At 46.1% G+C, this 57,671-nt stretch carries 50 protein-coding genes and 1 pseudogene (1 of these 51 running past the window's edge); 28 read left to right on the top strand and 23 right to left on the bottom strand.

Annotated elements, in window-relative coordinates; all coding sequences use genetic code 11:
• Together F7D73_RS07240 and F7D73_RS16420 are read right to left on the bottom strand one after the other, a co-directional pair.
• A protein-coding gene (locus F7D73_RS07240) for a hypothetical protein (RefSeq protein ID WP_153123490.1) crosses the window boundary here: on the bottom strand, positions 1 to 75 show its beginning. The gene continues 468 nt to the left of window position 1, outside the view; 75 of the gene's 543 nt are visible here — the first part of the coding sequence; the start codon lies at positions 73 to 75; its stop codon lies beyond the left edge, outside the window.
• Positions 76 to 177: 102 nt separating this feature from the next.
• Positions 178 to 1,161: pseudogene (locus tag F7D73_RS16420) on the bottom strand (leucine-rich repeat domain-containing protein); the annotation flags it as partial.
• A gap of 692 nt (positions 1,162 to 1,853) precedes the next feature.
• Between F7D73_RS16420 and F7D73_RS07235 the strand changes: the two are divergent.
• From F7D73_RS07235 to F7D73_RS07205, 7 genes are all read left to right on the top strand, one after another.
• Positions 1,854 to 2,348 carry a hypothetical protein gene (locus tag F7D73_RS07235; RefSeq protein WP_153123488.1) on the top strand — a complete coding sequence of 165 codons (495 nt, stop codon included), beginning with the start codon at positions 1,854 to 1,856 and terminating at the stop codon, positions 2,346 to 2,348.
• A 12-nt stretch (positions 2,349 to 2,360) separates the two neighbouring features.
• A complete protein-coding gene (locus tag F7D73_RS07230; protein WP_153123486.1) occupies positions 2,361 to 3,497 on the top strand; it encodes a hypothetical protein in 1,137 nt (378 codons plus the stop codon).
• 145 nt (positions 3,498 to 3,642) lie between these two features.
• Positions 3,643 to 5,889: a DnaB-like helicase C-terminal domain-containing protein gene (locus F7D73_RS07225; protein ID WP_153123484.1), complete on the top strand. Its 2,247-nt coding sequence runs from the start codon at positions 3,643 to 3,645 to the stop codon at positions 5,887 to 5,889.
• A gap of 145 nt (positions 5,890 to 6,034) precedes the next feature.
• Positions 6,035 to 6,346 carry a hypothetical protein gene (locus F7D73_RS07220; protein ID WP_153123482.1) on the top strand — a complete coding sequence of 104 codons (312 nt, stop codon included), beginning with the start codon at positions 6,035 to 6,037 and terminating at the stop codon, positions 6,344 to 6,346.
• 324 nt (positions 6,347 to 6,670) lie between these two features.
• A complete protein-coding gene (locus F7D73_RS07215) occupies positions 6,671 to 6,910 on the top strand; it encodes a hypothetical protein (RefSeq protein WP_153123480.1) in 240 nt (79 codons plus the stop codon).
• A gap of 5 nt (positions 6,911 to 6,915) precedes the next feature.
• On the top strand, positions 6,916 to 7,203 hold the full coding sequence (locus F7D73_RS07210; RefSeq protein ID WP_153123478.1) for a type II toxin-antitoxin system YafQ family toxin: 288 nt from the start codon (positions 6,916 to 6,918) through the stop codon (positions 7,201 to 7,203).
• Positions 7,204 to 7,945: 742 nt separating this feature from the next.
• Positions 7,946 to 11,140: a type ISP restriction/modification enzyme gene (locus F7D73_RS07205; RefSeq protein WP_194256871.1), complete on the top strand. Its 3,195-nt coding sequence runs from the start codon at positions 7,946 to 7,948 to the stop codon at positions 11,138 to 11,140.
• Positions 11,141 to 11,342: 202 nt separating this feature from the next.
• Here the strand turns inward: F7D73_RS07205 and F7D73_RS07200 are convergent, their stop codons facing one another.
• Genes F7D73_RS07200 through F7D73_RS07190 form a run of 3 tightly spaced genes read right to left on the bottom strand, consistent with a single transcriptional unit; the run spans position 11,343 to position 12,092 of the window.
• On the bottom strand, positions 11,343 to 11,480 hold the full coding sequence (locus F7D73_RS07200; RefSeq protein ID WP_153123474.1) for a hypothetical protein: 138 nt from the start codon (positions 11,478 to 11,480) through the stop codon (positions 11,343 to 11,345).
• A 26-nt stretch (positions 11,481 to 11,506) separates the two neighbouring features.
• Entirely contained in the window at positions 11,507 to 11,842 is a 336-nt protein-coding gene (locus F7D73_RS07195; RefSeq protein ID WP_153123472.1) for a type II toxin-antitoxin system RelE/ParE family toxin, read from the bottom strand.
• Positions 11,832 to 12,092: a hypothetical protein gene (locus F7D73_RS07190; protein WP_153123470.1), complete on the bottom strand. Its 261-nt coding sequence runs from the start codon at positions 12,090 to 12,092 to the stop codon at positions 11,832 to 11,834. Before F7D73_RS07190 ends, F7D73_RS07195 begins: the two co-directional genes overlap by 11 nt.
• 487 nt (positions 12,093 to 12,579) lie before the next feature.
• Between F7D73_RS07190 and F7D73_RS07185 the strand changes: the two genes are divergently transcribed.
• Positions 12,580 to 12,819 carry a hypothetical protein gene (locus tag F7D73_RS07185; RefSeq protein ID WP_153123468.1) on the top strand — a complete coding sequence of 80 codons (240 nt, stop codon included), beginning with the start codon at positions 12,580 to 12,582 and terminating at the stop codon, positions 12,817 to 12,819.
• Positions 12,820 to 12,881: 62 nt separating this feature from the next.
• Here the strand turns inward: F7D73_RS07185 and F7D73_RS07180 are convergent, their stop codons facing one another.
• Complete coding sequence (locus F7D73_RS07180) at positions 12,882 to 13,019, bottom strand: hypothetical protein (RefSeq protein WP_153123466.1); 138 nt, start codon at positions 13,017 to 13,019, stop codon at positions 12,882 to 12,884.
• Between the two features lie 260 nt (positions 13,020 to 13,279).
• Between F7D73_RS07180 and F7D73_RS07175 the strand changes: the two genes are divergently transcribed.
• The 10 genes from F7D73_RS07175 (at position 13,280) to F7D73_RS07130 (ending at position 27,872) form a co-directional block, all read left to right on the top strand.
• Positions 13,280 to 14,188, top strand: a complete 909-nt coding sequence (locus F7D73_RS07175; RefSeq protein ID WP_153123463.1) for an Rpn family recombination-promoting nuclease/putative transposase — start codon at positions 13,280 to 13,282, stop codon at positions 14,186 to 14,188.
• Positions 14,189 to 14,621: 433 nt separating this feature from the next.
• A complete protein-coding gene (locus tag F7D73_RS07170) occupies positions 14,622 to 17,642 on the top strand; it encodes a SusC/RagA family TonB-linked outer membrane protein (protein WP_437182300.1) in 3,021 nt (1,006 codons plus the stop codon).
• A 19-nt stretch (positions 17,643 to 17,661) separates the two neighbouring features.
• Positions 17,662 to 19,389, top strand: a complete 1,728-nt coding sequence (locus F7D73_RS07165; protein ID WP_228117660.1) for a RagB/SusD family nutrient uptake outer membrane protein — start codon at positions 17,662 to 17,664, stop codon at positions 19,387 to 19,389.
• Positions 19,390 to 19,434: 45 nt separating this feature from the next.
• Positions 19,435 to 23,313 carry a TIM-barrel domain-containing protein gene (locus tag F7D73_RS07160; RefSeq protein WP_153123459.1) on the top strand — a complete coding sequence of 1,293 codons (3,879 nt, stop codon included), beginning with the start codon at positions 19,435 to 19,437 and terminating at the stop codon, positions 23,311 to 23,313.
• Between the two features lie 203 nt (positions 23,314 to 23,516).
• Entirely contained in the window at positions 23,517 to 23,972 is a 456-nt protein-coding gene (locus tag F7D73_RS07155; RefSeq protein ID WP_228117659.1) for a D-Ala-D-Ala carboxypeptidase family metallohydrolase, read from the top strand.
• Positions 23,973 to 23,998: 26 nt separating this feature from the next.
• Positions 23,999 to 24,094 carry a smalltalk protein gene (locus F7D73_RS07150; RefSeq protein WP_153123456.1) on the top strand — a complete coding sequence of 32 codons (96 nt, stop codon included), beginning with the start codon at positions 23,999 to 24,001 and terminating at the stop codon, positions 24,092 to 24,094.
• 117 nt (positions 24,095 to 24,211) lie between these two features.
• A complete protein-coding gene (locus F7D73_RS07145; RefSeq protein WP_153123454.1) occupies positions 24,212 to 24,754 on the top strand; it encodes an HU family DNA-binding protein in 543 nt (180 codons plus the stop codon).
• 255 nt (positions 24,755 to 25,009) lie between these two features.
• Positions 25,010 to 26,197 (top strand): PCMD domain-containing protein, encoded by a 1,188-nt coding sequence (locus tag F7D73_RS07140; RefSeq protein WP_153123452.1) that lies wholly within the window; start codon positions 25,010 to 25,012, stop codon positions 26,195 to 26,197.
• A gap of 8 nt (positions 26,198 to 26,205) precedes the next feature.
• Positions 26,206 to 26,997 carry a porin family protein gene (locus F7D73_RS07135; RefSeq protein ID WP_153123450.1) on the top strand — a complete coding sequence of 264 codons (792 nt, stop codon included), beginning with the start codon at positions 26,206 to 26,208 and terminating at the stop codon, positions 26,995 to 26,997.
• A gap of 119 nt (positions 26,998 to 27,116) precedes the next feature.
• Entirely contained in the window at positions 27,117 to 27,872 is a 756-nt protein-coding gene (locus F7D73_RS07130) for a hypothetical protein (protein ID WP_153123448.1), read from the top strand.
• A 303-nt stretch (positions 27,873 to 28,175) separates the two neighbouring features.
• Here F7D73_RS07130 and rplT read toward each other — a convergent pair whose 3' ends face one another.
• The 5 genes from rplT to thrS form a co-directional block, all read right to left on the bottom strand.
• Positions 28,176 to 28,520 (bottom strand): 50S ribosomal protein L20, encoded by a 345-nt coding sequence (gene rplT, locus F7D73_RS07125; RefSeq protein WP_006846863.1) that lies wholly within the window; start codon positions 28,518 to 28,520, stop codon positions 28,176 to 28,178.
• A gap of 39 nt (positions 28,521 to 28,559) precedes the next feature.
• Positions 28,560 to 28,757: a 50S ribosomal protein L35 gene (rpmI, locus tag F7D73_RS07120; protein ID WP_006846865.1), complete on the bottom strand. Its 198-nt coding sequence runs from the start codon at positions 28,755 to 28,757 to the stop codon at positions 28,560 to 28,562.
• A gap of 80 nt (positions 28,758 to 28,837) precedes the next feature.
• Complete coding sequence (gene infC / locus F7D73_RS07115; protein ID WP_153123446.1) at positions 28,838 to 29,518, bottom strand: translation initiation factor IF-3; 681 nt, start codon at positions 29,516 to 29,518, stop codon at positions 28,838 to 28,840.
• Positions 29,519 to 29,871: 353 nt separating this feature from the next.
• Positions 29,872 to 30,261: a GxxExxY protein gene (locus F7D73_RS07110; RefSeq protein WP_153123445.1), complete on the bottom strand. Its 390-nt coding sequence runs from the start codon at positions 30,259 to 30,261 to the stop codon at positions 29,872 to 29,874.
• Positions 30,262 to 30,395: 134 nt separating this feature from the next.
• Entirely contained in the window at positions 30,396 to 32,348 is a 1,953-nt protein-coding gene (gene thrS, locus F7D73_RS07105) for a threonine--tRNA ligase (protein ID WP_153123443.1), read from the bottom strand.
• Positions 32,349 to 32,650: 302 nt separating this feature from the next.
• Here thrS and F7D73_RS07100 point away from each other — a divergent pair, with 302 nt between their 5' ends.
• Positions 32,651 to 33,685 (top strand): asparaginase, encoded by a 1,035-nt coding sequence (locus tag F7D73_RS07100; RefSeq protein WP_153123441.1) that lies wholly within the window; start codon positions 32,651 to 32,653, stop codon positions 33,683 to 33,685.
• 712 nt (positions 33,686 to 34,397) lie between these two features.
• Here the strand turns inward: F7D73_RS07100 and F7D73_RS07095 are convergent.
• Positions 34,398 to 35,981 (bottom strand): DUF4301 family protein, encoded by a 1,584-nt coding sequence (locus F7D73_RS07095; RefSeq protein WP_153123439.1) that lies wholly within the window; start codon positions 35,979 to 35,981, stop codon positions 34,398 to 34,400.
• 554 nt (positions 35,982 to 36,535) lie between these two features.
• Between F7D73_RS07095 and F7D73_RS07090 the strand changes: the two genes are divergently transcribed.
• The gene (locus tag F7D73_RS07090) at positions 36,536 to 38,755 is read left to right on the top strand and encodes a RelA/SpoT family protein (protein ID WP_153123437.1); all 2,220 of its coding nucleotides are present in this window, start codon (positions 36,536 to 36,538) and stop codon (positions 38,753 to 38,755) included.
• 219 nt (positions 38,756 to 38,974) lie between these two features.
• Here the strand turns inward: F7D73_RS07090 and F7D73_RS07085 are convergent, their stop codons facing one another.
• Genes F7D73_RS07085 through F7D73_RS07070 form a run of 4 tightly spaced genes read right to left on the bottom strand, consistent with a single transcriptional unit; the run spans position 38,975 to position 42,491 of the window.
• Positions 38,975 to 40,999 (bottom strand): tetratricopeptide repeat protein, encoded by a 2,025-nt coding sequence (locus F7D73_RS07085; protein WP_153123435.1) that lies wholly within the window; start codon positions 40,997 to 40,999, stop codon positions 38,975 to 38,977.
• Positions 40,996 to 41,556: a peptide deformylase gene (gene def, locus F7D73_RS07080; RefSeq protein ID WP_153123433.1), complete on the bottom strand. Its 561-nt coding sequence runs from the start codon at positions 41,554 to 41,556 to the stop codon at positions 40,996 to 40,998. Before def ends, F7D73_RS07085 begins: the two co-directional genes overlap by 4 nt.
• Positions 41,553 to 41,966, bottom strand: a complete 414-nt coding sequence (gene ruvX / locus F7D73_RS07075; RefSeq protein ID WP_153123431.1) for a Holliday junction resolvase RuvX — start codon at positions 41,964 to 41,966, stop codon at positions 41,553 to 41,555. The genes def and ruvX overlap by 4 nt, the downstream gene beginning before the upstream one ends.
• A 48-nt stretch (positions 41,967 to 42,014) precedes the next feature.
• The gene (locus tag F7D73_RS07070; RefSeq protein WP_153123429.1) at positions 42,015 to 42,491 is read right to left on the bottom strand and encodes an SPOR domain-containing protein; all 477 of its coding nucleotides are present in this window, start codon (positions 42,489 to 42,491) and stop codon (positions 42,015 to 42,017) included.
• A gap of 324 nt (positions 42,492 to 42,815) precedes the next feature.
• Between F7D73_RS07070 and F7D73_RS07065 the strand changes: the two genes are divergently transcribed.
• The 3 genes from F7D73_RS07065 (at position 42,816) to F7D73_RS07055 (ending at position 43,741) form a co-directional block, all read left to right on the top strand.
• On the top strand, positions 42,816 to 43,028 hold the full coding sequence (locus tag F7D73_RS07065; RefSeq protein WP_153123427.1) for a YtxH domain-containing protein: 213 nt from the start codon (positions 42,816 to 42,818) through the stop codon (positions 43,026 to 43,028).
• 29 nt (positions 43,029 to 43,057) lie between these two features.
• Complete coding sequence (locus tag F7D73_RS07060) at positions 43,058 to 43,408, top strand: phage holin family protein (RefSeq protein ID WP_153123425.1); 351 nt, start codon at positions 43,058 to 43,060, stop codon at positions 43,406 to 43,408.
• A 72-nt stretch (positions 43,409 to 43,480) separates the two neighbouring features.
• A complete protein-coding gene (locus F7D73_RS07055; protein WP_153123423.1) occupies positions 43,481 to 43,741 on the top strand; it encodes a hypothetical protein in 261 nt (86 codons plus the stop codon).
• Positions 43,742 to 44,076: 335 nt separating this feature from the next.
• Here F7D73_RS07055 and F7D73_RS07050 read toward each other — a convergent pair whose 3' ends face one another.
• Genes F7D73_RS07050 through F7D73_RS07040 form a run of 3 tightly spaced genes read right to left on the bottom strand, consistent with a single transcriptional unit; the run spans position 44,077 to position 46,873 of the window.
• Positions 44,077 to 44,847, bottom strand: a complete 771-nt coding sequence (locus F7D73_RS07050; RefSeq protein WP_153123421.1) for an MBL fold metallo-hydrolase — start codon at positions 44,845 to 44,847, stop codon at positions 44,077 to 44,079.
• Positions 44,848 to 44,905: 58 nt separating this feature from the next.
• The gene (murB, locus tag F7D73_RS07045; RefSeq protein ID WP_153123419.1) at positions 44,906 to 45,958 is read right to left on the bottom strand and encodes a UDP-N-acetylmuramate dehydrogenase; all 1,053 of its coding nucleotides are present in this window, start codon (positions 45,956 to 45,958) and stop codon (positions 44,906 to 44,908) included.
• A 57-nt stretch (positions 45,959 to 46,015) separates the two neighbouring features.
• Complete coding sequence (locus tag F7D73_RS07040; RefSeq protein ID WP_153123417.1) at positions 46,016 to 46,873, bottom strand: DUF4348 domain-containing protein; 858 nt, start codon at positions 46,871 to 46,873, stop codon at positions 46,016 to 46,018.
• Between the two features lie 115 nt (positions 46,874 to 46,988).
• Between F7D73_RS07040 and pheS the strand changes: the two genes are divergently transcribed.
• Positions 46,989 to 48,029, top strand: a complete 1,041-nt coding sequence (gene pheS / locus F7D73_RS07035) for a phenylalanine--tRNA ligase subunit alpha (protein WP_153123415.1) — start codon at positions 46,989 to 46,991, stop codon at positions 48,027 to 48,029.
• A 90-nt stretch (positions 48,030 to 48,119) separates the two neighbouring features.
• Complete coding sequence (locus tag F7D73_RS07030; RefSeq protein ID WP_153123413.1) at positions 48,120 to 48,671, top strand: DUF3332 domain-containing protein; 552 nt, start codon at positions 48,120 to 48,122, stop codon at positions 48,669 to 48,671.
• 85 nt (positions 48,672 to 48,756) lie between these two features.
• Here the strand turns inward: F7D73_RS07030 and F7D73_RS07025 are convergent, their stop codons facing one another.
• Positions 48,757 to 49,935 carry a MalY/PatB family protein gene (locus F7D73_RS07025; protein ID WP_153123412.1) on the bottom strand — a complete coding sequence of 393 codons (1,179 nt, stop codon included), beginning with the start codon at positions 49,933 to 49,935 and terminating at the stop codon, positions 48,757 to 48,759.
• Between the two features lie 116 nt (positions 49,936 to 50,051).
• Positions 50,052 to 51,230 (bottom strand): aminotransferase class V-fold PLP-dependent enzyme, encoded by a 1,179-nt coding sequence (locus tag F7D73_RS07020; protein ID WP_153123410.1) that lies wholly within the window; start codon positions 51,228 to 51,230, stop codon positions 50,052 to 50,054.
• Between the two features lie 503 nt (positions 51,231 to 51,733).
• On the opposite strand from F7D73_RS07020, the gene F7D73_RS07015 reads away from it, so the two are divergent.
• The 3 genes from F7D73_RS07015 (at position 51,734) to F7D73_RS07005 (ending at position 55,355) form a co-directional block, all read left to right on the top strand.
• On the top strand, positions 51,734 to 51,922 hold the full coding sequence (locus tag F7D73_RS07015) for a hypothetical protein (protein WP_153123408.1): 189 nt from the start codon (positions 51,734 to 51,736) through the stop codon (positions 51,920 to 51,922).
• 106 nt (positions 51,923 to 52,028) lie between these two features.
• Entirely contained in the window at positions 52,029 to 52,724 is a 696-nt protein-coding gene (locus F7D73_RS07010) for a GLPGLI family protein (RefSeq protein ID WP_081579111.1), read from the top strand.
• A 96-nt stretch (positions 52,725 to 52,820) separates the two neighbouring features.
• Positions 52,821 to 55,355: a hypothetical protein gene (locus F7D73_RS07005; protein WP_194256870.1), complete on the top strand. Its 2,535-nt coding sequence runs from the start codon at positions 52,821 to 52,823 to the stop codon at positions 55,353 to 55,355.
• 67 nt (positions 55,356 to 55,422) lie between these two features.
• Here F7D73_RS07005 and mobV read toward each other — a convergent pair whose 3' ends face one another.
• Positions 55,423 to 56,769, bottom strand: coding sequence for a MobV family relaxase (gene mobV / locus F7D73_RS07000; protein ID WP_153123404.1), 1,347 nt, complete (start codon positions 56,767 to 56,769; stop codon positions 55,423 to 55,425).
• A gap of 189 nt (positions 56,770 to 56,958) precedes the next feature.
• On the bottom strand, positions 56,959 to 57,671 hold a 713-nt coding region (locus F7D73_RS06995; RefSeq protein ID WP_153123402.1), incomplete at its 5' end, for a toprim domain-containing protein.

The following is a 57,671-nucleotide window of genomic DNA, read 5'->3' as shown; positions in this document are numbered from 1 at the left end:
TTGAGTAAGAGGCTTGTCGTCATCGCCAGATTCGTTTGGATTCCAAGTATAGATATACTTATAATCAGACCCCAAAGCGTCTTTGTAGTCCTGGAGATATTCTGCAGGAACATATATTATGCATGTTTTAGAGATTGAAGCATTGCTTATACGGTTAGGGGTTTTACCTTTGAAATATATACTTTCGAGGTTGCTACAATAGACGAAACAAAAGATACCTAACGAAGTAACAGATGAAGGAATCGTGATGGAAGTTAAACTGATACAACTATAGAAGCAATATTTCCCCAACGAAGTAACAGATGAAGGAATCGTGATGGAAGTTAAACTACTACAGTCTCTGAAGCAATCACCCCCCAACGAAGTAACAGATGAAGGAATCGTGATGGAAGTTAAGCCACTACAACCAGAGAAGCAGGATTTTCCCAATGAAGTAACAGATGAAGGAATCGTGATGGAAGTTAAGCCACTACAATTATGGAAGCAATCATCCCCCAACGAAGTAACAGATGAAGGAATCGTGATGGAAGTTAATTTTACACACCCCCAGAAGCAACCAAACCTCAAAGAAGTGACAGATGAAGGAATCGTGATGGAAGTTAAGCCACTACAACCAGTGAAGCAGGATTCCCCCAACGAAGTAACAGATGAAGGAATCGTGATGGTGGTTAAGCCCTTACAATCACTGAAACACGCAATCCCCAAAGAAGTAACAGATGAAGGAATCGTGATGGAAGTCAAGCCGCTACAACCACCGAAGCAATGTTCCTCTAACGAAGTAACAGATGAAGGAATCGTGATGGAAGTTAAGCCGCTACAATAAGCGAAGCACTCAGCCCCCAAAGAAGTGACAGATGAAGGAATCGTGATGGAAGTTAAGCCCTTACAACTACCGAAACACCGAGCCCCCAACGAAGTAACAGATGAAGGAATCGTGATGGAAGTTAATTTTACACACCACGAGAAGCAATCTTCACCAAAAGCCGTAACCTTATAATCATTCCCATCTTTTGCTTTCACGCTTTCTGGAATCACAACATCACCTGCATATTTTTCTGTATTAGGTACAAGTGTTGCCGTTTTTGTATCCGAATCTAGTAAATACTTAAATCCATCAATCACTTCAAAGCTGGCACCAGCCAATGCTTTGCTCGTAATCATAACCAGCATGACCAGAAGAATGGCAAAACGCTTCGTGATGCCACAAGTAACCTTGCGAACATCCAAGTCCTTACAATTTGATAAAGTAAAATCCATCATAATCATATAATTTATTAATGAGTATTATTCTTTATTTTCTTTTTAAAACGTCACCGCAAAGATAAGTTTTTATTTTGAAACACGCAAGGAAATCGGGGAAAAGTTTCAGAACATGTTGAAAAATCAAATAGATTTTGAACTTTCACTGAATATATGGAGGTTTCTTAACAGTTTGCCAGTCGTCCTATACGGTCCGATGGTTCCTGCCATTGCATAATAATCGCGACTCATCTTTACCTCTACCCCACAGAGATATTATTCAAAAGTCCCACAGATTTCACAGATTTACACAGATTTTTTCTCGCACATCAGAATGAAATCTGTGTAAATCTGTGAAATCTGTGGGACTTAAAATATTCAATCATCAATACGGGTTCTATCGACGTATTTATGTCGAGCGTGGCAAGACACAGAGAAGAGGTTGTATCCAACCCAAATATCCCCTTTTCGGGATAATCAACCATCCTTCAAAATTAGTTTTTCCACTTACGCCCCTAGAGGGGGAAGTGGAAAGAATCGTTGCCGGTTCAGCTATTTTTTGTTACTTTGCAGTAGATAAAAAGAATAAAAAATAGAACAACTAACAAAAGAACATGGCAGAGAATATTTTCAATAATTTTGATGCTCAAAAAGCAGAAAAATCACCAGCTTATATGATAGAATGGAAGGCTGAAAGAGCTCAGACGGATAGAATCATACAGTTTATACTGAGGATTCTGAAACTGAACAACATCTGTAAAGGCACTATCACAAAGAGGGCTGGAATGGGAAATGGACAGATAGGAAAAATCCTGAAATGTAATACTGATAAAGTACTTCATCAGAATATGGCTAAACGATTGGCTATCACCATTATCACGCTCATCCCAGACTTGAATAAGCATGAAGCTTTACGGCATATGACCAAGAAGAAAATCTGCCCTTGTGCTGTATGCAGAATAGATGACACCGACCAGCAGGAACAGCTGAGAGCGGAGTTTATCGCAGCATTCGGGAGCTTCGGACAGTATCTGGTGGAAGACCTGAAGGATATAGACGAAGCGATGAATGCATGTAATGATTTTTATCAATCTTATACAAATTTATAAACAAATTGAATTATGATGACAACACAAACAAATGACAATTCCGGAGGCACGGGATACAGTGCCGGGAACGACTTCACGATCAAGCCGCTCACTACTACAGTTGACATCAAACTGGTTCGCAGATTGATGGCAACATGGCATACGAATGGACTTACGGATTGCAATATCCGCAAGATGATGCTGCTATACCTGGGAGAACCAGCCTGGATGGATTTGAACAAAGTGTATCCATGCGGGAATTTTTATAATATTTCCAGAGGTTTGCGCTATGGCAGCAAAACTGATTTTCTTAATATCATATTGCGAAGCAAGGGATTTGGCTACATTTGGAAAGATAATAAAGCTGAACACAACATCAAGAATCTATTCGCTTTTTATACCCCAATATGGCATGAAGAAAAGGAAGAAGACATGGTTGTAGATAACGCTTCTGAACAGCCAGGCAATGACGGAACGGCTCCAAATGCAACGCAAATTCAGTCTGGCTCAACACAAAATCCGGCAAATTCTGTGCGCTATAACTCCCTATATGATAATATAATAAAGAAAAATATAAAAAAGAAAGTATATAGCTATTATGTTAGCGCACAAAATTTCCAGAATTTTTCGCCCGAACAGAAGGCCCGCATCGAAGCCGCAGCCAAGTCGCTCATCAACTACATCGCTACCGACCAGGATGCCTACACCAACATCGTGGAAACCATCAACGAAACTACGCTGAAACTGATGCCGGAGCTATACATCGACAAGAAGGCGGCATGCCCCGCAACCATGGCTACCCGTCAGTTCTTCAACGCCTACCTCTACCCTTACCTCCTGGAGCACAGCGAAAGAATGATGAAGATTCCTACGCTGCTGGGACAGAGCTGCTGGATCAAGAATCTCATCCAAAAAGATTTCATGCAGAAGAAGATTTCTGCTGCCGTCAGCGATACCCGACTCTACATGATGCAGCACGCTGCCGAGATGATTCGACAGAACCGACCTGTCTCCGCATACGAATACCAGGACAAGGCAACGGAACAGAGATTCTATGACGTCAGAAACAAAGACGGAACCATCAAGCAGATCCGAATACCGAATGAGGCACCGCCAAGACCTTCGGATTCAGCCGCATGGAACAAGTTTGCAAAGAAATGGAACCAGTAGCCTAGAACATAGATAAGGCACGGATTACACGGATTACACGGATTTATGACGCTAATGTAAGTAAAGCGACTATAATCACAGAAAAATATCCGTGTAATCCGTGCCTAAAAACAACAATCATTAAACGCAAATTCAATATCAACCTATGAAACAAGAAGATTGTCACAATGAGAAGCCACGATATTACGCTACCGACTTCCCCGAAATCAAGGAAAAGATTCCTGATGAAAAAAGAAAGCTCTATCTCGAGTACGAACAGCAGCACAACGGAATCGCCCAAAAAGCTTCCGATGACATCGACGCCACAAACGAGAACTCCGGCAATCCCGAAGAGCAACCCGTAAACCTGAAAAACCTGCAGGCCATCACCACCGATGCCATCAAACAGATCACCAAGGGCGGACTCGACGTCCAGGTTACCTGCCCCAAATGCAGCAGCCGCAGATGCTTCGTGAAAAGAAGCAACGGATACTTCCACTGCTGGAGATGCAACTGCAGCGGCATGCTCGAGGAGATGAAAGCCCTCAACCACCAGGAATCCTCACGCATCGACGGAGCCTACTACGCCAGAGCCAGCAAGCAGAAAGCCAACCAGCAGAAGGACAAGAACTACGTGCCCATGGTATCCAGCGACTACAAGGAAATCAACGAGGAGGTGCGCTCCTGGCTCTACCCCATCTACCCCCTGGAAAGCGATGAGGAACGCCAGCAGTTCCTGGAGCATTTCCACTCGCCCCAGCTCGCCATCACCTGTCCCAAGGCACGCCCGCTGCTCCAGCCCAAGGAAATTGAAGCCCTGCAGAACCAGGTGAAGAGCTACATACAGGCGATGAAACTGGACCCCGAAACGGTGAAGAAAGCGGGAGTGATGTGCGCCTACATGCACAAGAAAGCCGACGACGGGAAGAGCGAAGACCCTCACGGCATCACCCTCGTCCCAGCCATCGCCTACTGCAACTATCTGGACGGCAAGATCATCAACGTGAAATTCCGCTCCGTCGTCCTCAACCCCATCACCGGAGAATGGTCCAAGGACTTCGCCCAGGAGTCGCCCACCAAGCCCTGCGCCCCCTACGGCATCGACAGCATCAACCCCATCCGTCCCGATGCCGAACCCGTCAGTCAGCTCATCATCACCGAGGGCGAGAAGGACCGGCTGACGCTGATGAGCTGCGGATTCCCCTACGTGCTGAGCATCGCCAACGGCGCCCAGACCAACATCGACGAGAGCCACGAGGCCTTCGAGGAATGGATAGCCCAGGTGGAGGAAATCATCATCTGCGGAGATACCGACCGCCCCGGCAGAGGCATGGTGAAGGCGCTGCTCAACGCCTATACCGCACGCGCCAAGGTGGTGCATCTCTCCGGCAACCGCAAGGACATCAGCGACGTTTATGCCGCCTTCGGAGCCAACGAGGTGAGGCGAATCATACAGGAGGCGGAAGACGTGGCGGCGCAGGACATCTACGACCTGCACCAGCACGAACCCGATATCCTGGAGGTGATGATGGGCAACTACGACAAGGGATATGACGTGGGCATGGGCATGCTCACCGACCGCATCTTCCACCCTACCTCCGACGGCGGACTCATCATCCTGACGGGCATCCCGAACTCCGGAAAGACCGATTTTCTGAACTGCATGATGGCTCATCTGATGTTCCAGCGCCAGAAGCGCGTGGCGTTCTTCTCCTTCGAAAAACCTGTCAAGGCGAAGCACGTCAGGGAGATAGCGAGGGTGGCACTGGGAGTGGAAGACACCGCCAGCATGGACCAGACTATGGAGGAGAGAGATGCCAGGGAGGTGAACAGCAAGGTTATCAGCTACCTGACGCAGCACATGGTGGATTTCGACACGAAGACACGCCTGCCCGACAGCGACTACTTCATAGCGATGGCTGAGCGCGACATGCGCAAGCACGGCCTCGACTTCCTGGTGATAGACCCGTACGTATTCATCGACATGACGGAGGGCGGCAGCCGAGCCACGGAAACGGAGAAGGTGAGGCTGATGCTGACGAAGCTGCAGGCATGGAGCCGTGCCCGACGGGTATGGACGATAGTGGTGGCTCATCCGAGAATCCAGTACAAGGACGGTCATGAGTCGTTTCCTCCGCTCGACATCTATTCCATTGCGGGCAGTGCCCAGTGGGCTAACCTCGCCGATTTCCTGTTCACGGTAAGGCGCATGAACAAGCCGGAAGAGGGCAAGTCGTATACCATCGTAGAAATGCTGAAGGTGAGAGATCAGGAGTTCTGCCAGCCGGGCAAGGTATTGTATGTTCGCCAGCCGTGCGGCAGGTATGACGAGCGCGATTCGGAGGAAGACTGCATCGCCGAGCGCCTTCAGCGCAAGATACTGCCGAAGGATGTGGAGCCGTGGGCGGTATAGGAATCACCCTTGCGCTATACCCCACACGCCCTGAAAGGGCAAAAGCTTTAAAATCATCAAATTTCTTGGAATTATGACGAACGAAGAATATCACAATCTGAAACTGCAGGCCCACCAGCAGCTGGTGGAAGATTATCACTGGCTGATGAGTCAGAGTCCTGCGCAGTATACCTGGCGCTGTCCTCAGCGCTGGCTGATAGAACTGGTGTATAATGCCAATCAGGACCGTCCGGTAGACGAATGGCAGCGCGACATCCCGCTCAACCGCCTGTACCGTGACTTCTTCACCCATATCGGCACGAAGCCCCCGAACCATCCCTCCACACAGCTGAGCAAGCTTCGCAACATGGAGCGTCGCCGCGACATCCAGCCCGACAGCATCACGCACTACTACATGCAGTTCATCGGCAAGCAGCTCAACTGCCACATCATCGAGAAGCTCCTTCATCGGAAATAGGCATCATGTTGGGGACATCGTTCATGCCCCCCGCAAACAAGCCTCTTTTGCCAATCAAAAGCATCCCCCTTTCATCCCAAACAAGCCTCTTTTGGAGTTGGTTTAAGCCTGAAATAAACGTTACGTAAGGCTTAAACCAACCTCAAAAGAGGCTTGTTTCAGATTCGATATCACTAGAATTTTACCACATGTCCCGCCCCACACAGAGACCGAGCTGGTCCCAAAAATCTGCGAGAATAGAACCATGAATCAAAAACTCGACTAAAAATTTGGTGGTTTCACAGAAAACCCTTATCTTTGCTGCAAAAATAAACATTTAAAGTTATGGCACAGTTGACATTACAAATAGATAGTCCATCTTTGTTGGAGCAATTAAAGAACGTTCTCTCTCTTATGAAAGGCGTTAAAATAGTTCCGGATTCTCCTGTCTCAAAGAGTGCAGCCTTGGAAGATGTCCCAAACGCAGAAACATTGGCAGCAATGAAAGAGGCAGAAAGTGGTCATGATGCAGGTGTAGTTCGGGTAGATAGCTTAGAAAGTTTCATGGCATCAATGGAGGAATAGAGCTTATGAAAGAAATTCGAAAGACCTCGCAGTTCAAGAAAGATTATAAGCGTTTTAAGAATGATAAAGAATTTATAGCAACGCTTATGGGGATAGTTAAGCTTTTGGCAGAAGGTAATCAGATACCAGAAGAGTATAATCCTCATCCTTTGAAAGGTAACTGGAAGAACTTTATGGAATGCCATGTTGAGAATGACACACTTTTGATTTGGTTTGATAAAGAAAATGACAGAATTGAATTAGTTCGTTTAGGTTCACATTCTGAGTTATTTGGTAAAGGACGTAAGCGCTGACCTATTCAATTCCGTTTATATCTTGCTAGCTTTCGTCGAAACCTGATAGAATTTCTTCTTTAGTCATGCAGGGCTTTTCTTGAACAATACATGCCTCATCTGTATCATTCTGTGCTGCCTGTATAATTTCCCGCTCTTTATTATAGAACTTATAGGCCATGTCATTGGCATCCCCCAATCAAATATTTTTTATTTCTGTTGCAGAGTGTCTTTTTTATCTCCTGTAACAGTATTCTCTATCGTCACAAAGAAAAGATCCGAATGTGACATAAGTCAAGATTATTGCAAAAATCAATATACCTACCATAATTCCAAAGTTTATTATTAACTTTGGTGCAAAGAGACGCTTTTATTTGGAAAGCGCAAAGAAAAATGAGATTATTTTTTTGTCAATCCAAGATTTTGTAGTACCTTTGTCCCCAAGTATGGCGAGGCAAATGCCAAACCTGCTCTATTTTCGTGGGTTAACGATTAGATTCGTATCGATTCGACTGGAAGTTCAATTCAGAATAGCTCCTACCAAAGCAAAATTCAAAACTACGAACGTACAGTATGAGACGGTGCGCCATGATATGGCGTACCCTCATCTCTTGTATTTCGTAGTTGGGCCATCTGTGGTAGGAGCAGCCTTGAATTGGAATTCAACGAGATGACGGGTACGCTCTTTTTGTATCTTGTACCCTCGGAATACATTTTTATTAGTTCACAGATTTCAGTAATAAGATTTAAAGCTCCTACCAACATGCAAAAGAATCTGTCAATTGAAAATCTTCTAGATGAGTACTTTAAGGCATTAAACGCAACCTATAGTACTCATGATGCCAGCGAGTATAGCTACCGCTCGGCATTGGAGAATTTATTGAATAGTCTGCTACAGCCAGAATATCAAGCTATCAATGAGCCACGCAATATGACTTGCGGTAAGCCCGACATATCCATCATTCGCAAGCGTGATGCTGTAACTGTAGCCAGTATAGAAACCAAGGACATCAACAAGCCTGACTTAGAGGGAAAAGGAAGAAACCAGGAACAGTTCGACCGCTACAAGAAGGCGATGAACCATGCAGTCTTTACAGATTACCTCCGTTTTCTGTTTTATGAAAGCGGCAACGATACTCCTATCTTGGACATTTGTATAGGCACATGCCAGAACGATGAAATCATACCCGACAGCGAAAAAGGCAAACAGCTATGTTCGTTCCTTCGCAAATACATCGGGAAGAAGATTCAACCTATTCGCTCTGCTACAACTTTGGCGGATCTCATGGCAAAGAAAAGCCAGATGATGTGTGCCATTCTTACAGACTTATTGAAGGAAAACGGCGAAGACAATGCATCGGGACTATTGAAGAAGACTTATACAGATCTCAAGGATTCTCTCATTCAAAATCTCGACGAGGATGGCTTTGCCAAGATATACTCGCAGACAGTAGCTTACGGCTTATTTGCAGCCCGACTAAACGACTCCACCCCAGAGAATTTCTCCAGGGCAGAGGCAGCTGAGCTGATACCTAAAACCAACAAGTTGCTACGAGGAATCTTCAACGACTTGGCTGGTAATACAATCCATGAGAGCATCTCCTGGATTATCGACGACTTGGTTGAGATGTTCGGTGCCACCAATTTGCAAAAAATGTTCGAACGAGACATCAGAAACAACCGAGACCCACTGATACACTTCTACGAAGACTTTCTGAAAGCATTCAATTCAGCAGACAGAAAGAACTTCGGCGTATGGTATACCCCACTCCCCATCGTCAAGTTTATCGTAGATTCCATAGACATTCTTCTGAAGAACAAGTTGAGTATTGAAGAAGGCTTGGCCGACACAACCACAATCATTCACAAGACGCTGGATGGAGAAACGGAACTTAGTCAAGTACAGATACTAGACCCTGCAGTAGGAACCGGTACATTCTTAGCGGAAATCATCAATCATATCGCTGACCAATATAAGGGACAGGAGACACTTTGGCAGAAATATGTCCACAGCTGTCTTTTGCCTCGTCTGTATGGTTTCGAGATACAGATGGCGTCCTATACTGTAGCACACATCAAGTTTGATATGGTGTTGGCACATACTGGTTATAAGACTGAAAAAGACGATGCATTCCACATTTGCCTTACCGACTCTCTCAGAAAGCCAAACAAGACAGGAGAAAGCAACACAGGATATTGGATTTCCCTAGAACAAGCGGAAGCCGACCGCATCAAGTCGCAACGTCCTATCATGGTGATGTTGGGCAATCCTCCATACAATGGGGAGAGCCAAAACAAGGCTGACGAGATAGAAGAACTCATAGAAAAGTACAAGCAGGAGCCAGACCAAATACTCAAAAAAAATGAAAAGGCAAAGAAGATTGCCGACACGAAATGGCTAAATAATGACTACGTGAAGTTTATCGCTTTGGCACAGCGTTTCATAGAAGAAAATGGCAAGGGTATTATAGGCTACATCACTCCCAACACACATTTAGACAGTCTCACTTTTAGAGGAATGCGTTATCAGCTGCTGAAGACTTTTGATAATATATACATCATTAATCTTCACGGCAGTAACAAAACAAAAGAGACTTGCCCTGATGGTTCTAAAGACGAGAATGTGTTTGGAATCGAAAGCGGGGTATGCATCACTCTCTTTGTAAAAACCGGAAAAGAAAAAAGCGAATCTTCCTTAGCCAAAGTATATTATAAAGATTTATATGGAAAGAAGAAAGACAAGTTTGATTTCTTGGAGCAGAACGACTTGGTGGCTTTAGATTTTGAAGAAGTTACACCTACATCACCGATGTATTTTCTTCTCCCAATCAAGAAGAACATGGAAACAGAATTCGGGCAAGGATTCCCTGTTGAAGAGCTCTTTATAAAAAAGGCTCTTGGAATATGTACCAAAAGAGATTCTATCGCCTACCAATCTAGTCTAAATGGAATAAAAAGGATAGTTCAAGACTTCAGAGACTTGGAGGAGCAAGCCATCAAAGAAAAGTATGACATCACCAAAGAGAGTGAAGACTCAAAAGTAATCAATGGTATTCGTAACATTAAAGAATTTGGCATAAAAGAAGAGTTTTTTAAAGAAGCTACATATCGCCCATTGGATAAACGATATACATACTTCACAAACAAATCCAAAGGATTTATTGCCAGACCTGTTTATGATACGATGCGCCACCTTGCCACCCAAGACCAGAGCAAGAATCTAGGTTTAATCATCGGCAAGAGTGGCAATGTAGTTGGCGACATGCCTTGGAATTTATGCTTCGTTACCAACACAATAGTAGACTTGAACATCTTCTATCGTGGAGGAGGATACGTGTATCCTTTATACGTTGATACGAGTAAAGCTGTCAACCAGGGAGACTCCAGCACTCAGGAATTAGGTGACGAAAAGGAAACCATAATTTCTAATCTTAATGGAGACATCATCAAGAAACTAGCCGACTGCTTAGGAGTAGAACCTTCCCCAGAAGATTTGCTCGACTACATCTATGCCATCCTGCATTCCTCAAACTATCGAGAGAAATTCAAGGAACAACTGAAATACCAGTTTCCTCGTATTCCATACCCTCAAAATGAAGAAGAGTTTAAAAAACTTGCGGCATTGGGTAACCACTTGCGTCATCTGCATCTTATGGACAATACGGCAACATGGAATGCCAAGAGTCAATTCCCTTTCAAAGGAAACGGGAGCAGCATAATCGTTAAGCCTCAATGGAAAGACGGCAAAGTGTACATCAACAAAGAAAACTATTACGACAATGTACCAGAGGAAGTTTGGCGATACTATATTGGCGGATACCAAATAGCAGAGAAATGGCTTAAAGACAGAAAAGGCACAGAGCTAGACTTCAACGCCATCATCCACTATTCCAACATATTGTATGTGTTGACGCAAACAATATATCTTTCTAAAGAAATAGACAAAATATACATATAATCCTTGCTTCTCGCCAAGCATTACGGCTTTACAGAAGAAGAGCTCGACTTCATCATCAACTACGACATTAAGTATCGTATGGGAGATGAGCAGAACAAGGACGAGGAGTAAAACAAAGACTCCCTGTTGCTGATGCTACCTGACAAGCATCGGCAACAGGGAATTTTCGTTGTATTGTTCTATTCTTCAGAATTATAGAAATCTAGCAAGGGCGTACAGAAACAAACTTTGCCACATGTCCTTCAGGAATTTCTGGTACTACTATCGAATAGCTAACAGGATATTTCTTTTCAAACTCCTCAATAGGAAGAGCGAATACTTTTAGTTTCTTTTCCTTCATAAATTACTCCTTTCTTAAATAGCATATCAAACTAAGCCATTCTTCTTCAACAAATCTGTCAATTTTTTCCCCTTTAAAGTACTCCGCTCCGATTTATCATAAATATAAAGCAAGCCGAGACCATCCTCTATATCAGCTAACACAACTGTTATAATACGGGCACCGCCACTTTTACCAGTTCCTTTCGATTTGATAGCCATACGAACCTTACGCAAGCCACCACCTAAATCTGCACCTAAAGAGGGGGAAGAACTCAACTCATTCATCAATTCCTTCAAATCAGATTTAAACGACTTATAGCGCTTATTCAATCGTTTAGCTTCCCTTTCAAAAGAAGGGAACGTATATATCTTACAACTCATTCAGCACGTCCTCCAATGGTTTAAGCTCTAGCTTTCCTTCACGATAGGACTTCAGCTCATGAAGGGCATTGTCGAAACCTGAGAGTATTTCTTCTTTAGTCATGCAAGGCTCTTCTTGAACCATACACGCCTCATCAGCCTCTTTACCAGCAAAGAGTTTTCTGATTTTATCCAAAAGATGGATATCTTGTGTATTAAGCACCTGACGAATAATATCATTCTGTGCTGCCTGTATATTTAATGCTGTCATAACAAACTCCTTTTTCTTAAAATTGCTTTCGTTATTTAATCACATTCTTTCTGCAAAAATACACAGAAGTTTTCAAAATACCAAATATTTCCTGGCAAATCTACAAAAAAGTTACAGTTTCCTTTGATTTTCAGCGAATTATTCGTCTTTTTGCATCATTATAGATATAAATTCTTTACTGAATTTTCGGAAGTTTTGCCCTACACGCCCTGAACCAACGGTCACCGGCCGAAGGGAAAGGTAAAGGGCAGAAGCCCCTAGCCCGTACTTAAGCCACATGCGAAAGTTCAGTATTATTTGAGAAATCTGAGAAAAACAGAAATAACTCCTCTATAGGAAGAGCGAATACTTTTAATTTCTTTTCCTTCATATTACCGAGCAGGTCCCAAAAATCTGCGAGAATAGAACCATGAATCAAAAACTCGACTAAAAATTTGGTGGTTTCACAGAAAACCCTTATCTTTGCTGCAAAAATAAATATTAAGTTATGGCACAGTTGACATTACAAATAGATAGTCCATCTTTGTTGGAGCAATTAAAGAACGTTCTCTCTCTTATGAAAGGCGTTAAAATTGTTTCAGACTCCCCTATCTCTAGGAGTGCTGCCTTGGAAGATGTCCCAAACGCAGAAACATTGGCTGCAATGAAAGAGGCAGAAAGTGGTCATGATGCAGGTGTAGTTCGGGTAGATAGCTTAGAAAGTTTCATGGCATCTATGGAGGAATAGAGCAATTACTTTGCAAAAGGACTCTTTCCTCCATGTGCTTTCAAATTAGCAGTTGAACGAACCTATATTTTCTCCACATCAGCATATGACATTCGCAAAGCCTTTCTTTGCGGATTGCGCTCATTCTCCTCAGCCTCACGAACAAAGCGTTCTGCAGTCTCACCTGTCAAAACAGGAATACTTCTTATCTCTAAAGCCATAACCTTTCATTTTAAACGTTTAATAATGTCGCAAAATTACACATATTCTTCGAAACCACCAAGAAAATCAGAATAAATCTGCAAATTATCAGCCAATTACCCAAAAATCAACAGTAAACTATAAACTTTCAACAGCAAACAATTCCTCTAAGGTATGTTATTGAGAGATTTATGAATGTCTATCAGGCAGTTTTCCCACTTTTTATTTGGTCGTTTCAGGAAAAAAGCGTAATTTTGCAGTGAAACTAAATGAATATCGTATGAAACAGGTAGAAGAACGATACATCAGCTTGCTGACCGATTTCGGCTTCAAGCGCATTTTTGGAACAGCGATGAACAAGGATTTGCTCATTTGCTTCCTCAACAGCTTGTTTAATGGCAGACAGGTTGTGAAGGACGTTTCGTATCTGAACCCGGAGCACGTCGGGGATGTCTATACCGATCGCCGTGCCATCTTCGACGTGTATTGCGAAGGAGAAAACGGCGAGAAGTTCATCGTTGAAATGCAGAATGCCTACCAGGCTTATTTCAAGGACCGCTCCCTCTTCTACTCCACGTTCCCGATTCGCGAGCAGGCACCAAAGGGCAGTGACTGGGATTTCAAGCTCAATCATGTCTACACCGTAGCCCTGCTCAACTTCAACATGAACGAGGATGCCTTCGACAAGGAAAAGATCCGCCACCATGTACAGTTGTGCGATACCGCTACCCACAAGATTTTCTACGACAAGCTGGAGTTTATCTATGTAGAGATTGCCAAGTTCAATAAGACCTTAGGAGAACTGGAGACGCTCTACGAAAAGTGGCTCTATGCCTTGAAGAACCTCTACAAGCTTACCCAGCGTCCGAAGGAGCTGTGCGATAAGGTTTTCGACCGACTTTTCGAAGAAGCCGAGATTGCCAAGTTTACTCCTCAGGAGATTCGGGAGTATGAAGCTAGTAAGAAGGCATATAGGGATATCAAAAATTCCATTGATACGGCGAAGCAAGAAGGTAAGCAAGAAGGACTTGCGGAGGGTATGGAATTAGGTATGAAAAAAGGCATGGAAAAAGGCAAGAATGAAAGAAGCCTGGAAATAGCCAAGACTATGCTGTCGAAAGGCATGGAGGATGCTACCATCATGGAAATAACTGGGTTAACACGAGAACAGTTGATGCAACTAAAATAAAGAAGGCTATGAACGGAATTTACCATAAAAGCATGAAGCAAAGAATAGGAAGATTCTTTGAGAAAGTGCACGAATGCATACTTATCTTTACCAACTGGCTGGGATAAGTATAAAATAATTGTAATCTCTACCCTCATTCGTAAATTTTATTCACAAAAAACGAGGATTTTATAACAACTTTAATAAAATCCTCATCAATACGAAAGAAAATTGGTAAAAACTTGTCGGTTTATCAAAAATTTAATATATCTTTGCACCAAGTATCAGATTTTAAACCTTGAAGTTTATCTAAGCAGGCACTAATATAGGTGCAAAAACTGGTAAATGCAAGCTGACTATATACATTAATAATAGCAGCTTACAACGGAATTAAGAAATGAAAAGCCTGCAAGAACGAACAGAACAAAGTATGGCAAAAAATCTAAAGGTAGGTATGCTCGTATGCGCCTCTATCCTGGCTGCAAATGCTGCATACGCTAACTACCCAACATCTAATGAGCTACTGACTGTTACACAACAAACAGGAAAGATTAAGGGAACCATCGTCGATTCCAAAACAGGAGAACCTGTCATTGGAGCAAGTGTGAAAGTAAAAGGCACCAAACTGGCTGCCGTAACCGACCTGAATGGTGAGTTTGAACTCAATACCCACACCAACGCTACCCTACAGATTTCGTATGTCGGATTCAAGGAGACTGAGGTGAAAGCCAGCAACGGCATGAAGATCTCACTGGAGGAAGACACCGAGGCGCTCGAAGAGGTTGTCGTAGTGGGATACGGCACTCAGAAGAAAGAGAGCCTCACTGGTGCCATGGCAAATATCAAGGGAGAAAAACTGAAAGACATCACATCTGCCACCGTTGAAAACATGCTCAACGGCAAGGTTTCGGGTGTGTATGTAGCTCCTGGTTCTGGTCGTCCTGGCTCTACGGGAGCCATTATTATCCGTGGACAGACTTCCATCAATGGTGCCACAGCTCCTCTCTGGGTTGTGGATGGAGTCATTGTGGGCAACAGTGCCGGCGACCTCAACCCTGACGACATCGAGACGATGACCGTATTGAAGGATGCAGCCTCAACAGCCATCTATGGTTCAGAGGGTGCCAACGGCGTCGTAGTAGTCACCACCAAGCAAGCCAAGCACGAAAAGATGTCTATCTCCCTGTCTGCCAAGGCCGGTCTGAGCACTTTGAACCGTGGCAACCTGGAGATGATGGACGGTGCGGAATTCTACGACTACTATAAGTCGTTCCAGAATGTGGAGTCAGTGAACTTCCCACGCTGGAACGAAGACCTGAGAAACTCCAACTTCGACTGGTTCAAGCTTGCCAAGAAGACCGGTTCCACCCAGGACTATAACCTGACCCTCAATGGTGGCAGCGAGAACATACAGTCAATGTTCACCCTGGGCTATTTCAAGGAAGAAGGTGCCGTCAAGGGTTATGACATGAACCGCTACAGCACCCGCATCAAGGTGGTTTACAAGCCTTACGAGTGGCTCACCATCAAGCCGAACATCAGCGGTTCACGCACCAACGACAAGGACAAGCAGTATAGCGTGGGCGCCATGTATTCCATGATGCCATGGGATAGCCCTTACGATGAGAACGGCAACCTGGTGCCAAACTACTATGCCGGATGGGTGAACTCCAAGGCAACCAACTATCTGAACGACCTTGCCGCAGGCGACTACTCAACAAGTACCACCTACGACCTGTCTGGCGGATTGGATTTCGACATCAAGATAGCTCCTTGGCTCACATTCTCATCTGTCAACAACTACAGTTACTACAACAGCCAGACTCACGGCTACTACGATCCGAAGTCAAGTTCAGGCGAGGGAGTGAATGGCCGTACCACAGAGTACAACTATGTATCTACCCGCCGCTATACCAACCAGTTGCTCCGTTTCAAGAAGAGCTGGGGCAAGCACAACGTCAACGCTTTGCTCGCCTACGAGTTCAACGACTATGAAATGAAGTATACCGATGTGTATGCCACAGGATTCATCTCAGGATTCGAGGACTTCATGACAGCTGCCAAGCCGGAGATGGCCAACGGTTACCGCACGGCATGGGCCAAGCAGTCTTACTTCACACAGTGGCGTTACGACTACGACAGCCGCTACTACGGAGAGCTCTCATTGCGCCGTGACGGCCGTTCCAACTTCGGTTCCAACAACCGCTATGGCAACTTCTTCTCCGTAAGTGGAGCATGGAACATCAACAACGAGTCATGGTTCAAGGCAGACTGGGTAGACCAGCTCAAGCTGCGCGCCGCCTTCGGTTCTGTAGGTAATGTGCCTACCTCCCTCTATCCATCCTACTCTCTCTACTCAGTGGGTGCCACCTATAATGAGAATCCAGGTGCGCTCATCTCTCAGATAGGAAACAAGGACCTGACATGGGAGAAGACCTATACCACAGGCGTGGGTGTGGATGCCTCTTTCTGGCAGAACCGCCTGCATGCCACCCTCGACTACTACATCAAGAACACCAGCAACATCCTCTACCAGGTGCCTGTAACGGGACTGGTGGGCGTGACATCCATCTGGAAGAACATCGGCAAGATGCGCAACACCGGTATCGAGTTCACCATTGGCGGAGACATCATCCGCACAAAGGACCTGACATGGAATGTTACAGCCAACATCTCCCACAACAGCAACGAACTGAGAGACCTCTACAAGCAGCGTGATGCCAACGGCAACTATGTAGTGAAGCCAGTGCTGATCAGCGACGGTACATCGATTGCAGGTACAGCACAGCGCATCCTTGAGATTGGCGAGCCTGTAGACACCTATTATATGAAGGAATGGGCTGGCGTTAACCCAGAGGACGGTAAGCCACAGTGGTATATGGACGATGCGAATGGCAACAAGGTAGTAACCGACAGCTATTCCAAGGCTTCATACTACAAGTGTGGCAAGGCATCTCCTGATGTATATGGCAGCTTCTCCACCTCTCTGTTCTACAAGAACTTCGACCTGCAGGCAAACTTCGGTTATTCACTTGGCGGCCAGATCTACAGCTACTATCGCCAGGAGTTCGACTCCGACGGAGCCTATGCCGGCGACCGCAACCAGATGAAGCTGCAGAAGGGCTGGAGCCGCTGGGAGAAGCCAGGCGACATCGCCACTCACCCACGTGCCATGTACAACAACCAGGACAAGGGTAATCTGGCATCATCACGCTATCTGGAAAGCTCAGACTACCTGAAGTTGCGCTCACTCACCCTGGGTTACAACTTCGATTTGAAGAAGTATGGCATCCAGACCCTGCGCCTCTCTGTATCAGGCGAGAACCTGTTTACCATCACCGACTATTCTGGCGTTGACCCAGAGTTGCCAGCAGGCACCAACGACAAGGGAGTGCTGAGCGTAACCAACACTGGAGGCACCTCAGTTTATCCAGCCGTACGCAAGTTTATGCTTGGTGTTAACTTAACATTCTAAATTCTTGACAACAATGAAAATGAATAAAAGTATATTGATGCTCATGCTTGGCGCAACCCTCCTGGGTTCTTGCGACATTGAGCGTTTCCCGACCTACAGCATGTCGGACGAACAGATAAAGAACAATCCTGCAAGCAACCTCGATGCCTTGCTCAACGGTATGTATGCTCAGCTCAAGAGCTGGTCTGACCCTATGCACCGTTGCGGAGAGTATGCAGGTGACAACATGGTGATCCGTGGTTCTTCAACCGATGCCTTCTTCGAGTTCATCAGCTATTCACGCACGCCGAACAACTATCGTCTGCAGAGCTTCTGGGACTCAGGCTACAAGGCCATCGCACAGGCTTCCAACATCATCAACATGATAAATGAGGGACAAAGCACCGAAATCGACAACTCACTCGGCGAATGCTACTACGTGCGTGGCATGATGTATTTCTACCTCTGCCGTGCCTACGGTCGTCCTTACTACCAGGCACCGGAGAAGAACCTGGGTGTGCCTATCGTAAACGGTACCCCAGACAACATCCTCGACCTGCAGCTCGCCGACCGTGCCACCGTGCAGCAGACCTACGAGCAGGCCATCAACGACCTGAAGAAGGCAGAGCAGCTGCTCAGCACGAACCGTGGTCCAGCCTACGCATCAAAGGCAGCAGCCCAGGCGATGCTCTCACTCATCTATCTCTATATGAGCGGCACCTACGAGAACCCTAACCGGGAGTATGCACAGCTCGCCGTTGACTATTCCAACAAGGTAATCGAAAACAGCGACTACTCTCTGCTTCCACGCGAGGAGTTCATGATGTACAACACCATCGTTCCTGAGAACAACCCGGAGGACATCTTCGTGGTGAAGCGTGTGGCTTCTGAATACTCAGGCTATGACCACTACTATGGAATCGGCGGTATGTATTCCAATATCGGTGGCATGGGATGGGGAGAGATGTACGCCAGCGAGAAATACATCGACCTGCTCAACGAGACGGGCCGCAACGACTGGCGTCCTGCATCAAAGAAGATTGTAGATGCACGTGCCAACTTCATCGAGCCTACATACACCGAAGACAACAAGGAAGTGTTCCGCTTCGTATATGTGGGCAGCGACGGCAACAAGCACTATGCCCAGTTTGACACCAAGCACAATGGCGACAAGGTATCCTGCACCGACAAGAACGGCAACTCCTACGACCTCACTCTGGTCAGTGCCGCCGACGAGTACTATACCATCAACTATAATGGCATAGAGTATCAGGGCATGCTCGACAACTACATCACCGTGAACCGTGAGTATCCACAGTTCTACATCGTGAAGTGTTCGCGCGAGGGTGAGGACTCTCAGCTTCACTCACCGGTCATCAGCCGTCTGGGCGAGATTTACCTCAACCGTGCAGAGGCATACGCCAAGCTCGGCGAATATGACAAGGCGCTCACCGACCTCAACACCATCCGCAACCGCTCCATCGTAAACGGTGGTTATCCTGCAGGTAAGCTCAACGCCGACAACGCCTTCGAACTGATTGACAAGGAGCGCCAGCTGGAACTTGCCTACCAGGCAGAGCGCAGCTATGACGTGTTCCGCAACGGTCACTCGCTGACACGCGACTACCCAGGTCCTCACAACCAGCACGAGGAGGTGAAGGCATCTGACTATCGCGTAACATACTATATCCCTCAGAATGCCATCAACGCATATCCAGGCACTCTTACCCAGAACCCTACCGACAACAGCGGTGTGATTCTGAAGTAACCCACTGAAGGGATAACAGAAAACATCTGTTTCAAATAAAACGAAATGAATAACATCTATAGAAAAATGTACGTTGGCAATTCATTGGCAGTGGCTGTAAGCCTGCCTATGGTTGCCAACGCTACTAACGAAACTCCGTCTGCTTCGACAGCCATCACAGCACAGGCTGCGCAGGCAGACGGCGTGCAGATTCTAAGAATCAACCCAACAACCGTAGAACTCTGCTTCGCCAACCACCGCAGAGTGGCAGTTGACTTCTACGGCGAAAACATCTTCAGAATCTTTGAAGACCACAACGGTGGCGTGATGAGAGACCCGGAGGCAAAGCCTGAGGCTCACATCCTGGTGGACAACCCACGCACCAAGGTGGGCAGCCTGCAGATTACTGAGCAGGGCGATGAAATCACCCTCGCCAGCAGCAAGGCAAAGGTTATCTTCAACAAGACCACCGGACTGTTCAAGATTGTAAACGCCGAGAACGGCAAGACCGTGGCTACCCAGAGCGCACCATCCATCTTCACTCCGGAGAAGGTGACGCTCACCCTCCAGGAGCAGCCAGGCGAATACTACTTCGGCGGTGGCGTGCAGAACGGACGCTTCTCTCACAAGGGAGAAAAGATTGAAATCGTGAACACCAACAACTGGGTGGATGGCGGCGTGGCTTCACCTGCCCCATTCTACTGGTCTACAGCAGGCTATGGCTTCATGTGGTACACCTTCAAGCCGGGACTCTACGACTTCGGTTCCACCCAGAAGGGCAGCGTGAAGCTATCCCACGAATCGAAGAACCTCGACGTATTCTTCATGGTGGGCGAAAAGCCTACCGACCTGCTGGGCGAATACTATCAGCTGACGGGCAACCCGGTGCTGCTGCCTAAGTTCGGTTTCTACGAGGGACACCTCAATGCCTACAACCGTGACTACTGGAAAGAGGCAGACAAGGGTCGCACCATGACCTTCGAGGACGGCAAGAGCTACAAGGAGAGTGCCAGCGACAAGACGGGCATCAAGGAGTCGCTCAATGGCGAGAAGAACAACTATCAGTTCTCTGCCCGAGCTGCCATCGACCGCTACGTGAACCACGACATGCCTTTGGGATGGTTCCTGCCTAACGATGGATACGGAGCCGGTTATGGCCAGGAAGCAACCCTCGACGGCAACATCGAGAACCTGAAGCAGTTTGGCGACTATGCCCGCAAGCACGGCGTGGAGATTGGTCTCTGGACCCAGTCAGACCTTCACCCTAAGGACAGCATCGAGGCACTGTTGCAGCGCGACATCGTGAAAGAGGTGGGCACCGCAGGAGTGAGAGTGCTCAAGACCGACGTGGCATGGGTGGGCGACGGCTACTCCTTCGGACTCAACGGCGTGAGCGACGTGGCGCAGATCATGCCTTACTATGGCAACAACGCACGCCCATTCATCATCTCTCTCGACGGATGGGCAGGCACACAGCGATATGCATCCATCTGGTCGGGCGACCAGACGGGTGGCGACTGGGAATACATCCGTTTCCATATCCCTACCTTCATCGGCGCAGGTCTTTCCGGTCTCTCCAACATCACCTCCGACCTGGACGGTATCTTTGGCGGAAAGAACCCAATCATGAACATGCGTGAGTTTGAATGGAAGACCTTCACTGCGATGGGACTCAACATGGACGGCTGGGGCTCCAATGCCAAGTATCCGTTCATCCTCGGCGAACCATCAGCATCCGTCAACAGAACTTACCTCAAGCTGAAGTCAGAACTGATGCCATACATCTACACCGCAGCCCAGGAGGCTGTGACCGGCAAGCCGTTGATGAGAGCGATGTTCCTCGACGACCCGAACCCTTACACCCTGGGCAAGGCTACGGAATATCAGTTTATGTGCGGTCCTTACTTCCTCGTGGCTCCTATCTACAAGGAGACCAGGATGGACAAGCAGGGCAACGACATCCGTAACGGCATCTATCTGCCGGAGGGAGAATGGGTGGATTACTTCAACGGAAAGGTATACCAGGGCGGAAGAATCATCAACGAGTTTGATGCGCCTTACTGGAAACTGCCTGTGTTCGTGAAGAGAGGGGCCATCATTCCGATGGTGAACCCTAACAACAACGTTTCGCAGATAGACAACACCAACCGCATCTTCGAGCTTTATCCATACGGAGAGTCTGACTACAGTCTCTATGATGATGATGGCAAGACCGAGCTCTACCGCATCGGTGAGCACGCCACAACCCACATCCACTCCTCATTGGTTAAAGACCGCCTCACCGTCAATATCGACAAGACCGAGGGCAACTTTGCCGGACAGGAGAAGAACCAGTCTACAGAGCTTCGCATCAACGTGAGCCAGGCTCCTAAGAAGCTGGTTGCCAAGATGGGTGGAAAGACTGTGAAACTGACAGAGGTGAGCACGATGGAGGCTCTCCGCTCCACAGAGAACGCCTGGTTCTACGACAAGGCTCCACAGTTCAACCGCTTTGCCACCAAAGGCAGCGACTTCGAGAAAGTGGACATCACAAAGAACCCGATGGTATGCATCCATCTGGCAAAAACCGACGTGACTGCCAATGCCATCGAGCTTCGCATGGACGGCTACCAGTTCGACAACAGCGATGCCCTGCTCAAATCAGCAGGTGCACTGAACGCCCCTCAAGCTAGCCTGAAGGACGCAGAGGGCGCCAACAAGGCGTTCACCATCACTGCAGCATGGGACAAGCAGGCAAACGCAGACTATTATGAAGTGAAGATTGACGGTATGCTCCACTCCACCATCCGCAGCACTGAATTCACCATCGAGAATCTGAAACCAGAAACCGAGTATGACATACAGGTGAGAGCGGTGAACAAGGACGGGGCATCAGAGTGGACCACCCTGAAGGGACGCACCATCAAGGACCCTCTCGACGAGGCAATCCGTGACATCACAGCCACCAACTCCACCCCAGACTGGGAAGGACTGGAGGTAGCCAAGATGTTCGACTTCAACGAGAAGAACTACTGGCACACCGACTACTACAAGAAGGAAGGCGTATTGCCATTCGACATGACGATGAACCTGCATGGCATCGCCAAGCTCGACAGGATTCAGTATCTGCCAAGCTCAGAGCGTGACAGCCACGGACAGATTTACAAGGGACGCATCGCAACAAGTTTCGATGGCAGCAACTGGACTGAGAACGGCACCTTCGAGTGGAACAAGGATGGGGGTGTAAAGGAATACAAGTTCAAGGGTGAGCCAGAGGCACAGTATGTGAAGATGACCGTTGAGGAGACCAAAGGCGGACAGGCGTCAGGTACTGAGTTGTATGTATTCAAGACCCCAGGCAGCAAGATGAAGAAGCCGGGCGACATCAACAACGATAACCGCATCGATGAGAACGACTTCACTTCTTATCTCAACTATTGCGGCCTGCGCAAGGGCGACAAGGACTTCGAGGGCTATGTAAGCAATGGCGACATCAACCGCAACGGCTTGATTGATGCCTACGACATCTCGGTGGTTGCCACCCAGTTGAAGAGCGGTGTAAGCAGCAAGCAGGTGGCTCCTGTTGCAGGCAGCATCTCGCTCGTAGCCGACAAGAAGGCATACCAGGCAGGCGACGTCATCACCCTCACCGTGAAGGGCAAGGATCTCGTATCTCTCAATGCCCTGAGCTTTGCCTTGCCATACAATGCCACCGACTTCGAGTTCATCGGCATCGACGTCAAGGATATGGGCAAGATGGAGAACATCTCCAAGGACCGCCTCCACTCTGACGGCAGCAAGCTGATCTACCCTACCTTCGTCAACATCGGTGAACAGCCTGCGGTAGAAGGCACCCATGACCTCTTCACCATCAAGTTGAAGACCAGGAAGGCATGCAAGCCATCATTCAAGTTCAGCAACCTGATGATGGTAGATAAGTTCTTGCGAGTAAAGAGCGAGAAATAAAAAAGTATAGTATATCATAAAGAAAAACCGTCTGTGGACATCCGATTTGCCCACAGGCGGTTTTCTTTTTCAAAACAACCCCGATGACAACCCTTGCTGCAACCCTCTACCTATTGCAAAAACCGGAAAAATGTTGTATCTTTGCATCAGAAATAAAAAGAAAGAAAAACACGAAAGTATAAACAATTTTAATTGACATAGTTATGGAATATACAGAACAGGAAAACGAGAAGATGCAGAAGATGCTACTCTCACCCCACTTCGCCCTCGGGGAATTCACCAAATCGGGCACGGCCATCAAACATGGCGTTGATAACACACCACACGACATCATCGTGGTAGTGAGACTCACCACGCTCTGCGAGAAGATTCTGGAACCTCTCAGAAACCAGTTCGGAGCTATCCGCATCACCAGCGGTTACAGGTGTCACCTGCTCAATCTGCAGGTGGGAGGAGCTATAGGAAGTCAGCACGAACTGGGAGAGGCTGCAGACATCTTCGTCACCAACAGCGAGGTGCTGCTCAAGTACATGGAATTCATCCGGAAGAACTGCGACTTCGACCAGATGATTCTCGAACCGCGCGGACAACCACAGAAACGCTGGCTGCACGTAAGCTATACCATGCGACGGACCAACCGGCATCAGACCCTGAAATAAACAAACATTTCAAATCATCTAATACTATGAAAAAAGACACCATCAAGACCATCATCAAAATCGCCGCAGCCATCCTCACTGCCATCGCAACCTCACTGGGGTTGACCAACTGCATGAGCTAAGCCGACGACAGATATGGAAAACAGTAAAACAGCCCAGGGCTGCCAAAAAGGACAAGTCCTGGGCTGAAAAAGAAAGAAAAACACATTTTTATTTTAACCTTTTAAATTTTTAATACTATGAGCGTAAAGTACAGAAAAGTAGTTAACAACCGCAAGAACTCCAAGACCGAAGGTAAGGTCTATGGACGAGCAGTAGTAGACGGTGTTATTGACACCAAGGAGATTGCTGGCAAGATCAGCAAGCGATGCACCCTGACCGAGCCAGACATCATCGCAGTAATCAATGCCCTGGAAACCGAGATCAACTACGGTCTCGCCGACGGCAAGCGAGTAGTGCTCGACGGATTCGGCTCCTTCAAGGTAGGACTCACCACTACCCCAGCCGACAGCGCCAAGAAGTTCACCAGTGCCAACATCAAGGGCATGCACGTCATCTTCCTGCCTGCCACCGAGATGGAACAGGGCAAGCGCGTGAAGAACATGCTCCGCAACGTGAAGGCTGAGGAGATGACCGAATACACGGGTCTCGACAACAGCAAGACCACCGACCCAGGCAAGACTGACCCAGGCAGCACCGATCCAGGCAAGACTGACCCAGGCAACACCGATCCGGGCAACACTGACTCTGGCAAGACTGACTCAGGAGACGTAGGATTGTAAAAAGAATTCTACACCCAGAGAAGCTTGAAGGATTCCAGCGGGAATCATCCTAAAGCCCTGAAGAGGGAAAGCATTGATTACAAGATGCTTTTCCCGCCTTCAGGGCACTTCTTTTATCCAAAAAACGAACAGAAATATTCAAATTCTCTGTTAACTAGTTAAATAAAACGAAAAATATTTGGCATTTTCAAGTTTTCATCGTATCTTTGCCAACGGATTTATATATCGATTATAGACAGTAAAAGTTCTAACAAAATGAAAGTAAAGGTTTTATCTCAATTTATAATTGCATCTCTCACTGCTGCCAGCACCCTCTCGCTGACATCTTGCTTCAAGGATGAGCCCCTCAATGCCGAATGCGACATCGAACAGGCTTATATCCATCCCGGACCACTGCTGAAACTGTGGTTTGCCAATGCGGCAGATACCCTCGTCAACGTGCAGAGCGACCAGGACAAGATAGAGTTCACCATGCGTCCGTTTGCCATCCTCAGCAGGCAGGCACCGGAGTTCCGACTCACTCTTGGAGCCACCATCCAGCCGGAAAGCGGAAGCGTACACGATTTCTCCAAAGGTCCTGTTACATACGTGGTTACATCAGAAGACAAGCAATGGACCCGCACCTATCAGGTGAGCATCAAGAAGGGACAGACCGCCATGAGCAACGAATTTGAATTCGAATTCGAAAATGCCTACCTCAACAAGGGATACTACAACTGGAAGGAAAACTGGAACGGCGAAGAACTCGACATCTGGGCAACCGGAAACCCGGGATTCAAGATAAGCAACCCTTCGGCAAAACCGGATGAATATCCTACCGTGATGACAGAAAACGGCTATCAGGGCAAGGGCGTGAAGCTTACCACCCAGCGCACCAGCAAGCTCGCTGACATGGTGAAGAAGCCTATCGCTGCCGGCAATCTCTTTATCGGACAGTTTGACGCCACCGATGCCCTGCGCGATGCGATGAAAGCTACCAAGTTCGGCCGTCCGTTCAGTTTCAGCAGCAAACCCCTCAAGCTGGAAGGCTGGTACAAGTATCAGGCTGGAGAGAAATTCACCGACAAGGAAATGAAGGAGCTGGACCGCAAGGACTACGGAACCATCTACGCCGTGCTCTACGAGAACATCGACGAGAAGGGAAACCAGGTAGTACTCTACGGAGATAACATACAGAGCAGCAAGCAGATTGTGGCTCACGCCCTGGTAGGCGAAACCCATGACGACAACGGCAAGGTGGCAATCGGAAACACGCCGGAATGGCATCACTTCAGCGTAGATTTCGACTATCAATCCTACGGCAAGACCATCGACCCCGTGAAGCTGAAGAATGGCGGCTACAGTCTTACCATCGTCTGCTCATCAAGTTCTGATGGCGCCAACTTCCTGGGAGCCGTGGGCAGCACCCTCTGGGTGGATAGTTTCAAACTGATTTGCAAATAAGAAGAAAAATGAAAAAGATAACAGTAATGGCACTCCTGCTGGCATGCGGCACCGCTTCATGGGCAGGAGACAAGAATAGCGCCTGGAACAAATATCTCCACGGCTATGAGTATCAGGCACGCGTGGCGTATAACCTGGGCGGCACTGCCCCTATCGGTATGCCTGCCACCATCCGCACGCTTCACAGCTACACCCTTCGCCCTAACTTCTGTCTGGGCGTGGATGCCTATCACCCACTCTCCGGAAACTGGGGTTTCGTGGGTGGAATCCGCTTCGAAAACAAGGGCATGAAGACCGATGCGGGTGTAAAGAATTACTACATGAAGATAGTTCGTGGCGGCGAGGAGCTGCAGGGCATCTTTACGGGCGATGTCGTGACCAAAGTGGACATGAGTCTCATCACCGTTCCGATTCAGGCAACATACGATGTATGTGACAATCTCCGCTTCAAGCTGGGTCCATACGTAAGCTATGTTACCTCGAAAAAGTTTGAGGGTTGGGCATACGATGGTTATCTCCGCCGTCAGGAGGAGGGTCATCCGAAGGGCGACCCTACGGGACAGAAGGTGATGCTGGGGCATGACGAAGGCGAGCGTGGTGATTACGATTTCAGCGATGACATGCGCAACTGGCAGGTGGGCGTAGATTTCGGAATAGACTGGCGCTTGAACAACCGTTGGGGCATCTGTGCTGATCTGAGCTGGGGCTTAAATGGTATCTTTAAGAAAGATTTCGAGACCATCGAGCAGACGATGTACCCTATCTACGGCAGCATCGGCATCACGTATCAGCTGAAGTAACAGATAATATTCTGCTGAAGCTATCTATATAATAATGTACGCGAACATTATTATATATAGCCAAAGAGAGATAAAAAGATAAAAAACAACAATTATTCATTAACAAAAAAAAGAAGACAATGAAAAAGTTTATTTATTTGATGGCCATGGTTTGCACCCTTGGCTTCTTCACTGCTTGTAGCAGCGATGATGACAACAATGAAAATGATTTCAACCGCAACGAGAAGATTGAAGGCACCTGGAAGGTACAGGATGCTGGGTTTGATGCAAATGGCAATTCTACAGGTTCAGTAGTATTAAACTGGGAAGGTTCTGATGATGCAGTTATCACTATCCCAGGCTTGCTTGATGAGCCATATCCAGTAAAGAATGCCATCTCAATGGTTCCAATGCTGCTCAACAGCCAGCTCAGAAGCGTTTTGCAGGATGTAACCTTCAATGAGAAGGGTCAGATTTCTGCTACTTACAAGGAAGAGGCTGATGACGACGACTGGAAGGTAGCTAACGACTACGCTACATACCAGGTGGTTAACGAGAATATGATTGCCTTGTTCCTGAACACAGCCAAGATTACAGAAGACATCGACGATGCTCAAGAGAAGGCTATGGTTACCAGCATGCTGGAGCAGTTTAAGACCGGTATTCCAGTACACGTATCTTATCCAGCAGCCAACAAAGTATATTTCTATGTTGACAAGGATTTCGTAGCTCCTATCATCTCTATGCTTTATGCCACGGTAAACAAGATTCCTATTATAGGCATGGACAAGGATGATTTGGCAGCATTCCTGATTTTGAAGAAAGTTGTAAACCAGCTTCCTGCCATCATGGAAAAGACCACCAAGTTCGAGGCAGGTCTTGAATTGATCAAGTAAAGTAGAAAGCTTATAATGCACTAATCCCCAGCTATCTTTTTGATGGATAGCTGGGGATTTTTATTCGTGCATAATCAACGCCCCCCACACGCCCCGAAAGGGCGTGTGAAGCCACCTTTGCCATCTTCTGGAACAGCTGTTTTCAGGGCGTGAGAAGACTTTTCGTCCAATTTCACGGGCACAAAAAAAAGATTGCATCAGCGGAAATACTTCCAACCAATGCAATCTTCAGTTTTCTTTAATCTAGAGGCTAAACACTCTCCCTACGGGGAAAACCCGGAAGAAAAGAGCCTAGCGTCGGATTTACTTCACCTTTGCAACGATAGCCTTGAAAGCCTCAGGGTTGTTAACAGCGAGGTCAGCGAGAACCTTGCGGTTGATCTCGATACCTGCCTTGTGAAGAGCACCCATCAACTGGCTGTAGCTCATACCATCGAGGCGAGCAGCAGCGTTGATACGCTGGATCCACAATGCGCGGAATGTGCGCTTCTTGTTACGACGATCGCGATAAGCGTAGGTAAGACCCTTCTCCCAAGTGTTCTTAGCTACTGTCCATACATTCTTGCGAGCTCCATAGTAACCCTTAGTGAGCTTCAAGATTCTTGTTCTTTTTGCTTTTGATGCAACGTGATTTACTGATCTTGGCATAATTTTTTTTCTTTAAAAGTTCGACTAAAAAGTTAATAATTAACGGAGGCAGAGCAAGTCGCGAACCTGCTTCAAGTTTGAACGGTCTACGAGAGTCTCACCAAGGAGATTTCTCTTCTGCTTCTTTGTCTTCTTAGTCAAGATGTGACTGTGAAAAGCGTGATGACGCTTAATCTTACCTGTACCGGTGAAACGGAATCTCTTCTTTGCGCCGGAATTAGTCTTTACTTTTGGCATTTTTACTTTTAATTTAAATTGTTATTTATTATAGCGATGGCAACGCATATACCAGGGCGTTACGCATCTTTTTTTTCTAATTATTCAGCCTCTTCTGCGAGCTTCTTGAGGGCTTCACCGCCCTTGGCATTGAGCAAGCCATTCTTCTCGGCATTAGCCTCACGCTCTGCATCAGCAGCAGCCTTAGCTTCAGCCTCTCGCTTCTCACGGTCCAACTTCTGCTGGCTCTTCTTGGCAGTACCAGCCTTCTTAGGACTCATGTAGAGGAACATCTTCTTACCCTCGAGCTTAGGCATCTGCTCTACCTTACCGTATTCCTCCAAATCACTGGCGAAACGGAGGAGGAGAACCTCACCCTGCTCCTTGAAGAGAATAGAACGACCACGGAAGAACACGTAGGCACGAACTTTGTTGCCCTCGCTGAGGAACTCGATAGCGTGCTTGAGCTTGAACTGATAGTCGTGCTCATCGGTCTGAGGTCCGAATCGGATTTCCTTGGTCTCCACCTTCACCTGCTTTTGCTTCATTTCCTTAGCATGCTTCTTCTGCTGGTAAAGGAACTTTGAATAGTCAACAATACGGCAAACTGGTGGCTGTGCATTAGGAGAGATTTCAACAAGATCAAGATCCTGCTGCTGTGCTAACTCTAACGCTTTACGTGTTGGCATCACTTCCGCTCCGCCATCACTTACTATTCTCACTTCACGTACGCGTATCTGTTCGTTTACGCGGTACTGATTTTTCATTTTGTCATTTTTCATTAACTATTCGATATATTCTTTTTTGTCTTTTTGATTAAACGGCTGCAAAGTTACGATTTTTTCATGAAACCACCAAGGATTTCACGCAGATTTTTCAGTTTTAACCTCATATTTTATTAAAAATCACGCAGTTTTCGTCTTTTGTCCCACAGATTTCACAGATTAACACAGATTTCACTGATTCAATATTTTCTTAAGTCCCACAGATTTCACAGATTTACACAGATTTAATTCTTTGCTTCAATAATCTGTGTTAATCTGTGAAATCTGTGGGACTAAAAGAAAACAATCTGTGGGACTAAAAGAAAACAATCTGCGGGACTAAAAGAAACAATCTGCGGGACTAAAGAAGATCAATCAACGGAAGTATATCCATTGACTTTACGGAAGATAGAACTTCGTATATCGGTGGTGGTAAAATTGACCAATATTCCAAGATGCTTCTTCGCCACACGCAAATACGTAAGCAATTGCTTATGAAAGACATCTTTCATTTCTGCCACAGACTTCAGTTCGATTATGACTTTATCTTCAACAAGAATATCCAGACGGAAATCAACAGGCAAAACCTTACCGTCATACATGACATCCAACTTAACCTGACTCTCAACCCTAAGTCCATCTTTACGCAACTGATAGCACAGAGCTGCTTCATAAACCGACTCAAGCAAACCTGGTCCCAATTCATTATAAACCTTATAAATGGCTCCAATGACCTTATAAGATATCTCATTTTCTGTCATAACCAAACGATTTTAAAATCCTCCATAAAAAAATCTCCCACAGACGTCACAATCTTTACAGATATTCTGCAGAACAAAAAATCTGTGTAAATCTGTGAAATCTGTGGGAGATTCGAATATATCAATCTGTGGGATTACTCCTCAGCTGCCTTCAGCTGCTCTGCAACCTCGGCGTTGATGCGCTGAGCAAACTCTTCCATGCTCATGGTAGCCTGCTCGCCACCACCCTGCTTACGCATAGAAACGAGGCCCTCGGCACTCTCCTTCTCACCTACGATGACCATGTAAGGTACTCGCTTCAACTCGTTGTCACGAATCTTGCGGCCAATCTTCTCGTTACGATCATCAACCAAAGCACGAACACCCTGCTTGTCAAGATACTGACGTACCTTCTGAGCATAGTCGTTGAACTTCTCTGAGATAGGGAGAATAGCAACCTGGTCTGGAGTCAACCACAATGGGAAGTGACCGGCTGTGTGCTCGATGAGAACGGCTGTGAAACGCTCCAATGAACCGAATGGTGCACGGTGAATCATCACAGGAGTCTTCTTTGAGTTATCCTCGGCTGTATATTCCAGCTTGAAGCGCTCAGGCAAGTTGTAATCCACCTGGATAGTACCCAACTGCCAGCGACGGCCGATGGCATCCTTTACCATGAAGTCGAGCTTAGGACCATAGAAGGCAGCCTCACCAACCTCCTCACGAGTCTCAAGGCCCTTCTCCTTACAAGCCTCGCGGATAGCGTTCTCGCTCTCTGCCCAAATCTCCTCAGAACCGATGTACTTCTCGGTATCCTTAGGATCATGGAGAGAAATCTGTGCCTCGTAGTTCTCGAAACCGAAGATCTTGAATACCTTCAGAATCACGTCGATTACATTCTCGAACTCAGACTTCACCTGATCTGAACGAACGAAGATGTGAGCATCATCCTGAGTAAATGTACGAACACGAGTCAAACCATGGAGCTCACCGCTCTTCTCATAACGGAATACAGTACCGAACTCTGCAATACGCAAAGGAAGATCCTTGTAAGAACGAGGCTTACGAGCGTAGATCTCGCAGTGGTGAGGACAGTTCATTGGCTTGAGCATATACTCCTCATCCTCCTCAGGTGTCTGGATAGGCTGGAATGCATCCTTGCCATAGTGAGCATAGTGACCAGATGTTACATAGAGACTCTTACCACCGATACCTGGACAGATAACCTCCTGATAGTTATAAGGCTTCAGGAGCGAACGAAGCAACTCCTGCAAGCGGAGACGGAGCTGTGTACCCTTTGGCAACCAGATAGGAAGACCCTTACCTACACGCTCTGAGAACATGAAGAGTTCCATCTCCTTACCAATCTTACGGTGGTCGCGCTTCTTAGCCTCTTCGAGAACAACGAGATACTCATCGAGCATCTTCTTCTTAGGGAAACTGATACCGTAGATACGGGTCATCTGCTCGCGCTTGGCATCACCGCGCCAGAATGCACCAGCCACACTTGTAATCTTCACTGCCTTGATAAGGCCAGTGTTCATCAAGTGAGGACCACGGCAAAGGTCGGTGAAATTGCCCTGGGTATATGTGGTGATGGTACCATCCTCCAAGTCCTGCTCAATGTGCTCGCATTTGTAGGTCTGACCATCAGCCTTGAACTCAGCGAGTGCATCAGCCTTAGCCACCTCCTTGCGAACCACAGGCTCGTTCTTCTTGGCAAGTTCCATCATCTTAGCCTCAATCTTGGCGAAATCATTCTCTGAGATCACCTGACCCTCGGCTGGCATCACATCGTAGAAGAAACCACTCTCTACGGCTGGACCGAAACCGAACTGAATGCCTGGATAAAGCTCCTGGAGAGCCTCAGCCAACAAGTGTGCAGATGTATGCCAGAATGTGTGCTTACCCTGCTCATCCTCAAACTTGTAGAGTTCTACATTAGCATCCTCATTGATAGGACGGTTCAACTCTACTGTCTCACCATTTACACCGCAAGATACAACGTTGCGAGCGAGAGCCGGTGAGATACTCTCGGCGATTTGTAAGCCAGTTACGCCCTGTTCATACTCACGAACAGATCCGTCTGGGAATGTGATTTTTACCATAACAACTTAGTATTTTTATTAAATCGCTTGCAAAAGTACTATTTCTTTTTGTAACGAGCGAATATTTTCGTATAAAAAATGTATTTTATTTCAAAAGATGCAGGATTATCGGCATTTTCCCCTTATACCTTATATTATATATAGGCATTTACATATCCTCCGCCAACAGTCTGGTTTCCTTACGAATCATAACATAATGTAAAAATGGTAGATATTTTCCGGGCATTTCCTTTGATATATCGAAAGTTTTCACTATATTTGCAACCGATTTAGTGACAAAATGTAAATATCAATTAAGAAAAATGGCAACACCAAAGATCCTCATTATCTATACAGGAGGTACCATCGGCATGGGAAAAGACCCTGTAACAGGCGTTCTGGAGCCACTCGACTTCAACCACCTCGTTTCATCCATGCCCGAATTCCAACTCATCCAGGCTGAAATCGACGTCAGGAAATTCGAACCGCCTATCGACTCCAGCGACATGGATCCGATGAGATGGGCGGAAATCGTAAGCATCATATCCAACAGCTATAACGACTACGACGGATTCGTCATCCTCCACGGTACCGATACCATGGCGTATACCTCTTCAGCGCTCAGTTTCATGCTCGAGAATCTTACCAAACCGGTGATTCTGACCGGTAGCCAGTTGCCTATCGGTGAACTGCGCACAGACGGCAAGGAGAACCTGATGACTGCCATCGAGATAGCATCGGCAAAGGACGAGAACGGCCATCCGATGGTGCCTGAGGTATGTATCTTCTTCAACGGAAAGCTGCTGCGCGGCAACCGTGCCATCAAGATCAATGCCGAGGGTTTCCACGCCTTCGAATCGTTCAACTACCCTCACCTCTGCGATGTGGGCATCAACTTCCAGTATCATCAGCACCACATTCTGACTCCAGACTACAGCAAGCCGATGGTTCCCCATCTGAAGCTAGACCCGAACGTGATAGTCTTCAGTCTCTTCCCAGGCATCCAGGACAATATCGTGCGCCACGTGATGGAATCGCCAGACCTCAGAGGTATCGTGATGCGTACCTTCGGTTCGGGCAATGCTCCTCATGCCCCTTGGATCATGCGACTGCTGGACGAGGCAGCCCACAGAGGCGTGAACATCGTGAACATCAGCCAGTGCCTGACGGGTAGCGTGGAGATGGAACGATACGGTGCCGGATTTCAGCTGAAGACAGCCCACGTGATCAGCGGCCACGACTCAACCGTAGAGGCGATGGTTACGAAACTGATGTATCTGCAGGGCAGATACGAGGACAACCTGAAGGTAAGGGAGATGCTGCAGAAGTCGCTTGCCGGCGAAATCACGCTGCTATAAGACAGCTAAGATGCTGTTGTCTAGATATATGCAGAAAATATGCAGAATAGGCTTAAAAAAGATTAAATTAGAGCAAATTAGTCAACACATCCTTGCTTTGCATTGATATTTTATATACCTTTGCAGTGTGAAAAGATGAAAGTCTAAGTGACCTATATTGAAAAAGTAGCGAAATGTTATACGCATTGAGCTAAATAGATAAAATAATTTAATCAACAAAACCTATTCATTATGCAGATCAACAAAGTGAAAAAGTATGGTGAGTTTGTAGAGATTACAGCTCCAGTAGAAAGAACAACTTCAGAAGAGTATCCAACTATCTTAGGTGGCGAAATTTGGTATAACTAGTATTCTTTCCCAAAGAATGAAAAGAAAGCTCGAAGGTTTTATTAAAGTCTATCCCTTGCAGAACTCGTTCTCTCGCAGATAGATGACAATACCTCTGAGATTTCTAGACAATTTAAACTCAAAAAAGATGAAGGCTCAATCCCAGTCAATTCGGGGTTGAGCCTTTATTTTCCCACAGAGATAATATTTTAAAGGCCCACAGATTGAATATTTTAGTCCCACAGGTAAAATATAAAGTCCCACAGATTTCACAGATTTACACAGATTTAATTTCTGCAGTTCGAGAAAAAATCTGTGTAAATCTGTGAAATCTGTGGGACTAAAAATATTCAATCCGTGGGAATAAAAAATTTCAATCCATGGGTTAATGCTTGCCGCAGCAGCCACCCTCACCGTGCTTGTGATGATGTTCGTGCTTGATGCCACCCTCTACAGCCTGATGCTGGTCGCGGAGCAGATCGTTGACGGTCTTCACTGGGTTGAATGTGCCCAGAGGAACCTCTACGAATACAGTATTCCAGTCGCTCATAGCACCATTCCAGAGACCAGGCAACTCCAAAGCCTTCAGGTCCTTACCATTCTTGCTCTTGCTGGAGATGAAACCGGTAGATGGATCTACGAACTTAGGAAGATCGAAGGCATTGCCCTGGTAATCCTTGGTAGCGCAGACGAGATCTACCGGGTTGAAATGTGTACCCTCGGTAAACATCTTCATATACTCCTCGTTGTTCTTGTCGATCTGTGAGCTCTCCAGAATCTGAAGACTTACAGTACCATCCTGGTTGTAGGTAAGGAATGGACCACCACCAGGCTCGCCTACGTTCTTAACAACACCACAGACACGCATAGGACGGTTCAACTTCTTGCGCAGATAGATAACCAGCTCAGCATCCTCCAACTCCTTGATATCAGACTTACGGCAGCAGAGATCACGCTGAACGAAGCGGATGATCTCCTCCAGCTTCTCGTGGTTGTAATGACCGGAATCCAATACCTTCAGATAATTGAAAGCCTGCTTCTGGAGAGTAACCAATACACCAGCAATCACCTGCTTCCAGGTAACAGTCTCACCCTTCAGACGATCAGGAACCACGTTGTCAATATTCTTGATGAATACTACATCAGCATCAATCTCATTGAGGTTCTCGATGAGCGCACCATGACCGCCCGGACGGAACAGCAATGATCCATCCTCGTTGCGGAATGGAGTATTATCAGGATTAGCAGCGATGGTATCGGTGCTAGGCTTCTGCTCTGAGAATGAGATATTATACTTGATGCCGTAGCGCTGTGCATACTTTTCAGCCTTCTCAGCTACCATCTGCTTGAAGAGTTCCAGGTGGTCGTGAGAAACAGTGAAATGAACGTTTGCCTCTCCGTTGCTGCTTGCATAGAGTGCAGCCTCAACCAGGTGCTCCTCCATCGGAGTGCGAACCTCGTCCTCATACTCGTGGAACTGAAGCAATCCCTTAGGCAACTGTCCGTAGTTCAATCCCTCTGGCTTGAGGAGATTAGCCACGATAGCCTTGTAATCGCCCTTCTTGATGAGGCACATGATGCCCTTCTCGTTGTTGACGTGGCACTTGTCGCAGAGCGCCTTGCGGAAAGCAAACTTCTTGATATTCTCGAAGAATTGTTTTTCAAAGTCAGTAGTAGGAACATCGTATGGAGCATCAAGGAAAGCGAACATGTTCTTGAACATACGACTAGCAGCACCTGATGCAGGCACGAACTTCACAATCTTGTGACCCTCAGCCTTATAGTCGTTCCAAGCCTTCTCGAAGTTTTCCACTTCCTGGGCTGTAGGAGCCATGATTCCCTTACCGATGGCAGCCGCACCCTCGAGCTTGAGGAATGGGAAGCCATTCTTGATTTGTTCCAACTGGTGTTCAATCTGCTGCTCGGAGATGCCGCGAGCAGCGATTTGGTTTAGATCTTGCTGATTCATAATACCATATTTATGTTAAATTTACACTATATGTGCTACAAAGATAATAGTTTTTTCTGATAATCAGAAATATTTCCACATTTTTTTGTACCTTTGCAATGAAAATTTAACGAAGTACGCGGTTTTTAACGCCGAAACGCCATTGTTTGTCAAATTTAAAATGGAATATTGCAACATGGTTAGTAAATTATCAAAAGAGCACGACCGAAGAACGTTGCTATCAACGTATCTGTACGGAGTATCAAACCTTCTCCTAAGCGGGACAGGAATTGGCGGTTTTTCGCCATTAATAACAGGCAACAGCATTGGACTTTTCAATTGCCTATTCCTAGTATTAGGCATTGTATCGGCATTCATCTTTGCCTATAGTGCGAATAGAGTAATGAAGTATAACGATTCAAATATTAAATGATATGGAACTAATGACATTATTCATGTTTATCATGACAGTTATAGGTGCCAGCTTCGCCATCTGGCTTAACACAAAATCAGGCCAGAAATGGATAGACGAGTTATAACAACTCAATAAATATAATCAACGGGAGGGAACGACTATGAACGAAACAACTTTTAAATTCACATCCGAAGAAAAAGAACAGACACTCCAGATACTGGAGCGCCTGAGAACCGCCGTAGGCGATACATTCAAGCCGGGCGATGAGCAGCATCTGCGTGAAGACATACAGCATGCCTTCATCAACCACCAGATCAAGCGCAACGTCTTCGGCATGAACCCTATACTCGCTGCCCTGCAGACAGCAGAAATCGCAGTGAACGAAATAGGTCTGAAGCGAGACGGCGTCATCGCTATCCTGATGCAGACCAGCGTCATCGACGGCTATCAGACCATCGAAGACATCCAGAAGAAATACGGCGACAGCGTGGCGCATATCATCAGCGGACTGCTCCGCATCCACGACCTCTACAAGCGCAACCCGATCATCGAGAGCGAGAACTTCCGCAACCTGCTCATCTCCTTCTCAGAAGATATGCGCGTAATCCTCATCATGATTGCCGACCGCGTGAACGTGATGCGACAGATCCGTGATACCGAACAGAAGGAGGCAAAGCACGAGGTGAGCGAGGAAGCCAGCTACCTCTATGCCCCACTCGCCCACAAGCTGGGTCTCTACAAGCTGAAGAGCGAGCTGGAAGACCTGAGTCTGAAGTATCTCGAGCACGATGCCTACTATATGATAAAGGACAAGTTGAACGCTACCAAGGCTTCGCGCGATGCCTATATCGCCCGCTTCATCCAGCCTATCAAGGAGAAACTCGATGCTGCCGGACTGAAATATCACATGAAGGGAAGAACCAAGAGTATCCACTCCATCTGGCAGAAGATGAAGAAGCAGAAGTGCGCCTTCGAGGGTGTATATGACCTCTTTGCCATCCGCATCATCATCGATGCGCCTAGAGAGAAGGAATACATGCAGTGCTGGCAGACATTCGCCCTGATCACAGATATGTATCAGCCGAACCCGAAGCGTATGCGCGACTGGCTCAGCGTGCCTAAGAGCAACGGATATGAGAGTCTGCACACCACCGTACTGGGACCGGAGAAGAAATGGGTAGAAGTCCAGATAAGAACCGAAAGAATGGACGATATCGCCGAGCACGGACTGGCTGCACACTGGCGCTACAAGGGCATCAAGCAGGGAGAAGGCGGCATAGACGAATGGTTAGCCAACATCCGTGCCGCACTGGAAAGCAACGACGACCTGCAGCTGATGGACCAGTTTACCACCGACCTGAAGGAAGACGAGGTATACGTATTCACCCCTAAGGGCGACCTGCTGAACTTCCCTAAGGGTGCCACGGTACTCGACTTTGCCTACTACATCCACTCTCGCATCGGCAACACCTGCGTGGGCGGAAAGATCAACGGCAGGGCGGTAACCTTCCGACAGGAACTGCACTCGGGCGACCAGGTGGAAATCCTGACCCAGAGCAACCAGAAACCACGCAGGGAATGGCTCAACATCGTGCAGACTTCCAAGGCAAAAGCAAAGATCCGACTCGCCCTAAAGGAAACCCAGAAGAAGGACGGACTCTATGCCAAGGAACTCCTGGAGAGAAGATTCAAGAACCGCAAGATGGAGATTGACGAGAGCACCATGGCACGCATCATCAAGAAGATGGGATACAAGGAGAACTCCGATTTCTACAAGGATGTAGCGGAAGAGAAACTCGACGTAAACACCGTCATCGACAAATATGTAGAGGAACGCGATCACGACCTGAACCCTACCAATGTCACCAAACCAGCCGAAAGTGCAGAGAACTTCGCCTTCGAGAATCCAACCGAGGAACTCCTGAAGCAGAGCGATGACGTGCTGGTTATCGACGAGCATCTGAAGGGTATCGATTTTGAGCTGGCTCACTGCTGCCATCCTATCTACGGAGATCCAATCTTCGGCTTCGTCACCATCAGCAAGGGTATCAAGGTTCACCGCATAGACTGCCCTAACGCCAAGGAACTCCGTCGCCGCTTCGGCTATCGCATCGTCAAGGCAAAATGGAGCGGCAAGGGAACATCAAAGTATGCCATCACCCTGAGAATCATCGGAAACGACGATATCGGTATCGTGAGCAACATTACGAATATCATCTCCAAAGAGGATAAACTCGTGATGAGAGGCATCAACATCTCATCCAAGGACGGCCTGTTCTCGGGCAACGTGACGGTGATGATAGATGATGCAACCAAGACGGATGCACTCATCAAGAAGCTGGCTGCCGTAAAAGGCGTAAAGCAGGTAATGAGAATATAATCCCGCAGATGGATAGCTTAGTCCTGCAGATGGACATATTTTCAAGTCCCGCAGATTTCACAGATTTACACAGATATCAGGAATCAAGAGATATTTATCTATTAAAGAAAAGGTTCAATTCCATTGGTTTGGAATTGAACCTTTTCTTTATAATAGACAGACACAGAAAAAAATCTGTTGAAATCTGTGGGACTTGAAAATATCCCATCTGCGCGATTGTTATTTTGCCTTATTGATTCGCTTAATCACAGAATAAGCATCATACAAGCCCAGCTCTCCAGCCTTCGACAAGTCCTGGATACCAGCCTGCTTGTTTCCACTTTTGATACGAGCCAGACCACGGTTGTAATATGCCTCAGCCAGACGCGAATCTATCCTGATGGCAATGCTGTAATCATCGATGGCCTTAGACAACTCGTTTCTGCCAGCATGCACATTACCCCTATTATAATAGATGTAGGCATTATTGCTGTTCAGACGGATAGCATCGCTGAAATCAGCCTCGGCAGAATGGATATTCGTAATACCCTTGCCCTCAGCACGGTTAAACTCATCCATCTCAGCCTGACAGACAGCACGTTGCCAGTAAGCCAACGAACTCTTTTCATCCAGAGAGAGATAATAGGTGAAATCGCTGATGGCTGCCTCGAAATCACGGAGAACACTGTGAGCGATGGCCCTGCGCATCAGCAGACTCTTCTTCTGCTCGATATCCTTAGCCACACTCAGCTCAGCCGACAGCTTATCAATCAAAGAGAAGATCATCAACGAGCTGTTCTCATCCAGCTGCTCCTTGGTACATACGATATAAACCTTATTGGTAGAAGCCTTAGACTGAGCAGCATTCTGCTTGCCGGAAGCACCGCCACTCTGCTTAGCCTGAGCCAGGTGCATATTGAGCTGTTCCACTTCCTTGTCAAACGCCTGAACACCGTTCAGATTCTGCACATTAGGGAAGTAAGAGAGCTGATACATAGGCAGATAGGAAGTCTCCACCTGACGGTTCTGGATGCATCCACGATACTCGCTCTTGTAATTGTGCTCATACTTAGGTTCATCCTCAACAACGATAGAAGCAAACTTATCCGGATCTACCTCAGAACGCTTGCGCACCTCCTTCCTGGTCTTCGCGCTCCATCTAGGCTGAATACCCAGATGCTTGTTCATCTGCGCCTTGAAAATACGGAATTCATCCATCTCGGCCTTTGCTGTCATACCCAACCTTCGGTAACAGCTGGCACGATAGGAAAGACCCGTCCAGAAGTTAGGAAACTGGTCGATGACCGTAGAATAATCACGGATAGCCGCCTTCAGATTACCCGTCTTGTCATGCAGAAGCGCACGGTTGAAAATAGCCATGAAGTTCTTTGGTTCCATCTTGATGACAAAGTCGAAGTCGAGGATGGCACGGTTGTCATCACCCAACTGCACACGCATCAGACCTCGGTTGTAATGAGCCAGGAAGTTGTTAGGATCCAAATCGAGCGCATTATCGTAATCGCTCATAGCTCCACGTAAATTGTTGATGTTGATACGAGCCAGGGCACGGTTGATATAACTGTTCACATTGTTAGGCTTGAAATGCAGCGACTTGGTCAAAGCCTCATCCGCGACCTTCCACTCCTTTCTAGCAAGCGCCATATAGGCACGTGTGGTCCAGGCATCACCGTCATAAGGATTGATTTCCAGGCTCTTGTCTATCCATCTCTCTGCCTGTAGGGTATCCTTCTGCTTCAGATACACCTCAGCCTTGAGGGTATAGGCATTCGCAAAATCCTTCCATTTGGCAATCACCGAATCCAATTCCGACTGCGCCACATCATAATTCTTGCTCTCCATCTGGCAGAGCGCCCTGTTGAACCAATAATTACGGTTACGAGGTTCTATGCGGATGGCAGAATTGTAATCACTGATGGCATCCTGGAAACGGTTCTGACGGATACGGCAGATGGCACGCAAGTCGTAGATATCGTTGATGTAAGGATTCAGATTCAATGCCTCAGAAGCATCACTCTCAGCACCTACATAATCATCGAGATTAAACTTGGCCACACTGCGGTAATACCAAGGCTCATAGAGATAAGGCTTGGCACCGATAGCAAGGTTAAAATACTTAATGGAAAGAACGAAGTCCTCATAATAGAGAGCACTTCTGCCCGCCGTAATCAGGCGGTCAACTCTATATTGCGCTGATGCCGACAAAGCCGTCAGCACCAGCACAAAAGTGAAAATAAACTTTTTCATCGACGAATCTTAGTACGATAGCTGCAGCGGAACTTGCCCTTGATGATATTCTTGAGCTTGCCAGCTATCATGTTCTTACGAAGAGGAGAAACACGATCCACGAACATGGTGCCCTCCAGATGGTCGAACTCATGCTGCATCACGCGAGCCAGATATCCCTCAACCCACTCATCGTGCTCCTGGAAATTCTCATCCTGATACTTCACGTGGATGCGGGTAGGACGAACCACCTTCTCATTGATGCCAGGAATGGAAAGACATCCTTCATCAGAAGAATCCTTCTCAGCCTCCTCATCATACTCCAGGATATGAGGATTAATAAAAACATGACGGAATCCCTTATATTCAGGAAGATCTTCGCTCAATACATCGAGGTCGATGACCACCAGACGGATAGCCAGACCAATCTGAGGTGCAGCCAGTCCGATACCATTGCTGGAATCAAGCGTCTCATACATATTGTTAATCAGTTCCTTCAATTCAGGATAATCGGGAGTAATATCTTCAGCCACTTTTCTCAAAACGGGCTGACCATATATATAAATAGGTAAAATCATCTTCTTGACTCTAAATAATCTTGTAAAATAATGGTGGCGCTGATCTCGTCCACCAATCCTTTGTTTTCTCTTCTAGTTTTCTTCTTCACCCCACCCTCTATCATGGCACGATGAGCCAGTACCGATGTAAAACGCTCATCATAATATTCGATAGGAACCTCAGGATGAGCCTTGCGCCAGCGATTGAAGAAGTTCTCCACTCGCGCCAGGTTCTCGCTAGGCTGCCCGTTGGGCTGGGTTGGCTTTCCGATGATAATACGCTCCACCTGCTCCTTTTGGATATACTGTTCCACAAAGGCGAAGAGTTCGGGTGTAGCAACAGTGACCAACCCATTGGCAATAATCTGCAATGGGTCGGTCACAGCGATACCGGTACGTTTCTTACCGTAGTCTATAGATAAAATTCGCATGAATCTACGAAAAATCCTAGTCTTTATCTTTAATATCAGAAGCTGGGATTACTTCTTGAGAAGCAACCAAGCATCAGGATACTTGCCAGCACGGAGCTGATTACGGCTCTTTACAGCACCAGACTTATCTGCGAATGTAGAAGCTACAACACGATACATGTTACGTGCGCTGTTGAATACAATCTGAGCCTCATAACCTGCGCTCTTCAATGTATTAGCCAAACCCTCTGCGTTAGCCTTGAGAGAGAAAGAGCCTACTACTACGCTGTAGTTAGAGAGACCTGAACCCATAATGAGGTCAACATTCTCCTGACGAACAGTAGCGTTATCAACCTCTGTATTTGTTGACTCAGAAGGAGTAGTTGTCTCCAAAGGAGTAACAACTGGTTCCTGAGCAACTGGAGCCTGCTCCTGCTGCTGAGCCTTCTCGAAAGCCTTCTTATAGGCACTTTCCTTAGAAGTACCACAACTAGCCAATGCCAAAACTGCGCACATACCTGCGCACAAAACTGATAATTTCTTCATAATTTTGAAAATGTTTTTATTGATAAATTCTTAATTAATTGCTTATTCTTATGACGCAATACGCCCCATCTTGTAATCGATTCCAACGAAATTGCACTGCGAAAATACAAAATATTTGGCAAATATGAGCATGGAAACCGCATAAAGTTTGTTAATACAGCATATTTAAATAAAAATTAAGACAAATTCACGCGGTTTTTGGAGAAAAATTAGTATATTTGCATTTGTAAAGCAGCAAAAGAGAATGGAAAGTTCACTTTCCTATCCATCATTTGCTTCAACTTTATAGGTATAAAATCGTATAACGTTTAAAACTTAAGAATTATGAAGGCATTAGGTTACATTGGTGCATTCCTCGGCGGTGCAATCGCCGGTACAGCACTCGGTTTGATTTTTGCTCCAGAAAAGGGAGAAGATACACGCAGCAAGATTGCTGGCGCAGTAGATGATTTTTGCAAGAAGCACGACATCAAGTTGAGCCGCAAAGACGTAGACGACCTGGTAGACGATATCAAGGAAGCTGCTCCTGAGGTATAATTAAAGAGGTATAAAATAAATATCTCAAGATGTTCTCTAACGATAAAAACGTAGAAACCATCGGGCAGCTCGTAGAGGTGCTCAAACATTACATCGGGCTTCAGTCAGAGTACATGAAGCTCGATGTTGTGGATAAAGTGGTAAGGCTGCTCACTGCCATCACCATGACAGTGGTGCTCCTGGGGCTCTTCCTCATCGCCATCATCTACCTTTCCTTTGCTGCGGCTTACGGATTGGCAGGCCTGATAGGAAGCACAGCCCTAGCCTTCTGCGTAGTGGCGGGTGTATACCTATTTATATTAATACTATTCATCATCTTCCGCCACCAATGGATAGAGAGACCGCTCGTCAAGTTTCTTGCCAGCATTCTGATGCAATAACTTTTTTCATTCACCTGAAAGAGCTCAGCCCTCAAGGCGAAATTTTTTCATTCATTCCAAATATTCAAAGAGATGATAGAACAAGATGAAATCATAGAATATAACTCGCTGAACGAAATTCGTCTACGCAAGGAATTACTACGCAAGGATATACAGGCTGACGATGCCAAGATCAAGGCTTTGTGGAAATCGCTTTTCACCAAGCCCGAAGCGCTATCCAAGAATGCGAGCGCCAGCAAGCGTTTCAGCAGCATGATGAAAATCGGAGCTGGAGCCTTTGATGGTGCTCTACTTGCATGGAAACTTTATCACAAGTTCAAGAGAAAAAGATAAGGCATAATTGCTGAAAACAAAAGAAAGCACATCATTTTCTTCCTATAACAAGAGGAAAATGATGTGCTTTTTTATGCTGAAATTCTGACTTTCTTCCAGACTTTCGGACACAAAAAAGGGCCACCGCCGTGGCCCAACCTTGTTAACCTTAAATCTAATACTATGAAAAACACACGTGCAAATATAGAAAGAATCTATGAGTTTCACAAGCTTTTCCGTGAAAAAACTCAAATTCTAAACTATATTTAACTATTTGTGTCTTAATTTCTTATTTATTTAAATGTTATTAAACCTGTTCTATTTAGAACTTAGACAGTTATATTTAGAATAGAAATCTAAATTTCAAAGCTCATCTGATCATAACCAAAGACGAAGCCCTGAGGCAGGCGCGCATTGGCATCATCATGAAAACCTATCTGATGAGTAACATGCGTGAGAATCGTCTTCCGGGCTCCTATCCGACGGGCAACCCGTATGGCATCCTCTACCAGTTGATGACTATGATGCGGCTTATCGAAGCGGAGAGCATTGATAACCAGCGTTTCTACTCCTTCCAGATACTGATATTCTTCCTCGCCCATCGTCTTCATATCCGTAATATAGGCAAATTTGTCCAAACGATAGCCCAGGATAGGCATCTTATCATGGAGAATACGGATAGGCATGAACTCAATATCGCCAATCTGATAAGAGCGATGAGGCTCTATGGTATGGAGCTTGAGCTTCGGCGCTCCCGGATAAAGCTGCTCTACATCCTTAGGAAAACAGTAAGGCATGGTATGCGGCAAGGAACGGGTTACCAGCTCATCGCCATAAATATGAATATCACCAAACACGCAGAAGCCACGCAGGTCATCTATACCTCCCACATGGTCGTAATGAATATGCGTAATCAGCACACCATCCAACTTGCGGAACGGTTCCCTGAGCAACTGCATCCTTATATCCGGACCCGCATCTATCAGAATACGGGTTTTCTCCGTCTCAATCATCGCAGCACTTCTAAAGCGCTTATCCTTAGGATTATTGCTGCAGCAAACCTCACAATTGCATCCCAAAACAGGAACACCACTCGATGTTCCTGTTCCCAATAAAGTAATCTTCATTAATAATCAAATATTTCCTGAAAAACAAACGAATTCTTCACTCTTCGTTCTTCACTCTTCACTTAACATTCACCTCCGGATGGATATCAATGCCAAACTTCAGCTTCACATCCTTACGGATTGTTTCACAGAGATTGACGATTTCCTGCCCCGTAGCTCCACCACGGTTCACCAGTACCAGCGCCTGCTTGTCATGCACGCCTGCACGTCCCAGACTCTTGCCCTTCCATCCACACTGGTCAATCATCCAGCCTGCAGGAATCTTCTCGTGTCCAGCATCAATCGTATAATGAGGCATCCCCGGATACTGTGCAGCCAGCTCCTCATATTTTGCCTTCTCCACGATAGGATTCATGAAGAAACTGCCCGCATTGCCCTGCACCTTCGGGTCAGGCAATTTGGCATTGCGGATCTCGATGATGACATCACGGAGCTGCTGGGCTGTAGGATTTTCTATTCCCTTTGCAGCCAGGGAAGTACGGATGTTACCATAATCCAGGTCTGGCACAAAGTGCTTGCTCAGCCGATAGATGACATGAGTAACAAGATACCTATCCTTCCACTCATGCTTGAACCTGCTCTGACGATAGCTGTACTGGCAGTCCTGGTTGTCGAAAACCACTAATTTTCCAGTAGCAATTTCCACAGTTTCCACCTTATATATAATATCCTTCGCTTCCACGCCATAGGCTCCGATGTTCTGGACCGCGCTCGCTCCCACTTCTCCCGGAATGATACTGAGGTTCTCTGCACCATGATAGCCATGCTCTACAGCGTATGCCACCACGTCATCAAACACCTCACCACTGCCGCAGTTCAAGAAAACAAAGTCGGGATTTTTCAGATTCTCACCCTCAGCAGCAGCCTGGGTTTCATTATCCAGCACCTCGATGCCCTTGATGGCAGAATGGATCACCGTACCCTCGTAATCGCCTGTGAGCAAGAGGTTACTGCCACCACCCAGAATGAGCAGAGGCTGATCGGCAGCAGTAAGCCCAGCCACAATCTGCTGCGCCTCTTCTACCGATGAGTATTCCAGGAATCGCTTGCACTTGGCATCAATTCCAAACGTATTGTGAGCCAAAAGGCTATAGTCTCGAATATCCTTCATATCCAGCTATTTCTAAAAAACAATTAATCACTAAACAGTAATCACTAATCACTATATTTACATCTCCAGCTTGGTCAGCATCCACTTTCCTCCTATCTTCTTGAAGGTAAGCAGCGTTTCCAACCCATTGGCGATGCCACGAATCACGAATATCTTCTGGCTGCTCTCAGTATATTTCTGACCGTAAATGATGTTGTAAATCATGCCAGAAGGCAACTGAGGCGCAAAGGCAGGCCATGTCTCCGGTTCGATATCGCCCGTCATCGTACTGAAATCATCATCAGGATCAGGACCGGTAAACTTCACCGGATTATGCAGATGCTCTGCCTGAAAGGCTGAATCGGTAGCAAACGAACCGTAAAACTTCAGGAAGCTGGCATTCATGTTGGCATACATCGGCTTATAGTTGATGCTGGTCATCAGCCACTGACCGTTGATACGGTTGAAGAGGAACTGCTGAACGGTATTGGTCTTATAGAACACCTTTTCTACCACAACATGGTCGATGGTAGTATCCTTCACCAAATTCATCTGCTTCCGGTTGTCAAAGATCAGCGTATAATAATCTTGACGCATAAAGAAATGTTCCATCTTCCACCGGCGTTTTTCTATCTGCTTGATCACTTTTCCGTTACGACAGACAGGCAACGGGAAGTGTACACGCTGCCTCTGAAGCTTGCGACTGGCAGCAAAATTGAACAGGAAGTCGTCAAACAACTCGTCTGCAGCCTTAGGCATAGGAGTCTCCTCTATGAGCTTTTCGGTAGAGTCCATAGCCTGCGTGTCAGCGACTATCGTATCGGCAGCCACTGAATCAACAAGAGTAGCGGGCTTCTTATCCTTGCACCCCAAAGAGGTAAAACAAACGATGGTAAGCACCGCAAACATTACTGTTATAAAAGATAGTTTCTTCATAAACTTATTAAATTTCTCAAATTTTCATTGCAAAAGTACAACTTTCTTTTGAGATATTTCATATTTTAAGCAAAAAATATTATCTTTGCACTCAAAATAGACAATTTAATAAGATATGTTATTAGAAAAAATAGAAGAACTCTTGAAAGAAGTGGATTCTTTGACTGCTCAGAACGCAGAAGAAGTAGAACAGCTTCGCATCAAGTATCTCAGCAAAAAGGGTGAAATCAATGCCCTCATGGCCGACTTCCGCAATGTGCCAGGCGACCAGAAAAAAGAGGTTGGTATCAAAATCAACGAATTGAAGCAAGCTACCCTTGCCAAGATCAACGGACTCAAGGATCAGATGGAAGAGGCTGACGCAAGCAGCGATGACATCGACCTGACCCGTACAGCTTATCCTGTGGCTTTGGGTACACGTCATCCATTGACTGTCGTAAAGAACCAGATTATCGACATCTTCGGCCGTATGGGATTCACCCTCTATCAGGGTCCTGAGGTTGACGACGACAAGCACGTGTTCACTATGCTCAACTTTGCAGCCGATCATCCAGCCCGTGACATGCAGGATACCTTCTTCATCGAGAAGAGCAACGATGATGACGTAACCAAGAATGTGCTCCTGCGCAGTCATACCTCCAACGATGAGGCACATTACATGGAGACTCATGAGCCACCTATCCGCGTTCTCTGCCCTGGCCGCGTATACCGCAACGAGGCTATCAGCGCCCGTGCCCACTGCTTCTTCCATCAGGTAGAAGGTCTCTATGTTGACAAGAACGTAAGCTTCACCGACCTCAAGCAGGTGCTCCTCACCTTCGCTCGCGAGATGTTCGGTGCAGATACAAAGATTCGTCTGCGCCCAAGCTACTTCCCATTCACAGAGCCTAGCGCTGAGATGGATATCTCATGCAACATCTGCGGCGGCAAGGGATGTAACTTCTGCAAGCATACAGGATGGGTAGAGATTCTGGGTTGCGGTATGGTAGACCCTCACGACCTCGAGGCTTGCGGCATCGACAGCAATGTCTATACCGGTTATGCCTTCGGTATGGGTGTAGAGCGCATCACCAACTTGAAGTATCGTGTAAGCGACCTGCGTCTTTTCTCTGAGAATGATACTCGCTTCCTGCGCGAATTCGAATCAGCTAAGTAACAACACATATTTAATATAGTATATAGGTTTATATGCTAACTTATATTAGCGTATAGACCTATTTATTTTTAAACCTCAAAACATAAAGTTATGAAGAAATTTACGGTTAATGCTGTCATCGCAGTCTCTTTAGGCGCCATGACTCTCAGTTCTTGTATCGGCTCATTCTGCCTTACCAACAACGTTTTGGATTGGAACAAGCGTGCTACTGACAACAAGTTCGTTAACGAATTAATTTTCATCGTTATCAGTCCTGCATACGCAGTATGTTCTGTTGCAGACTTGTTCGTACTCAACTCTATCGAGTTCTGGACAGGCGAAAAGGTGATTGCCAATGTCGGCAAGACCAAGGACGTAATGGGTAAGGATGGTCGTATGTACGCCATCAAGACATTGAAGAACGGTTATGAGATTACCGACCCAGAGGGTGAGAAATCATACTTCGTATTCAACAAGAAGAAAAAGAGCTGGTCATACAGCAAGGATGGCGATATCCGTGAACTCTTCAGCTTTAATGAGGATGGCAGCATCCAGGCTTGTCTGCCAAACGGCGAGAAGATGAACGTGCCAGCCGACGAGAATGGCCTTTTCCAGGTTCGTATGGCAATGAACGATGGCTTCTATTATGCATTTAATAAGTAAACTATAGAAAATCGATAAAGGGGTGTGCAGATATTCAAATCTACACACCCCTTCATTATTTTATATATCCTTAAACTTTAAAGAGTTAACCTAATCCCCTCACAGCTTCTTCCAGCTGCAGAAGCGCCTGCTCCAGCACGCTTCTAGGCTCTGCCACATTCAGTCGCATGAAGCCTTCGCCACCGGGACCAAACATCTCACCGTCGTTCAAGGCAAGATGAGCCTTGTCGACGAACAGATCCAGAAGCTGGTCATGAGAGAGATTCAAATCCCGGCAATTCAGCCATACCAGGAACGAAGCCTGCGGACGGAGCGGACGGATGGCCGGAATATGCTCCTTGCAGAAATCCTCTACAAAGCGGATATTATCCTCGATATACGCCAGCATCTGCCTGCGCCACTCCTCCCCTTTCCGGAAGGCAGCAACTGTAGCAATAGGAGCAAAGAGCGTAGGCTCATCCAGTTCGTTGGCAGAGAGCCAAGGATAGAACTTGCTGCGTATCTCCTCGCTAGGAATGATGGCATAACTGCTCACGATACCCGCAATGTTGAAGGTCTTGGAAGGAGCCTGGAAGGTGATGCTGATATCGCGCGCATGGTCGCTGACAGATGCAAAAGGAATATGCTTGTGTCCGAAGAGAGCCATGTCTGCATGAATCTCGTCGCTGATTACCAGCAGATGATGCTCATAGCAGAAATCAGCCAGTCGCTGCAGGGTTTCCTTGTTCCAGGTAATACCTCCCGGATTATGAGGATTGCAGAGAATCAGCACCTTGCACTTCTCGTCACATACCTTTTCCAGATTTTCGAAATCCATCTCGTAATATCCGTCCTCACGCATCTTCAACGGATTGAAGACCACCTCGCGGCCGTTTCCCTGCGGGGTAAGCCGGAAAGGATGATAAACGGGTGGCTGGATGATGACCTTCTCATCTTCCTTGGTGAAGACGTTCACCACCAGTCCTATTCCCTTCACGATGCCTGGAATAAAGCGAATCCACTCGCGCTTTACATCCCACTGATGATGAGCCTTCACCCAATCGATGATGCTGGGCAGATAGTCTTCCGGCTCTACGGTATATCCGAAGAGCGAATGTTCCAGACGTGCCTTCAGGGCATCGGTGATGAAATCAGGGGTCTCGAAGTCCATATCCGCTACCCAGAGAGGCAGCAGATCGGTTCTTCCCCAGCGTGGCTGCAGCGCCTCGTGCTTGAGGTCGCCGCTACCCGAACGGTCAATTATTTTATCAAAATCGTACTTCATACTTTGAACTCTTTTTACTTTGAACTTTGAGCTTTGAACTTGGAACTTTATGATTAGCATCAGCTATTGAATTCTTCGTTCTTCACTTTTCACTCTTCACTTTCTCTGCTTTTCACTTACCCCAACGCCTGCTTGATATCCTCAAACAGATCGTCAACATCCTCCAGGCCGACGCTCAGTCTTACGGTTGTATCCAATACATCCATGCTCTGACGCATACGCTCCGAGAAACCGCCAAAGATGGTGCTGGCAGGATGGATGGCAAGCGAACGGTTGTCGAAGAGATTGGTGGCACGATGAATCAGCTTCAGATGGTTCAGGAAACTGAAACACGCCTCCTTGTCCTCCAAATCGATGCAGATCATCGCTCCGGCAGTCTTGCCAAACTGCTTCTTTGCCAACTCATGGAATGGATTATCCTCCAATCCCACATAATTCACGCGCTTGATCTGGGGGAGCGACTGAAGCTTCCTTGCCAGCTCCAGCGCATTGCTGCTCTGCACGCGATAACGCGCATCGAGCGTCTCCAGTCCGATAGTCTGCATATAAGCCACCTGCGGAGTCATGTAGGCACCAAAGTTGAAAAGCATCTCACCATAAAGACGCTTGGCAAAATCGCCATGATATGGTGTACCGTAATCGATGACCACACCGCCAAGCGATGTGGCACCGCCACTGATATACTTGGAACTGGATACCACCTCGATATCCACGCCCAGATCCTTAGCCGAGAACTGGGTGAAAGGAATGATGGTAGTATCAGCCACCAGGGGCACATTCTTCTCGTGAGCCACCTGAGAGAGTGCCTTCAGGTCGGCCACCTCCAGCTGCGGATTGGTAATGATTTCCAGAAACACGCAGCAGGTATCCTCATCAATTGCCTCGCGTACCTCTTCTATATTAGTCAAATCGCGCAATCGGACCTTCACTCCGAAACGGCGCAAGGTGGCAACCAGCAATGCATAGGTATTGCCGAAGAGATGCTTGGAGCTGACGATGTTCTTGCCCTGTGCAGCAAGCGCCATCAGCGTATTGCTGATAGCAGCCATACCCGAATTGAAGGCTGTAACATGCTGTGCCCCAGTCAGTGCCTCGATGCGGCGTTCCAGGTTGGTAACCGTAGGATTCTCCACACGCGAATAGTCCGGAGCCTTGATCTTGTCAGTAAAGGCATCCGACATGATGGCTGCGTTGTCAAATTCGTAAGCCAGCGTATTATATACCGGAACGCTCAGCGAATCATAAGCGTCTCTGCGTTCGTATGCCACATGAATGGCCTGAGTCTGTTTCTTCATTTTCTATTAATCTCTCTTTTAATTTTGTATTTGCTATATTTTGGCTGCAAAAGTACTAAAAAAATGCGATATAGAAATACCAAAGATTAGGTATTTTATGAAAAAATTACGCTAAAAACTGCCGAATAGCTTAAAATGAGCTATTTATGAGTCTTTCACCTCAATAGAGGTAATGATTTGGCAACAGTCCTAAATTCTGCTATCTGCATACGTTTGCTGCCTAACAACTCTTTTCGGCTGCAAAAATACAAAAAAATAATGAATCTAAGATCTTTAATTCCCAAAAAAACATCAAACCGAAAGACATGTTACAAAAAGTACAGTTTCCTTACAAAATAGCAGCATAATGTTTAATCAGATTTAATTTTACCGTCAATAAGTTTAATTCTGTTTAAAAATAACCATCAAAAAGTTCTATCAATCATTTTTTTTTGTACTTTTGCAATCGAAAACAAAGAGGTTTATACCTCCGCAACATGTATAACATTTAAAAAGGAGAAAACATGAAAAAGTTTTTGTTTTCTATAGCTTTGGCATTAGGTGCTATATGCATGCCAAGTCAAGCAAGTGCGGCTGAAGTATCTTCACCAGTAGTAAACAACATTAAGGCAACAACAACGTTCCAAGCAACTCCATCAAATGGTCCTGTCGTTATTATTACCAAAGATGGAACAGTCATTATTGTTCTCTAATGTCGTAGTCTATTGCTAATCAACAACGACTGCATATTACATGAGTAGGCACTCTTTTTAATTGGAGTGCCTACTCTTTAATATTTTCTTTCTATTCTGTACAAATATGAAAAGGATTATATTATTCACGCTTTCGTGCTTAGTCTCTTGTCTATTAGTCTCTGCACAAAAGATAGGATTATCCATACATTATAATATGGTGATGCAAATTCCGAAGGAGGTCTATAGTATGAGTGATTTAAGTAAAAGACAAATGATTATAAATCAATTGTCCAATCAGCATAAAACTTATACTTTATTTACTAATGGCAACGAATGTGCATTTTCAACCACAGGCATAGATAACAATGTTATCAAACTTGAAGGAAGTGGCTCATACTATACAAATACAACAGATAATAAGGAAATAAGTATAAAAAGCATTGTAGATAAGGCATTTGTCGTTTTTTCTGATTCATTAAAAAATGAATGGGATTTGTATTTTGATGAGACTATAGAAGTTTTAGGAAAGAAATGTACAAAGGCCGTATATAAGAAAAATCGTTCTGTAGTAGCATGGTTCTGTCAAGAAATACCATCCCCCGTAGGACCTTGTGGATATATAGGGCTGCCAGGGGCAATACTCCGCTTGACGACATCAAGCGAAATTTATGAGGCAGAAAGTATTTTGCCTATAAAAGGGCAAGTCAAGATAGAGTTACCAAGAGGAAAAATAATGCAAAAACCTGCTTTTGAAAAGTTACAGAAGAAAAAGATTGAAGAGTTGAAGGAAAGCGGCAATGACAATGTCATAGTTTTATAGGATAAAACATAAGGATGTATGGGACGTTTAAGAAGTTTACTGTTATGTATGCTAATCTGCATATGTAGATTTTCTATAGCACAGAATATATCGGGTATGGTTGTTGATGCACAAAATACAGCCATACCCTTTTGTACTGTTACATGTTCACAAGATAGTGCGGCACATTCCATCGTTTCGTATGCAATATCAAAAGACGATGGTTCGTTCACTATCCAATCCAACAAGGCTTTGTCCTCATTTTGGTTGACAGCAAGATGTGTCGGATATACTACACTGAGAGTACATTATAAAGAAGTGCCGGCAACCCCATTACACTTAATGATGAAAGACGACAGCTACACATTGTCTGAGGTAACAATAAAAGGTAGAAACTTAGGGGCGAAAATAAAGAATGACACAATTGAATTTAGTCCAGATGTGTTTAAAAACGGAAGTGAACAGAACATGAGCGATGTCATTAAAAAGTTGCCTGGAATGACAGTCGATGAATCGGGAAATGTTTCCTACCAAGGAAAAAAAATAGATAAGTTCTTGGTCAATGGCGAAGATGTGCTTTCTACAGGAGGACATGCACTAAAAACTTTGTCCGCCGACTTTGCTTCTGGTGTGGAGTTGCTTAGTAACTATAATGATGGAAATGTCGGCAACTCTTTTAATTCAAAAGAGACGACAGCATTAAACCTTATAAATAAGGACTTCCATAACAAATGGGCAGGCAACTTTACAGAAGGAGGCGGTATGAAGAACAAGTTTGACAGCAAGAACTCAGCTTTAAAGATGGGCAATAAAGTATCTGCATCCATTATAGCAAATGCGAACAACACCAATGAGGCTGTATTCTCTATAATGGACTATCTCAATGCCAATGGCGGTCTTACAGGAGTCAAAACAACCAATGGATTTGCGCAATTGAGCCTTTCCAGTGCAGAAAGAAATGTCTTGATGCCAAGTAATGACGAATACAAAAGGACTTCAGGTATTGGCAATGTCAATTTAACATTGAAACCGTCTTCACACTACAAGGCCACAATAGGTGTAATCCACAATGAAATGGATGCAAAGTCTGCATTGTCAACGGAACAACATATAAAGATGGCGCAGGAAAACATACGTAAGTCAACAGAAGAGAATGGCAAGAAAAGAGGCAGCTTCAGTTCATTTAACCTCAGCCAAAAATGGGATGTCAATCAATACACAAGCTTGCGTTTCCAAACGAAGTTGGCATATAGCGATATGAGAAACAGTATGTCTATCATGGATTATTACAACAATAATTCCGATAGAAATACAGACAATGACAAAAACAAAGGATTTAATGCTTTACAGCAGGTCAGCTTAAATTCGTTGATAGGCAAAGGCTTGCTTTATGGAAGTGTAGATTTCGCTTTTTCTAAGTCAGACAGAAACTTGGACATTCTTTCCTCTTACGAATTGCCTATCGAATATACACAGGCTGATGGTTCTTACTATATAGATAGAGGTTTGAAGAAGCTGAATGTGGCAGGTGCTGTAGGATATGTATTTCCTATTTCCCATAAAATCAACTTGAAATGGGAGTTGTCCACTCAGAACTACGATTCATGGATAGACCAAAATGTAGATAGCGAACATTTGAACAGTCACAATTTCGGGATTTATGGGGGGCTCATGAAGAACAAAGGTCTCTTTAGGTTTGATGCAGGCGTTAGATTTTCTGATTATGGGAATAATACAAACATTAATGGACTAGCGACAAAGTCTGTAATCAAGTGGGAGCCATCCTTTGCAACAGAATTACGTTTCAGTCAGCAACACTCAGTTGCATTTGGACTGAGTTACAAATATGTGCCAACCGATATTGAAGCACTTTCGAGACTTTCTGTCATCAATAGCTACGATGAGGTCACAGATGCTTCCTCATATTCAAGGTTGGGCAACAACGCCCTGAACATGAATATTGCTTATAAGTTGTATAGTTTGTATAGCAGAACAATTATATTTATGTATTTGACTTATGAGAAGGCTGATAACACCGAAATGCTGAACTATCAGAATGACGGTTTATTACACAGCCAAAATTATATGGATGGAGGAAAAAAGGAAACCGTAAATGCAACTTTATATGCCAACAAAGGATTGGGCAACTTGCCTATTGATGCCAAACTGACCACAACATTTTTATGGAATCGAAACGAAATTGCATACAATTTCATTCCGTGTAAAATGTTGATAGGGAACTTAAAGACAGACTTAGGTTTCGTCTCACGCTTTAAGATTCCTTTCAATGTTGAGGTTGATGGCTTGTACAACAAGTTGACAAACAAAGTCACCGACTTAAACATTGATTCTAGTGACAAGGAATTTGGTGGAACTGCAAAGCTCATATTTGCGAAGAACAAGTTCGCCAGTTTTGTTACCGGCAAGTGGAACAAGATAGAGAATACAAGCGGAAGTAAGATATTGCGAGATATTGATTTTTCCATTTCCTATAAAATCAAGAAATTCACATGCAAACTTTCTGGCACGAATATCTTTCACCTTAACGGAATCAATTGGTTAAAACAAAATGTTACACCAACTTACACATCCTATGTTAGATACAAACAACATTCTGGAAATGTTATGCTATCTCTAACATATCAATTGTAAAAGCAACAACAAAGAGGCGGTTTACCCAAAAAAGTAAGCTGCCTTCTTTGTTCTTGCAAAAAGTATATTAAAGTTTGAAACGACGCTGTGTTTTTAACCTTATATTATTCCACTGTTCCTTAAACCATTCAACCATAGTTTGTCTATTTATATACAAAAATAGTTGGTTCGGCTTGGTAGAATCAGAGAATACCTTAATTTCTGCATTCACTACATTGAACTTTCTTCTGTGCTCCTCGGAATAGAGTGAACCGCTAAAGTTGAGTGCCTTTCCTGTAAGAAGCGCCCCAATTTGTTCAACGGTAAAGCCAACACTCCTGCACAGGTCTTCCATTTGCAAGCGTGCCTCCAACATCGGGAACCAATGCTTGGCTTTGCGGACGATGTCATTGAGCAAAGAAACTTCTGTTGCGTGCTTGCTCTTCAAATCTACGACCTCTGCTTGGTGTATCTGTTGCATCTCGTCAAGCTGTTTGCTGTGACTGTCCTCCATTTGCTGCACCTTCTCATGGAGTTCGTCAATGTATTGCTCTCGGTCAGTCACAAGCTCGCACAACTTTCGGTTGTGTTGCTCCACCTCCTTCAATTTTCCACTGCCCAAAAGAGAACCAATCTTCGACACAAAGGCAGCCTTTGCTTCCGTCTTGGCAGCCTGTAGCTTCTCCGTGTTGATTTCACTCTTGGTCTGTTTGAGCAGTCGCTCCGCTTCCTCCACATCGGATTGCAACAGTTTCATGCAGTTTTGAAGTCTCTCCGTCTCTCGCTTGATGTTACGATAATACTGTGCCGTGGTGGTATGCCTCGCATCCGATCCACGGACACCTCGCTTCAAGCCATACTTGCCCATGGCTTCCGCATAGCTGTCGTGATAGCCAACCATTTTGTCACGGTTGAGCACATCATCGGCACACAACCTCACGGCATTGGCTTTCTTGCGGTATGTCCGCTTGCCTTCTTCCGCTGTCTTGTTCTTCGCCTTTCTCCGCTCGCCTGTCACTATCGGAACGATGGAGGCGTGGAGGTGCGGCGTGTGCTCGTCCATGTGGAGAACCACCGAAACGACATTCTCCTTGCCGAATGTGTCCTGCAACCACTTCAAGCTGTCGTTGCACCAATCGTCAAGCTGACCATTGGCTGCGATGTTCATCATGTCCTCGTGCGTTCCAGACAGCACGGTTCTAATCACCCTCACCTGGTCGTTGGTTATCTTGCGCTTGATGCCTGCCGTCTTGATGCGGTGGGCGATGGCTTCGTCACGACCATACACACCGCTCGGCATCTTGACAAGCTCACGGTTGAGGTGAGTCCTTGTTGGGTCGGCATTGTCTGGTATCACCTTGCGCTCTATGTGGTCTGACTCCCTTGCGTCAGAGCTGCCCTTTGCCTTCTTGAAATCCAAACTGAAATGTCCCATAATAAACTTGTTTTTGAGTTGTACAAATCCGCTTGCCGCATTGCGCCCTGCGCATGGCTCACGGGGTTTCAAAAGGGGATACCCCTTTGCTCAATGGGCGTTTTTAGCGGTGGCGTGCCACTGCGTCAAGAAAACGCCCTATTGAGCTATGGCTTTTCCGTTCAGAATAGCCATTGGAGCAGGAACCGCCTACATGCCCAAGGCTGCGCCTTTCCTGCGAGGTGGAACAGTCTGCTTAACAGGCTGTACTTGGTGTACTGACTGTTTGGATTTCACTCCGCACAGATAGTCGTTCAAGTCGTTGTATTCACTGTACAAGTGGGATGCGTCCCTCACACGGTAGCCGAGAGCAGTCTCGATGGCAAGTGTAGCCTTACGCCCTGCGTCATCGTTGTCGAGCAGACAACTGATGCGCTCGTAGCCATGGAGTGCATCAATAGCCTTGTCCACGTTGCTTGTGGAGTTGAGTATCACATAGTCCTGTGCGTCCAATGACGGACAAGCAGGAAACTTCTCCAAGCGTAACGAGAGAAAAGAAAGATAATCCATCATGCCCTCGAAAACATAGCAAGCGTATCTTGGCTCGCCTTGATGTCGGATATGGGTGATATCCTTGGGTGACATGCACCCCTTGAAGAATCGGTTACGCACCTCATAGCCACCCGACTTGTTCTTGAAGCCGATGGCAAAGTATTTTTTATAGTTATGCGAGAAGTGGAGTTCCGCACATTCCTTTTGGGCAATGTGCAGATTAATCTTTCGCTCGCTCAGATAGCGCAGGAGTGCAGGATGGTTAAGTTCCCTCACTTCCAATCGCTCAAAACTCGGCTCGGTAGCTTGCTGAGTAAAAGAAAAGTCGGTCGGACGAACATGGGGAGTTTGCTTCTCCATCTTGTCCAAAA

It is taken from the genome of Segatella copri (assembly GCF_009494395.1).
GTDB lineage: Bacteria > Bacteroidota > Bacteroidia > Bacteroidales > Bacteroidaceae > Prevotella.
The sequence above is the reverse complement of the archived record's forward strand: the minus strand, read 5'-3'. Positions and strand labels throughout refer to the sequence as shown.

Coding starts and splice junctions, on each gene's coding strand:
- F7D73_RS07235 (WP_153123488.1), top strand. CDS start 1,854: ATGGCAGAGAATATTTTCAATAATTTTGATGCTCAAAAAGCAGAAAAA.
- F7D73_RS07230 (WP_153123486.1), top strand. CDS start 2,361: ATGATGACAACACAAACAAATGACAATTCCGGAGGCACGGGATACAGT.
- F7D73_RS07225 (WP_153123484.1), top strand. CDS start 3,643: ATGAAACAAGAAGATTGTCACAATGAGAAGCCACGATATTACGCTACC.
- F7D73_RS07220 (WP_153123482.1), top strand. CDS start 6,035: ATGAGTCAGAGTCCTGCGCAGTATACCTGGCGCTGTCCTCAGCGCTGG.
- F7D73_RS07215 (WP_153123480.1), top strand. CDS start 6,671: ATGGCACAGTTGACATTACAAATAGATAGTCCATCTTTGTTGGAGCAA.
- F7D73_RS07210 (WP_153123478.1), top strand. CDS start 6,916: ATGAAAGAAATTCGAAAGACCTCGCAGTTCAAGAAAGATTATAAGCGT.
- F7D73_RS07205 (WP_194256871.1), top strand. CDS start 7,946: ATGCAAAAGAATCTGTCAATTGAAAATCTTCTAGATGAGTACTTTAAG.
- F7D73_RS07200 (WP_153123474.1), bottom strand. CDS start 11,480: ATGAAGGAAAAGAAACTAAAAGTATTCGCTCTTCCTATTGAGGAGTTT.
- F7D73_RS07195 (WP_153123472.1), bottom strand. CDS start 11,842: ATGAGTTGTAAGATATATACGTTCCCTTCTTTTGAAAGGGAAGCTAAA.
- F7D73_RS07190 (WP_153123470.1), bottom strand. CDS start 12,092: ATGACAGCATTAAATATACAGGCAGCACAGAATGATATTATTCGTCAG.
- F7D73_RS07185 (WP_153123468.1), top strand. CDS start 12,580: ATGGCACAGTTGACATTACAAATAGATAGTCCATCTTTGTTGGAGCAA.
- F7D73_RS07180 (WP_153123466.1), bottom strand. CDS start 13,019: ATGGCTTTAGAGATAAGAAGTATTCCTGTTTTGACAGGTGAGACTGCA.
- F7D73_RS07175 (WP_153123463.1), top strand. CDS start 13,280: ATGAAACAGGTAGAAGAACGATACATCAGCTTGCTGACCGATTTCGGC.
- F7D73_RS07170 (WP_437182300.1), top strand. CDS start 14,622: ATGCTCGTATGCGCCTCTATCCTGGCTGCAAATGCTGCATACGCTAAC.
- F7D73_RS07165 (WP_228117660.1), top strand. CDS start 17,662: ATGAATAAAAGTATATTGATGCTCATGCTTGGCGCAACCCTCCTGGGT.
- F7D73_RS07160 (WP_153123459.1), top strand. CDS start 19,435: ATGAATAACATCTATAGAAAAATGTACGTTGGCAATTCATTGGCAGTG.
- F7D73_RS07155 (WP_228117659.1), top strand. CDS start 23,517: ATGGAATATACAGAACAGGAAAACGAGAAGATGCAGAAGATGCTACTC.
- F7D73_RS07150 (WP_153123456.1), top strand. CDS start 23,999: ATGAAAAAAGACACCATCAAGACCATCATCAAAATCGCCGCAGCCATC.
- F7D73_RS07145 (WP_153123454.1), top strand. CDS start 24,212: ATGAGCGTAAAGTACAGAAAAGTAGTTAACAACCGCAAGAACTCCAAG.
- F7D73_RS07140 (WP_153123452.1), top strand. CDS start 25,010: ATGAAAGTAAAGGTTTTATCTCAATTTATAATTGCATCTCTCACTGCT.
- F7D73_RS07135 (WP_153123450.1), top strand. CDS start 26,206: ATGAAAAAGATAACAGTAATGGCACTCCTGCTGGCATGCGGCACCGCT.
- F7D73_RS07130 (WP_153123448.1), top strand. CDS start 27,117: ATGAAAAAGTTTATTTATTTGATGGCCATGGTTTGCACCCTTGGCTTC.
- rplT (WP_006846863.1), bottom strand. CDS start 28,520: ATGCCAAGATCAGTAAATCACGTTGCATCAAAAGCAAAAAGAACAAGA.
- rpmI (WP_006846865.1), bottom strand. CDS start 28,757: ATGCCAAAAGTAAAGACTAATTCCGGCGCAAAGAAGAGATTCCGTTTC.
- infC (WP_153123446.1), bottom strand. CDS start 29,518: ATGAAAAATGACAAAATGAAAAATCAGTACCGCGTAAACGAACAGATA.
- F7D73_RS07110 (WP_153123445.1), bottom strand. CDS start 30,261: ATGACAGAAAATGAGATATCTTATAAGGTCATTGGAGCCATTTATAAG.
- thrS (WP_153123443.1), bottom strand. CDS start 32,348: ATGGTAAAAATCACATTCCCAGACGGATCTGTTCGTGAGTATGAACAG.
- F7D73_RS07100 (WP_153123441.1), top strand. CDS start 32,651: ATGGCAACACCAAAGATCCTCATTATCTATACAGGAGGTACCATCGGC.
- F7D73_RS07095 (WP_153123439.1), bottom strand. CDS start 35,981: ATGAATCAGCAAGATCTAAACCAAATCGCTGCTCGCGGCATCTCCGAG.
- F7D73_RS07090 (WP_153123437.1), top strand. CDS start 36,536: ATGAACGAAACAACTTTTAAATTCACATCCGAAGAAAAAGAACAGACA.
- F7D73_RS07085 (WP_153123435.1), bottom strand. CDS start 40,999: ATGAAAAAGTTTATTTTCACTTTTGTGCTGGTGCTGACGGCTTTGTCG.
- def (WP_153123433.1), bottom strand. CDS start 41,556: ATGATTTTACCTATTTATATATATGGTCAGCCCGTTTTGAGAAAAGTG.
- ruvX (WP_153123431.1), bottom strand. CDS start 41,966: ATGCGAATTTTATCTATAGACTACGGTAAGAAACGTACCGGTATCGCT.
- F7D73_RS07070 (WP_153123429.1), bottom strand. CDS start 42,491: ATGAAGAAATTATCAGTTTTGTGCGCAGGTATGTGCGCAGTTTTGGCA.
- F7D73_RS07065 (WP_153123427.1), top strand. CDS start 42,816: ATGAAGGCATTAGGTTACATTGGTGCATTCCTCGGCGGTGCAATCGCC.
- F7D73_RS07060 (WP_153123425.1), top strand. CDS start 43,058: ATGTTCTCTAACGATAAAAACGTAGAAACCATCGGGCAGCTCGTAGAG.
- F7D73_RS07055 (WP_153123423.1), top strand. CDS start 43,481: ATGATAGAACAAGATGAAATCATAGAATATAACTCGCTGAACGAAATT.
- F7D73_RS07050 (WP_153123421.1), bottom strand. CDS start 44,847: ATGAAGATTACTTTATTGGGAACAGGAACATCGAGTGGTGTTCCTGTT.
- murB (WP_153123419.1), bottom strand. CDS start 45,958: ATGAAGGATATTCGAGACTATAGCCTTTTGGCTCACAATACGTTTGGA.
- F7D73_RS07040 (WP_153123417.1), bottom strand. CDS start 46,873: ATGAAGAAACTATCTTTTATAACAGTAATGTTTGCGGTGCTTACCATC.
- pheS (WP_153123415.1), top strand. CDS start 46,989: ATGTTATTAGAAAAAATAGAAGAACTCTTGAAAGAAGTGGATTCTTTG.
- F7D73_RS07030 (WP_153123413.1), top strand. CDS start 48,120: ATGAAGAAATTTACGGTTAATGCTGTCATCGCAGTCTCTTTAGGCGCC.
- F7D73_RS07025 (WP_153123412.1), bottom strand. CDS start 49,935: ATGAAGTACGATTTTGATAAAATAATTGACCGTTCGGGTAGCGGCGAC.
- F7D73_RS07020 (WP_153123410.1), bottom strand. CDS start 51,230: ATGAAGAAACAGACTCAGGCCATTCATGTGGCATACGAACGCAGAGAC.
- F7D73_RS07015 (WP_153123408.1), top strand. CDS start 51,734: ATGAAAAAGTTTTTGTTTTCTATAGCTTTGGCATTAGGTGCTATATGC.
- F7D73_RS07010 (WP_081579111.1), top strand. CDS start 52,029: ATGAAAAGGATTATATTATTCACGCTTTCGTGCTTAGTCTCTTGTCTA.
- F7D73_RS07005 (WP_194256870.1), top strand. CDS start 52,821: ATGGTTGTTGATGCACAAAATACAGCCATACCCTTTTGTACTGTTACA.
- mobV (WP_153123404.1), bottom strand. CDS start 56,769: ATGGGACATTTCAGTTTGGATTTCAAGAAGGCAAAGGGCAGCTCTGAC.